The 44,814-nt window shown below is 70.2% G+C and carries 36 protein-coding genes; 15 read left to right on the top strand and 21 right to left on the bottom strand.

Annotated features, from left to right (window positions below; genetic code table 11):
- From GWK61_RS20490 to GWK61_RS20480, 3 genes are all read right to left on the bottom strand, one after another.
- A partial coding sequence (locus GWK61_RS20490; protein ID WP_194910396.1) for a sensor histidine kinase occupies positions 1-983 on the bottom strand: 983 nt, incomplete at its 3' end.
- Between the two features lie 4 nt (positions 984-987).
- Positions 988-3,285 carry an MMPL family transporter gene (locus GWK61_RS20485; RefSeq protein ID WP_194910395.1) on the bottom strand — a complete coding sequence of 766 codons (2,298 nt, stop codon included), beginning with the start codon at positions 3,283-3,285 and terminating at the stop codon, positions 988-990.
- A gap of 180 nt (positions 3,286-3,465) precedes the next feature.
- Positions 3,466-4,266, bottom strand: a complete 801-nt coding sequence (locus GWK61_RS20480) for a Cof-type HAD-IIB family hydrolase (protein WP_194910394.1) — start codon at positions 4,264-4,266, stop codon at positions 3,466-3,468.
- Between the two features lie 159 nt (positions 4,267-4,425).
- Here GWK61_RS20480 and GWK61_RS20475 point away from each other — a divergent pair, with 159 nt between their 5' ends.
- Complete coding sequence (locus GWK61_RS20475; RefSeq protein WP_194910393.1) at positions 4,426-5,700, top strand: glucarate dehydratase family protein; 1,275 nt, start codon at positions 4,426-4,428, stop codon at positions 5,698-5,700.
- A gap of 32 nt (positions 5,701-5,732) precedes the next feature.
- Positions 5,733-6,872, top strand: coding sequence for a hypothetical protein (locus GWK61_RS20470; RefSeq protein WP_194910392.1), 1,140 nt, complete (start codon positions 5,733-5,735; stop codon positions 6,870-6,872).
- 38 nt (positions 6,873-6,910) lie between these two features.
- Here GWK61_RS20470 and GWK61_RS20465 read toward each other — a convergent pair whose 3' ends face one another.
- The 3 genes from GWK61_RS20465 to nagB form a co-directional block, all read right to left on the bottom strand.
- Positions 6,911-7,741 (bottom strand): SDR family NAD(P)-dependent oxidoreductase, encoded by an 831-nt coding sequence (locus GWK61_RS20465; protein WP_194910391.1) that lies wholly within the window; start codon positions 7,739-7,741, stop codon positions 6,911-6,913.
- 46 nt (positions 7,742-7,787) lie between these two features.
- A complete protein-coding gene (locus tag GWK61_RS20460; protein WP_194910390.1) occupies positions 7,788-8,393 on the bottom strand; it encodes a DUF2867 domain-containing protein in 606 nt (201 codons plus the stop codon).
- Between the two features lie 71 nt (positions 8,394-8,464).
- Positions 8,465-9,247: a glucosamine-6-phosphate deaminase gene (gene nagB / locus GWK61_RS20455; RefSeq protein WP_194910389.1), complete on the bottom strand. Its 783-nt coding sequence runs from the start codon at positions 9,245-9,247 to the stop codon at positions 8,465-8,467.
- Positions 9,248-9,455: 208 nt separating this feature from the next.
- Here nagB and GWK61_RS20450 point away from each other — a divergent pair, with 208 nt between their 5' ends.
- Entirely contained in the window at positions 9,456-9,992 is a 537-nt protein-coding gene (locus tag GWK61_RS20450; protein WP_228562636.1) for a DUF7822 domain-containing protein, read from the top strand.
- Between the two features lie 542 nt (positions 9,993-10,534).
- Here GWK61_RS20450 and GWK61_RS20445 read toward each other — a convergent pair.
- The gene (locus GWK61_RS20445) at positions 10,535-11,650 is read right to left on the bottom strand and encodes a glycosyltransferase (RefSeq protein WP_194910385.1); all 1,116 of its coding nucleotides are present in this window, start codon (positions 11,648-11,650) and stop codon (positions 10,535-10,537) included.
- 163 nt (positions 11,651-11,813) lie between these two features.
- On the opposite strand from GWK61_RS20445, the gene GWK61_RS20440 reads away from it, so the two are divergent.
- Genes GWK61_RS20440 through GWK61_RS20425 form a run of 4 tightly spaced genes read left to right on the top strand, consistent with a single transcriptional unit; the run spans position 11,814 to position 15,332 of the window.
- The gene (locus tag GWK61_RS20440; RefSeq protein ID WP_194910383.1) at positions 11,814-12,719 is read left to right on the top strand and encodes an ABC transporter ATP-binding protein; all 906 of its coding nucleotides are present in this window, start codon (positions 11,814-11,816) and stop codon (positions 12,717-12,719) included.
- Positions 12,716-13,519, top strand: a complete 804-nt coding sequence (locus GWK61_RS20435) for an ABC transporter permease (RefSeq protein ID WP_194910372.1) — start codon at positions 12,716-12,718, stop codon at positions 13,517-13,519. Before GWK61_RS20440 ends, GWK61_RS20435 begins: the two co-directional genes overlap by 4 nt.
- The gene (locus tag GWK61_RS59630) at positions 13,516-14,655 is read left to right on the top strand and encodes a sensor histidine kinase (RefSeq protein ID WP_194910370.1); all 1,140 of its coding nucleotides are present in this window, start codon (positions 13,516-13,518) and stop codon (positions 14,653-14,655) included. Before GWK61_RS20435 ends, GWK61_RS59630 begins: the two co-directional genes overlap by 4 nt.
- Entirely contained in the window at positions 14,652-15,332 is a 681-nt protein-coding gene (locus tag GWK61_RS20425; RefSeq protein ID WP_194910369.1) for a response regulator, read from the top strand. Before GWK61_RS59630 ends, GWK61_RS20425 begins: the two co-directional genes overlap by 4 nt.
- Positions 15,333-15,469: 137 nt before the next feature.
- Here the strand turns inward: GWK61_RS20425 and GWK61_RS20420 are convergent, their stop codons facing one another.
- The 3 genes from GWK61_RS20420 to GWK61_RS20410 all read right to left on the bottom strand — a co-directional run bounded on the left by GWK61_RS20420 (position 15,470) and on the right by GWK61_RS20410 (position 19,020).
- On the bottom strand, positions 15,470-16,732 hold the full coding sequence (locus GWK61_RS20420) for a S53 family peptidase (protein ID WP_194910367.1): 1,263 nt from the start codon (positions 16,730-16,732) through the stop codon (positions 15,470-15,472).
- 334 nt (positions 16,733-17,066) lie between these two features.
- Complete coding sequence (locus tag GWK61_RS20415; protein WP_194910365.1) at positions 17,067-18,086, bottom strand: M56 family metallopeptidase; 1,020 nt, start codon at positions 18,084-18,086, stop codon at positions 17,067-17,069.
- 241 nt (positions 18,087-18,327) lie between these two features.
- On the bottom strand, positions 18,328-19,020 hold the full coding sequence (locus GWK61_RS20410; RefSeq protein ID WP_194910363.1) for a nicotinamide mononucleotide transporter family protein: 693 nt from the start codon (positions 19,018-19,020) through the stop codon (positions 18,328-18,330).
- A gap of 105 nt (positions 19,021-19,125) precedes the next feature.
- Between GWK61_RS20410 and GWK61_RS20405 the strand changes: the two genes are divergently transcribed.
- Entirely contained in the window at positions 19,126-20,295 is a 1,170-nt protein-coding gene (locus GWK61_RS20405; RefSeq protein ID WP_323747662.1) for a LacI family DNA-binding transcriptional regulator, read from the top strand.
- A gap of 627 nt (positions 20,296-20,922) precedes the next feature.
- Here the strand turns inward: GWK61_RS20405 and GWK61_RS20400 are convergent.
- On the bottom strand, positions 20,923-21,795 hold the full coding sequence (locus GWK61_RS20400; protein WP_194910361.1) for a helix-turn-helix transcriptional regulator: 873 nt from the start codon (positions 21,793-21,795) through the stop codon (positions 20,923-20,925).
- A gap of 138 nt (positions 21,796-21,933) precedes the next feature.
- Between GWK61_RS20400 and GWK61_RS20395 the strand changes: the two genes are divergently transcribed.
- The 5 genes from GWK61_RS20395 (at position 21,934) to GWK61_RS20375 (ending at position 27,462) form a co-directional block, all read left to right on the top strand.
- Positions 21,934-22,866, top strand: a complete 933-nt coding sequence (locus GWK61_RS20395) for an alpha/beta hydrolase (RefSeq protein WP_194910360.1) — start codon at positions 21,934-21,936, stop codon at positions 22,864-22,866.
- Positions 22,867-22,958: 92 nt separating this feature from the next.
- The gene (locus tag GWK61_RS20390; RefSeq protein ID WP_194910357.1) at positions 22,959-24,431 is read left to right on the top strand and encodes a catalase; all 1,473 of its coding nucleotides are present in this window, start codon (positions 22,959-22,961) and stop codon (positions 24,429-24,431) included.
- A gap of 146 nt (positions 24,432-24,577) precedes the next feature.
- Positions 24,578-25,846 carry an FAD-binding protein gene (locus tag GWK61_RS20385; RefSeq protein ID WP_194910356.1) on the top strand — a complete coding sequence of 423 codons (1,269 nt, stop codon included), beginning with the start codon at positions 24,578-24,580 and terminating at the stop codon, positions 25,844-25,846.
- A gap of 98 nt (positions 25,847-25,944) precedes the next feature.
- The gene (locus GWK61_RS20380; RefSeq protein WP_194910397.1) at positions 25,945-26,361 is read left to right on the top strand and encodes a CBS domain-containing protein; all 417 of its coding nucleotides are present in this window, start codon (positions 25,945-25,947) and stop codon (positions 26,359-26,361) included.
- A 243-nt stretch (positions 26,362-26,604) separates the two neighbouring features.
- Positions 26,605-27,462, top strand: a complete 858-nt coding sequence (locus GWK61_RS20375; RefSeq protein ID WP_194910354.1) for an SAM-dependent methyltransferase — start codon at positions 26,605-26,607, stop codon at positions 27,460-27,462.
- 54 nt (positions 27,463-27,516) lie between these two features.
- On the opposite strand, the gene GWK61_RS20370 is transcribed toward GWK61_RS20375, so the two are convergent.
- The 5 genes from GWK61_RS20370 to GWK61_RS20350 form a co-directional block, all read right to left on the bottom strand.
- Entirely contained in the window at positions 27,517-30,621 is a 3,105-nt protein-coding gene (locus GWK61_RS20370; RefSeq protein WP_228562635.1) for an AfsR/SARP family transcriptional regulator, read from the bottom strand.
- Between the two features lie 158 nt (positions 30,622-30,779).
- Positions 30,780-31,307 carry a helix-turn-helix domain-containing protein gene (locus GWK61_RS20365; RefSeq protein WP_194910350.1) on the bottom strand — a complete coding sequence of 176 codons (528 nt, stop codon included), beginning with the start codon at positions 31,305-31,307 and terminating at the stop codon, positions 30,780-30,782.
- A gap of 494 nt (positions 31,308-31,801) precedes the next feature.
- Positions 31,802-33,793: an LppU/SCO3897 family protein gene (locus GWK61_RS20360; protein WP_194910348.1), complete on the bottom strand. Its 1,992-nt coding sequence runs from the start codon at positions 33,791-33,793 to the stop codon at positions 31,802-31,804.
- A complete protein-coding gene (locus GWK61_RS20355) occupies positions 33,790-34,728 on the bottom strand; it encodes a protein phosphatase 2C domain-containing protein (RefSeq protein ID WP_194910346.1) in 939 nt (312 codons plus the stop codon). Before GWK61_RS20355 ends, GWK61_RS20360 begins: the two co-directional genes overlap by 4 nt.
- Entirely contained in the window at positions 34,728-35,408 is a 681-nt protein-coding gene (locus GWK61_RS20350) for a vWA domain-containing protein (RefSeq protein ID WP_194910344.1), read from the bottom strand. The genes GWK61_RS20355 and GWK61_RS20350 overlap by 1 nt, the downstream gene beginning before the upstream one ends.
- Before the next feature lie 133 nt (positions 35,409-35,541).
- On the opposite strand from GWK61_RS20350, the gene GWK61_RS20345 reads away from it, so the two are divergent.
- Positions 35,542-36,954 carry a hypothetical protein gene (locus tag GWK61_RS20345; protein WP_194910342.1) on the top strand — a complete coding sequence of 471 codons (1,413 nt, stop codon included), beginning with the start codon at positions 35,542-35,544 and terminating at the stop codon, positions 36,952-36,954.
- 8 nt (positions 36,955-36,962) lie between these two features.
- Here the strand turns inward: GWK61_RS20345 and GWK61_RS20340 are convergent, their stop codons facing one another.
- Positions 36,963-38,717, bottom strand: a complete 1,755-nt coding sequence (locus tag GWK61_RS20340; protein WP_194910340.1) for a serine/threonine protein kinase — start codon at positions 38,715-38,717, stop codon at positions 36,963-36,965.
- Positions 38,718-38,858: 141 nt separating this feature from the next.
- On the opposite strand from GWK61_RS20340, the gene GWK61_RS20335 reads away from it, so the two are divergent.
- Positions 38,859-39,662 carry an FHA domain-containing protein gene (locus GWK61_RS20335; RefSeq protein WP_194910337.1) on the top strand — a complete coding sequence of 268 codons (804 nt, stop codon included), beginning with the start codon at positions 38,859-38,861 and terminating at the stop codon, positions 39,660-39,662.
- Between the two features lie 56 nt (positions 39,663-39,718).
- Here GWK61_RS20335 and GWK61_RS20330 read toward each other — a convergent pair whose 3' ends face one another.
- The 4 genes from GWK61_RS20330 to GWK61_RS20315 form a co-directional block, all read right to left on the bottom strand.
- On the bottom strand, positions 39,719-40,258 hold the full coding sequence (locus GWK61_RS20330) for a hypothetical protein (protein ID WP_194910336.1): 540 nt from the start codon (positions 40,256-40,258) through the stop codon (positions 39,719-39,721).
- 155 nt (positions 40,259-40,413) lie between these two features.
- Positions 40,414-42,333 carry a pentapeptide repeat-containing protein gene (locus GWK61_RS56610; RefSeq protein WP_228562634.1) on the bottom strand — a complete coding sequence of 640 codons (1,920 nt, stop codon included), beginning with the start codon at positions 42,331-42,333 and terminating at the stop codon, positions 40,414-40,416.
- A gap of 334 nt (positions 42,334-42,667) precedes the next feature.
- Positions 42,668-43,483, bottom strand: a complete 816-nt coding sequence (locus GWK61_RS20320; RefSeq protein ID WP_194910333.1) for a MerR family transcriptional regulator — start codon at positions 43,481-43,483, stop codon at positions 42,668-42,670.
- 105 nt (positions 43,484-43,588) lie between these two features.
- Positions 43,589-44,125, bottom strand: coding sequence for a dihydrofolate reductase family protein (locus GWK61_RS20315; protein WP_194910331.1), 537 nt, complete (start codon positions 44,123-44,125; stop codon positions 43,589-43,591).
- Positions 44,126-44,814 lie beyond the last annotated feature (689 nt).

Below are 44,814 nucleotides of genomic sequence, written 5' to 3'. Positions count from 1 at the left end.
ACCACGACCCGCACCACCGCCAGGTTCCCGGCGTGCTTGTGCGTGTTCGTCAGCGCCTCCTGCACGATCCGGTACGCCGTCAGCCCGGTCAGCGCCGGCATCGGCAGCTCCGCCGCCGCCCCGGCCCCGGCCACCTCCACGTTCAACCCCGCGTGCTGGAACGCCTCCACCAGCGCCGCCAGATCCGCCAGCCCCGGCGCGGGCTCGCGCGGCGCCGCCGTCTCGTCGCCGGCGCGCAGCAGCCCGACCGTCGCGCGCAGCTCGTCCAGCGCCGACCGCGACGTGTCCCGGATCCGTTCAAGCGCCTCGTAGGCGTGCGACGGGTCCGTCTTCATCAAGTGATGTGCGACCCCGGCCTGCGCGTTGACCAGCGTGATGTGGTGCGCGACCACGTCGTGCAGCTCCCGCGCGATCCGCATCCGCTCCTCGGTGACGCGCCGCAGCGCCTCCTCCTCCTTCGTCTGCTCCGCACGCTCGGCCCGCTCCATCACCGACGCCAGCAACTCCCGCCGGCTGCGCTGCGCGTCGCCGATCGCCAACGCGAGGCCGTTCCAGGCCAGGATCCCGAGGTTCTCGCCCAGCGCGGCCATCTCCGGGCGCAGGGTCAGCGCCAGTGTGGTGAGGGTCACCGCGGTGACCGTCCCGACCTTGACCGTGGTCGGCCGGTCGGAGCGCTTGGCGAAGGAGTACAGCGCGATGGCGCAGGCGATCGGCGGGATGCTCGGCACGCCCACGAACGGCATCGCGGCCGCGGTCACCGCCGAGGTGGCGATGACCGCGCCCAGCGGCCACCGGCTGCGGAACAGCAGCGGGACGGCCACCGACGTCAGCAGCGCGCCGGCCGTCTCGGCGCTGACGTGCTTGTGCAGCGCCGAGACGAACAGGACCGGGGACAGCAGGACCAGGTACATCGCGGTGGTCACCACGTCCCGGCTGGCGGTGCCGGGACGCGTCCATTCCTTGATCCGCCGCAAGTCAGTCACCGTTTCAGGGTATGCGGTGATTCGCCGAGGCCAGCTCGTGCTCGTCGTGCGGACCGCCCTGCGCCGGCACGGCACCGGGGACCGGCTCCGGCTCACCCTCGACCGACATGTGCGGCAGCACCTTGTCCAGCCACGACGGCAGCCACCAGTTGGCGCGTCCGAAGCGGTGCATCAGCGCCGGGACCAGGATCAGCCGCAGCATCAGCACGTCCAGCAGGATCGCCAGCGCCAGCGCCATGCCGAACTCGGCGATGACCCGCTGGCCGTTGAACAGGAACGCGCCGAACACGCAGGTCATGATGACGCCCGCGGCTACGATCACCTGGCCGGTCTCACCGTGGCCGACGCGCACCGACCGGTGGTTGTCCGCCGAGTGCGACCACTCCTCGTGCATCCGGCTGATCAGGAACACCTGGTAGTCCATCGACAGCCCGAACAAGATGCTGATCACGATCACCGGTACGAACGCCTCGACGGGCCCCGAACCGCCGGCTCCCAGCGCCTCCGAACCCCAGCCCCACTGGAACACCGCGACCAGCGACCCGAACGCCACACCCATGGTGAGCAGGTTCATCGCCACGCCGATCAGCGGCACCAGCAGGCTGCGGAAGGCCAGGATCATCAGCAGGCAGCCCAGCCCCACGATGATCGCCACGAACAGCGGCAGCTTGCTGGTCAGCGTGTGGCTGAAGTCGTTGCTGATGGCGGTCGGCCCGGAGACCATGACGTGCAGCGTGGTCCCGGTCTCGGCCTTGGGGATCACGTCGTGCCGCAGGTTGTCGATCAGGTCAGTGGTGGCCTTGTCCTGCGGCGAGCTGACCGGCACCACCTGCACCACGCCGAGCGTCTGCCCGGGCTGCATGGGCCGCGCGGAGACGTCGGCGACGTCCGGCACGGTCTTGATCGTGTTCACCAGCGTGGTCAGCGCCTGCTGGTCCCCGCCCGCCGGAGTCTGCGCAACCAGCGTCAGGGGGCCGTTGAAGCCCTTGCCGAAGCCGTCTGCGAGCAGGTCGTAGGCCTGGCGCGTGGTCGTCGACTTGGGGTCGTTGCCGGCGTCGGAGTTGCCCAGGCGGATGGAGAAGAACGGCACCGCGACCAGTGCCATGACGCCGATCGCCAGCAGCGCCTTGCCCAGCGGCCGGGCCTCGACCTTGCCCGCCCAGCGCGTGAACGCGGTCTCAGGGTGCCCCGGGGTGCCCGAACCGGCCTTGGATCCGCGGCGGCCCGAGGCCTGCGCGTAGGGCACCAGGACGCCGACGCCGGCCTGGCGCGCCGCCAGCTCCCGGCGCTGCTTCTTGCTCAGCACCCGCAGCTTCAGGAAGCCCAGCATCGCCGGCAGCAGCGTGATCGCCGCCAGCACGGTCATCGACACGGTCACCGCCGCGCCGATCGCCATGCCGTTGAGGAAGCTCAGGCCGAGCGCGAACATGCCCAGCAGCGCGATCACCACGGTCCCGCCGGCGAAGATCACCGCGCGCCCGGAGGTGTTCAGCGCCTTGGCGACCGAGTCCTCGACCGACAACCCGGCCATCAGGCCCTTGCGATGCCGGTTCACGATGAACAGCGCGTAGTCGATGCCGACGCCCAGGCCCACGAGCGTGGCCAGGGTCGGCGCGGTGGAGCTGATCGCGATCAGGTGCGAGAGCTGGCCGGTGCCCGTGATGCCGGTGACCACGCCGGCCACGCCGGTCAGGATCGGCATCACCGCCGCGCCGAAGCACCGGAACACCAGGCCCAGCACGATCAGCGCGGCCACCACGCCGATCAGGTCCGCGGCGCCGCCGATCTTCTGCTCGGCCTCGGTGATCGCCTGTCCGCCGAGCTCCACCTGCAGGTTGCCGCTCCGGGCGCGCTGCGCGACATCGATGACGTGCTGGGTCTGCGCCTTCGGGATGTCGTGCGCCTGCTGCGTGAAGTTGATCGTCGCGTAGGCGGTGGTCCCGTCCTTGCTGATCTGCGTCGCGCCGCGCGGCCCGCTGTACGGGCTGGTGACCGCCGCGACACCTGGCGAGGCCGCGATCTGGTTCAGCGTGTCGGTCATGCGCTGCTGGACCGCCGGATCGGTGACCTTGGCGCCGCCGACGGTGTGCCACACCACCTGGTCGCTGTCCCCGGCCGAGGCCGGCAGGGACTGCTTCAGCAGGTCCAGCGCCTGGCTCGACTCCGAGGCCGGGATCGACATCGTGTCGTTGTACTTGGTGCCGGCCGAGCTGGTCAGCGCCCCGAGGCCGACGATCAGCGCCAACCAGACGAGGACGGTGACGAGACGGTGCTTGTTGCACCAACGGGCAATGACTGACATCAGGGCTCCCGGCCTTCTTGCGAGCATGAAACGCGTGCGGTTTACACGGTGCCGGGGAGGAGGGGTCCGAGTCGTCTGCCAGGCGCAGACACTTGTGCTGCTGCGGACGCAGTACGAGCGGGGAGCGCCTACTGCCTGTGGAGCAGGGCGGTAGTCGGGCGATCACACGGTGCTGCCCGATCAGGCTTCGAGGATCGCCTCCAGGAACACGGCGACGCCGTCGTCCTCGACCGAACCGATCACGCCGTCGGCCGCCGCGATCACGCTCGGGTGTGCGTTGGCGACCGCGTAGGAGTGGCCGGCCCAACCGAACATCGACAGGTCGTTGGGCATGTCGCCGAACGCGGTCACGTTCTCGGCGGCGACGCCCAGGCGGGCCGCGTGCCGGGCCAGACCGTCCGCCTTGCTGACCCCCGGGGCCACGGCCTCGACCAGGCGCAGGCCGTTGGAGTGGTAGACGGTGACCAGGTCCCCGACCGCGGGCTGGGCCAGCGCGAGCAGTTCGTCGGCCGACAGGCTCTCGTGCCGGCCGACCAGCTTCGGCGCGGGTCGCTCCCACAACGTGGCCTCGTCGAGGCGCTGCACGGTGATGTCGCGGTCCCAATCCCACGGCTCGTAAAGGGGATCGGCGGCCAACGAGTCGGCGTACTCCACGGCCAGGCCGATGCCGGGGATGGCCTCCCGCAGCCCGCGTGCCACCTTCTTCAAAGTCGCCGGATCGATGGCGTACTCCGCGACGACCGCGCGTGCTCGCAGATCGTAGTCGTAGGCGCCGTTGGAGCAGACGGCGATGCCGTGCAGCCCGAAGGCGTCGGCGATCTGCCCCATCAGCCGGGGCGGCCGGCCGGTGACGAAGACGAAGGGGATTCCGGCCGTTTCCAGCGCCTCGAAGGCGGCGACGGTACGGGGGGAGACCGCCCCGTCGTGGCGGACCAGGGTCCCGTCCAGGTCGCAGGCTATGAGCGACGGCAGCTGTGTCATGGTCGACATTGTCGCCGGTGGCGGTGGCCCGTGCCGGACCCGTCCGGTGACAGGACGGCGTCTTGACGTGGTCCGGTGTGGACTACTACGTTTCACGGCGTCGAGCTTATTCATATCCGTGGGTTGTGTTCATGGATGTGAACACTGTGGAGGTCTGGCGTGACCGACTTGAAGATTGTCTCCGTCGCGATCACCCCGGTCGCCCTGAAAGACCCGCCTCTGCTCAACTCCTCCGGCGTCCACGAGCCGTTCGCCCTGCGCTCCATCGTCGAGGTGCACACCGACGCCGGCATCGTCGGCATCTCCGAGGCCTACGGCGACGACGCGACCCTGGCGCTGCTGCACCGGGCCGCGACCGCGGTGGTCGGGACCGACGTCTTCGACCTCAACGAGCTCAGCCGCCGGGTCGCCGAGGCGGTCGGCGGCTCCGAGGCCTCCTCGCCGACCGAGCTGATCGGCGCCGCCAGCCACGACAAGACGGTGGCCCAGGCGTTCGCCGCGTTCGAGGTGGCCTGCTTCGACGCGCAGGGCAAGGCGACCGGCCGGCGCGTCGTGGACCTGCTCGGCGGCGCCGTCCGGGAACGCGTCGACTACAGCGCCTACCTCTTCTACAAGTGGGCCGAGCACCCCGGCGACTACGACGTCGACCCCTGGGGCGAGGCGCTGGACCCGGACGGCATCGTGAAGCAGGCGCGCCGGATGGTCGAGCGCTACGGCTTCGGCTCGCTGAAGCTCAAGGGCGGCGTCTTCCCGCCCGAGGAGGAGATCGAGGCCGTCAAGGCCCTGCGACAGGCCTTCCCCGGCCGTCCGGTGCGCATCGACCCGAACGCCAACTGGACCGTGGAGACCAGCCATCGCGTGGCCGCCGCGCTGGAGGGCGAGCTGGAGTACCTGGAGGACCCGACGCCGGGGATCCCCGGGATGGCCGAGGTCGCGGCGAAGACGTCGCTGCCGCTGGCCACCAACATGTGCGTCACCAGCTTCGCGGAGATCCCCGAGTCCGTGCGGCTCGGCGCGGTGCGGGTCATCCTGTCCGACCACCACTTCTGGGGCGGCTTCCGGGCCACCCAGAACCTGGCGGCGCTGTGCCGCACCTTCGACCTCGGGCTGTCGATGCACTCGAACACCCACCTCGGGCTCAGCCTCGCCGCGATGACGCACATCGCCGCCGCCACGCCGAACCTGACTTACGCGCTCGACACGCACACACCGTGGAAGTCCGAGACCGAGGACGTGCTGGTCGGCGGGGGCCTGACCTTCACCGACGGCGCCGTGACGGTGCCCTCGGGCCCGGGGCTCGGCGTGGAACTGGACCGGGACGCCGTGGCCCGGCTGCACGAGCAGTACCTGACGTGCGGGATCCGACGGCGCGATGATGTGGGTTGGATGCAGCGGGTGCGGCCGGAGTGGACGGGGAAGCGGCCGCGGTTCTGACACGGTCCGGCGCGGAGTTTCGGAGGTACGCAATGACTGTGGCGACGTATGTGTATCCGTGGGATGTGGTGGGCGACGACGCGGCGGCCGAGACGATCGCCGGACTCGGCGTCGACCACGCGGTCGTCGCAGCGTTCTACCACGCGACCCGCGCCCTGACCCCGCGGCACGCCTGGCACCGGGTGGTCGTGGCCGAGCACAGTGCCTCGTACCTGCCGGTCGGCGAAGCCTGGGAGCAGGTGCTGCCCGCGGCGCAGACGTGGGTCGACGCCGACGACGCCTTCGGGCAGACGGCGGCGGCGCTCGCCGCGGCGGGGGTGCCCACGCACGCGTGGGTCGTCGTCGATCACGTCGACGACTTCGACGCGCCGCACGTCGTGAACGCCTACGGCGACGTGTACCCGTGGGCCCTGTGTCCCTCGCACGAAGCAAACCTCGAATACGCGGTCGGCCTGGCCGCCGTGATCGCAGCCCGCCCCGACGTCTCCGGCGTGGAGTTCGAGGCGGCCGGCTGGTACGGCTTCGACCACCTGCACGAGCACGACAAGGTGGCCGGCATCCCGCTGTCCGAGGACGAGCTGTACCTGATGTCGCTCTGCTTCTGCGACGCCTGCCGCGACGAGTATCAGGCCTCTGGCATCCACGTCGGCCGGCTCCGCGAGACCGTCTGCACCCGGCTGGACGCACGCTTCGCCGCATCGGCGCCACTGCCGGATCCCGCACTGGCCGACCCCGACCTGGCCGCCGCAGTCCTGGGAACCCGCACCCGAGTGGCGAACCGCCTGCGCGGCGCGATGGTGCGCGAAGTACGGACGCAGCGCGACCCGGACTTCCCGATCCTCTTCCACGCCAACCCCGACTCCCGCCGCTCGACCGCGTTCACCGGCCTGGACGTCGGAACGCTGCCGAAGGACACCGGCGTCGTGCTGAACTGCTGGAACGGCTCGACGGACCCCGTGACCCGGGCGCTGGGGCACGACGCCCCGGTCAACGCGGGCCTGCTCGGCGTGGGCGGCATGGGATCCGACGGCGAACGGCTCGCGGCGCAGGCCTCTGCGATGCGCGAAGCCGGCGCGAGCGGGATCCGCTTGTATCACGCCGGCATCGGTTCGAACGCGGACCTGGAGGCTATGCGGCGCGCGGTTGAGGCTTTTCATGGGACCGTGCGCTAGCCGCCTCGTCTCGGTCTGGGCTGCCGCGCCGCCGGCTCCTACTCCGCCGGCAGCCCCACCAGCTTCAGGCTCAGCTGGTACAACTCAGCCCGCGCCCGCTTGTCATAAGCCTGCGCCAGCGCCCTCGTCTCCCGCTGCCGGTCGTAGAAGCGCCCGCTGACCCCCGCCAGCCGCGGGTCCGTCACCAGCCGCGCCGTCGCCTCGACCCCGGTCTCCAGGCTGTCGATGCTGTGCCCGGCCTCCAGCAGAACCATCTTCGTCGGCATGTAGGTCGCCGGGTGCAGGCTGTTGAACGTGACCTCCGACGCCGGCACCCGCTCGGCCATCTCCACCGTCGACGAGATCTGCGCCAGCTTGCTCTGGCAGTAGGCGCGGATGCCGCTGTAGCCGCGCTCCAGCATCACGTCGTCGAACTCGATGTCCTGTTGTCCGAGCGAGGCGACGTTCACCACACGCGCCGGCGCGGAGGCCCGCAGCAGCGGCAGCAACTCCTGCGTCAGCAGGAAGCCGGCCAGGTAGTTCACCGCGAAGCGCAGCTCGTAGCCGTCTTTGCTCTCGCGCCGGTCGCGGCCGTCGGGCTCCCCGCCGCCGATCCCGGCGTTGCTCACCAGCACGTCGAGGCGGTCGGTGGCTCCGCGCACCGCGGCGGCGAGCTCGCGTACCTGCGCCAATTCCGCCAGGTCGGCGCGGAACGTCGCCGGTCGCTCGATCCCGTGCTCGTCGCGGACGGCGTCCGCGGTCGCGTCGAGGCGGGCCTGGTCGCGGCCGTGCAGCAGCACGGTGTCGCCGCCGGCCGCCAGGCGGTGCGCCAGCGCGCGGCCGAGGCCGTCGGTCGCGCCGGTGATGAGGACTATGCGGGCATGAGTCATGGAACGGACTCCTAAACGGATGCCAGTGAGGTGTGCGCCGGCCAGTTTACCCCTTGTCGAGACGGCCCGTCTCGTTTAATGTCCGCCACCGCCGGTCCCAAGCACGCCCCAGCGCCGGGTAGACGATCAGGTGCCGGAAGGGCTTGATGAACGCCATGTACGCCGACCCGAACCGGCCGTTCGGCTTCACCAGCACCGCGAGCTGTCCGCGCCACGCGCCGCGGCCGTCGGGGACCCAGCTGATGTGCAGGACCCCGTGCATCGTGCCGTTGGCGATCTCCATCGCGCGCTCGTTGTCGCGCTCGTAGAGGAGCGTGAACTCAGAGCCCTTACGCGGGAGCGGCGCCGGGCCGTCCCGCAACTCCGCAGGCAGCCGTTCCCGCAGCGACGGCACGCGGGTCCCGAGCCCGCCGGAGCCCCGGTCCAGGCGCAGCACCGCGCCGATCTTGAACCGCAGCCAGAACAGCAGCCGCGTCGGCAGCGACGCCTCGTGCTCGAGCCCGGCGTCGAACACCGCCAGCAGCTTCGGGAAGTCGTCCGGGCCGCCGCCGGAGGCCGGAAGCTCCCAGACGTCCTCCAGCTCGAAGTCGCCCGCGATCTCGTGGACCAGCCACGGCCGCGCGGTGTGCGCCGCCTCCGGGATTCGTCGCATCACAGCCTCTTTCCGGCGCGCCCGGCCGAGCCTGAACCCGATTCAGGCCGGAGCGCCTCAGTCCGGCGGCCTCAGAGCCCCTGCCACACCGGCTTCGACGCGTAGGTCGCCTTGTAGTAGTCCCCCAACTTCAGCTGCTGTGCGGCAGCCTCGTCCACGACCACCGTAGCGTGCGGGTGCAGCTGGAGCGCCGAGGCCGGCACCATGCTCGACACCGGCCCCTCGACGGTCGCGGCGACCGCCTCGGCCTTGCCCGCGCCGGTGGCCAGCAGCACCAGGTGCCGGGCCTGCAGGATGGTGCCGATGCCCTGGGTGATGACGTGCCGGGGCACCTCGTCCAGGCCGTTGAAGAACCGGGCGTTGTCCACCCGGGTCCGCTCCGTCAGGGTCTTGATACGGGTGCGCGAGGCGAGTGAGGAGACCGGCTCGTTGAAGCCGATGTGGCCGTCGGTGCCGATGCCCAGCAGCTGCAGGTCCACGCCGCCGGCGTCGGCGAGCTGCTGCTCGTAGGCGGCGCAGGCGGCCGGCAGGTCCTCGGCGCTGCCGTCGGGGCCCAGGAACGCTGCGTCCCCGATGCCCAGCGGCGCCAGCACCTCGCGCTTGAGCACCTCGCGGTAGGACTCCGGGTGCCCGGCGGGCAGGCCCACGTACTCGTCGAGTTGGCACACCTTCAGGCGGCTCACGTCCACCTGCCCGGCGGCGGTCTTCGCGGCCAGCGCCTGGTACACCGGAAGCGGCGTGGAGCCGGTGGCGACGCCGAACAGCGCGTCGGGCTTGCGGGCGATCAGGTCGGCGACGGCCGAGGCGACGAGTTCGCCCTGAGCTGCGGCGTCCGCGACGATGACGACTTCCATGACGACCCCTCGGCTGTGGCTGACATCGGGCTGTAGCTGCATCTGGCACTGGTCTAGTTCATTGGTATAGACCAACTTACCGGAGTGCCGCGAGCGATGCGCGGCCGGGACGTGACCAGCGCGCCAACCGCGCCCGACCGGCCGGTGCCGACGAATGCCGACGAAAGCCCCCTTTCGGCTGTCCGGCTCCGCTGTTACGGTCGCGGCCATGGCAAACCGTTCCCACCTGTTCGCAGCGAACACGCTGCCCACCGAAGGCGGACGCCCCGACCCGGTGGTGGGCATCTCCGAGCACAACTGGAGCATCCCGCTGGCTCACCTGCTGCTGGTCAGCTTCGACACCCGCGTGGTCCCCTCGATGATCTGGGGCCGGCGCACCGCGGTGGCCGGAGACTACGACCGCGGGGCGGCGCTGTTAATGGAGCTGCTGCGGGTGGTGGGGGAGGAGGTCGCGGAGGAGCAGGACTTCGAGTCGGTGGTCGCCACGACGAAGGCCCAGCTGGACAAGCAGCGCGCGAAGTACTTCCTGCTGGAGGCCGGCGAGATCCTCGACATGGACGACGAGCCCGCGGAGGCCGCCATCGACCGGCTCGTCGTGCAGCACATCCCCTCCCTCGCCGCCCACGCCGAGGCCGCGATCGCCGGCGAGAACGCCGAATGGCTGGCGGTCGCGCGAGGGCGGTGGCGGGAGAACTTCTATTCGTTCTACAACGACACGCTGTTCTACTCGTTCGAGTCGGAGTAGTCCCTTTTCGGCTTCGGCTTCGGCTTCGGCATCAGCTGTATCAGCCCTCGAAGTCCGCGCGGTTCTCGACGACCTACTCCCGCAGCGACCGTGCCGGACGCCCGGTGATCCGCTCGACGCTGTTGGTGATCGGCGCCGGACGGCCGACCGCCGCCGCCGCATCATCAGCATCACCCCCGAAGCCCGCCCGGCCATCGAAACCTGGCTCGCCCCCGGCGCCGAAGCCTGGCGCCGTGCCCTGGCCCCGCTGGCCCCCACGCAACGCCGCACCGTCGTCGACACCCTGCTGGCCTACGAGGCCGCCGCCGGCGAGCTGCGGGACGCCTGACGCCGTCGCAGTGCCCTGATGGCCTCCAGGGCCCCCGCACAACGAAATCGGGCCGCCCGGCGCCCTTGCCGGCTCGACCCGATCCTCATGCTCGCCATGAAGCCCCGCCGCCTCACCGCACCTCACCGCATCGCGCTTCTCGTCGCCGGGACAGCTTCACATCACAGTCAGAACGCCATCGTTATGCCGTAACCGTCATACATTCCATCCCTCATCAAGCCGCCTCGGCCGGTATCCGCTCCAGCCACCGGGCGTGCTGCAACGTCGAGATCAGCGCGATCGTCGACTCCGCACCCTGATTCGGGTTCCGCCAGTCCAGGCCCAGCCCGTCGAAACAGCCGCCGGTCGCGTCGTCGATCATCGGGATCCCGCTGTCGTTCACGCCGAGGAACCAGTCGACCGACATCCGGACGCCGGTCAGCCACTTGCGGTCGCGCGTGGCCGTGAACGCCCGCGCGCATGCGTCCGCGTACGCCGCGGCCTCGATCGGCTGCTGGTGGTACGCCGGGCGCGGGTCGCCCAGGGACCAGCCGCCGGCCGGGGTCGGCGACAGGTGCCCGTCCCGCGTGGACAAGGTGAGCAGCCATTCCAGCAGGCCAAGGCCGTCGCGCAGCAGGGTCTCGTCGCCGATGTGCTGGCCCGCGGCGATGAGCGCCTCGGGCAGCGCCGGGTCTCCGTACTCCAGGCGCGGCTCCGGCCAGGGCCAGGCCGGGTCCGGCGCCGGACGGCCGATGGTGACGGCCGCGTCGGCGAGCACGCTCAGCGCCGCCGGGTGGCCCGGGTGGGCCTCGGCGACCTCGGCTGCGCCGAGGGCGGCGTAGGCCATCGCATGGTTCAGGCGGCTCTGCGGCCCCAGCCCCGCGCGCAGCTTCGCGCCGTCGTCGAAGCGTTCCAGGGCCACCGCACGGATCCAAGGCGTGGGCCCGCGGTTGGCCGCAGTGCCGAGCGCCCACACTCCGCGCCCCCACCACTCGCCGGTCTCCGGCTCGTCGTGCCACACCCGGTCCAGGCCCATCCGGTTGTGGAAGCCGCGCTCGCGGTCCTGCGCGTGCAGCAGGAACGCCAGGTAGATCTCCGCGAGCCGGACCAGTTGGTCCGACGGATCGGGCTCGCGGCAGATCACGATCAGCCCGCGCGTCACGTCGTCCACGCAGTAGCCGTGCCAGCGCTTGGGGATCGGCCCGCGCGCGTGCTCGAACAGCCCGGTGTCGTCGCTCATCCGCACCAGGTGCGCGAACGACGGCTCCGGGACCCCGCCGGACAGCAGCCGTTGCAGCTCCTGTAGCTCCTGGTCGGACGGCCGGGTGTCGAGATGGCTGTCGATCGTCATCGGATCAGGCTCCTTCCTGTCGAATCGGTCTTTCTACCGAATCAGTGGCCTTACCCGATTTGCTCGGTCTTATGCTTTCTCACCCCAGGGGGTGAGAACCCGCCCTGCGATCTCCTCCCGCGGGATCTCGTGCCGGTCGACGGCCGGAAATTAGCGTGACCTCGTGCTTGAAGCCCTCTCATTGACGAAGTGTTACGGCCCCGCCAAAGCCGTCGACGACCTGACCTTCACCGTCCGCCCCGGAACCGTGACCGGCTTCCTCGGCCCGAACGGCGCCGGCAAGTCCACGACCATGCGCATGCTGATCGGCCTGGACGTCCCCACCGGAGGCCGCGCTACCGTAGACGGCCGCTCCTACGCCGACCACCCCGCGCCTCTGCACGAAGTCGGCGCGATGCTGGAGGCCCGCGCGATCCACCCGGGACGCTCGGCCCGCAACCACCTCCGCACCCTGGCCGCCACCCACGGCATCCCCGGCAGCCGCGTCGACGAGGTGATCGATCTCGTGGGCCTGCGCTCGGTGGCGAACCGCCGCGCCGGCGGCTTCTCCCTCGGCATGGCCCAACGCCTCGGCATCGCCGCCGCCCTCCTCGGCGATCCGGCCACGCTGATCCTCGACGAACCGGTCAACGGTCTCGACCCGGAGGGCGTGCTGTGGATCAGGACCCTGCTGAAGAGCCTGGCCGCCGAAGGCCGCACCGTGTTCGTCTCCAGCCACCTGATGTCCGAGATGGCCCTCACCGCCGACCACCTCGTCATCATCGGTCGGGGCCGGCTCATCGCGGACTGCTCGGTCGCGGAATTCACCAGGCGCTCGGCCAAGAACACTGTTCTGGTCCGCACGCCTGACGCCGCACGACTGCGCGACCGCCTCGCCGGCCCCGACGTCACCGTCACCGACGATGGAAACAGAGACCTGATCATCTCCGGCCTCACCAGCGAACAGATCGGCCGCATCGCCGCCGAACTGCAGATCGTTCTTTATCAGCTCACTGACCAAGTCGCGTCGCTGGAGGAAGCGTTCATGGAACAGACCAAGGACGCCACCGAATACCAGGCCGTCGCATGACCGTCGCGACGCCGTTCCGAGGCCGGATCACCCAGAGGCGGGTCCTGCGCTCGGAATGGCTCAAAATCACCACCATCCGCTCGACCTACATCACCGGCGCCCTGACCGTCGTCGTGATGATCGCCCTCGCGATCGTCACCTGCTGGGGCCAGGCCGACCACTACGCCTCGATGCCCCCCGACCTGAAGGACCGCTGGGACCCGGCGAGCTGGAGCGAGATCGGCTTCTCCTTCGCCCAGCTATCGACCGGCGTCCTCGGCGTGCTGACGGTCACCGGCGAGTATTCGTCGGGGATGATCCGCGCCACGTTCGGCGCCGTGCCGAAACGCTGGCCTGTACTGGAGGCGAAGGCGGCGGTGTTCGGCATCGCAGCGTTCGTACTCAACGTCGTCGCGTGCCTCGGCGCGTTCTACGCTGGACAGGCGATGCTGGCCGGGAAGCACATCGGGACCACTCTGTTGTCGCCAGGCGTGGCACGCGAGGTCTTCGGTACTGCGCTCTACGTGACGCTGGCCGGTCTGTTCGGCATGGCCCTCGGCGCCCTGGTGCGCTCGACACCCGGTGGGATCTCGTGCCTGATGGGCATCATCACGATCATGCCCCTGATCGCCCGCGGCCTCCCGGACAACTGGTACAACGCCATCGCGCCGTACCTGCCGAGCAATGCCGGGACCGACATCACCCGGCTCTACCACACGCCGCATACGCTGTATCCGTGGCCTGGAATGGGATTGTTCGCGCTGTACGTCGCCGGGACGTTCGCTGTGGCCGTCGTGCTGCTTAAGAGGCGCGACGCGTGAAAGTGTTCCAAGACCGTCGCCGCACCGGCGCCATCACCATGGCGCTGGTTGTGGCGGCGGCTCTGTTGCCGATCTTCATTACGCCGACGGTGTTTTCCGGCGATCCGTACCTGATCGTGTTCGAGATCGGGCTGGTGCTGCCGCTGTTGTGGTGGCGCCGCTCGCCGGTTGTCGCGTTCGGGGCCATATACGCGGTGGTTTTCGTTCAGTACCTCGTGACGCCGCTGAATGTGCCCGGCGACGCGGCGCTGCTGGTCGCTTTGTATCTCGTGGCCGCGAATCGCGACCTGCGGACGGTGTCGGCCACCGGCGGCATGGCGTCCGTCCTGGTCCTGCTCGACGGCCTCCGCGCCATCCCGCACCACACTTCGGGCTGGGCCGTCGTCGAGGCCGCGATCGGGATGGCCGGGCTGGTGATCGCGGCCGCCGCGATCGGCGCCTACGTGCGGAGCCGCCGCGCCTATCTGGAGGCCGTCGCCGACCGCGCCGCACGCTCCGAACGCGAGCGGATCGCGCGGGAGATGCACGACGTCGTCACGCACAGCCTGTCGGTGATGGTCACGCTCGCCGACGGCGCCAGGGCCGCGGCCGGTCCCGGTAAGGCCGCCGACGCCATGGGGATGGTGGCGACGACGGGACGGCAGGCCCTCGTCGACATGCGGCGCTTCCTGGAGGTACTGCGAGACGACGAACCCGACGCGGCACGCCATCCGCAGCCGGGGATCGCGCAGCTCGAAGAACTCGTCGGCACGGTCCGCGCCGCAGGCCTGCCGGTGCGCCTGGCCTTCGACGGCGACGCGGCGGGCCTGCCGACCGCGGTTCAGCTGACGGTCTACCGGGTGATCCAGGAGTCGCTGACCAACACCCTGAAACACGCCGGCTCGGGCGGCGACGCCCGCGTGCGGGTGAGCGCGGGGGAGGACTATGTCGACGTAGAGGTCTGCGACGCCGGCGGCCTAACCACGAGCCCACCGATGAACGGCGGCCGCGGTGTGGAGGGCATGCGAGAGCGGGTCGCGGCGTACGGCGGCCGGTTCGACGCCGGCCCGCGGGCCGGGGGAGGCTGGCGGGTCCGGGCACGGCTGCCGCTCGGCGATCCGGCGATGGCGTTCGTCGCGCGGGAGGCGCGGACATGAGTACCGACCACCCTGACGACAGTGTCCGAATCAGTGTCCTGCTGGTCGACGACCAGCCCCTGACCCGCGTCGGCTTCGGCCTACTTCTCGGCGCCGAGCCCGACCTGGACGTGGTCGGCGAGGCCGCCGACGGCCTCGAAGCCGTGCGCGCGGCCCGCCGTCTGCGACCGCGCGTGGTCCTGATGGACGTGCGGATGCCGGTCATGGACGGCGTCGAGGCGACCGCCGCGATCGTCGCGGCCGTGCCGGAGTCGCGCGTGCTGATCCTGACCACCTTCGACCTCGACGAGTACGCCTTCGACGGCCTGCGCGCCGGCGCGTCCGGATTCCTGCTCAAGAACGCGCTGCCCGCCGAACTGCTCAGCGCGATCCGCACGGTCGCCGCCGGAGACGCCGTGGTCGCACCGCGCGTCACGAGACGGCTGCTGGAGACGGTCGCGCACCGGCTGCCGAGCTCGGCCACCGCCGCCGTCGACATCCGCCTGGACCGCCTCACGCCCCGCGAACGCGACATCCTGATCGAGGTGGCACTCGGAAAGTCGAACACTGAGATCGCCGCCGATCTCTTCCTCTCCGAGAACACGGTGAAGAGCCACTTCAAGCACGTCCTGGCCAAGCTCGGCCTGCGCGATCGAGTCCAGGCGGTGATCTTCGCCTACGAGACCGGGCTCGTCTGAGGGCCGTCAACCGCAGCCGCCGCCGACAACCCGAACGACAACAAGAAGGCGGCCCCGCCGCGAAGCGGGGCCGCCTTCCTCAGCGCCGATCAATCCAAAGGGTCACTGGCCAGTGCCGGCTGTCGACCGGCACGTCCTCAGCTCCCCGCGGTGAACGCCGCCAGCCCGTTCGGCGTGCCCAGACCGGTGGGGCCGTCGTAGCCGGGGCCCGCGGTGCAGAAGTAGCTCGGCGAGCAGCTGCCGTTGCTACCGCTGGTCACGTCGTTCAGGTTCGCGGTGTGGGCGTACGGGTACGACGCCGGGACGTCGTTCGCGCCCGGGGTGCCGGCCAGCGCGTAGACCGAGGCGATGATCGGCGAGGACGCCGAGGTGCCGCCGTACACGGCCCAGCCGTTGCCGCCGTAGGTCTGGTAGACCGCGACGCCCGTGGCCGGGTCGGCGACCGCGGCGACGTCGGCCACCATGCGGTTGCTGCAGCCGGTGTCGGTCTGCCAGGTCGGCTTGGTCTCGTCCTGCGAGCAGCCCGAGCCCGCGCCCTCGCTGCTGCTGGTCCCCCACACCGACTCCGACCAGCCGCGGCTGGAGGAGTCCTTGGTCAGCGAGGTGCCGCCGACCGCGGTGACGTACGGGGAGGAGGCCGGGTACTCGGTGCCGGCGGCGTAGGCGCCGTCGCCGGAGGAGGCGGTGATGGCCACGCCGGGGTGGTTGAAGTAGCTCGAGTCCGACTGCGCCTCGCTGCCGTCCTCGTTGCCGCCGTAGCTGTTCGAGACGTACAGCGCGCCCTGGCTCACGGCCTGGTTCACCGCGGTGCCGAGGTCCGCCATGCTCGCCGAGTTGGCCTCGACCAGCAGGATGTGGCAGCCCGGGCAGGTCGCCGAGACCATGTCCAGGTCCAGGGAGATCTCGCCGGCCCAGCCGGTGTCGGCGCTGGGGTAGTTGGTGCTGCCGTCCTGCGCGATCTTGGAGAAGCAGCCGTTGGCGGTGCTGCACGCCGGCAGGCCGTAGGTGGAGCGGTAGGTCGCCAGGTCCGACTCCGCGTTCGGGTCGTCCTGGGCGTCCACGATCGCGACCGTCTGGCCCGACCCGCCGTTGGCCGGCAGGTTGTAGGCGCTGACCAGGTCGCTGGGGCCGTAGCCGGACGGCGTGGCGTTCGCCGTCATGGTGTGCGCCTTCTTGTCGGTGCGCTTCAGGGCGAAGCACGTGGCGTAACCGGGGGCGACGGCCTGGCTGCAGCTGTGGACCGTGGTCGGTCCCGAGGCCGCGGAGGTGGACGTCGAGGAGGACGCCGGAGCCGCCTGGGCGACAGCGGCGCCCATGGTTATCAGGCCGGCGACGCCCAGCAGGGCGGCGGCGGCACGCGGCACGGCGCGGCCCCGCTTCGTCCGAGAGAGGTGGAACACTCTTGCTCCTTGTCGTGGGGGGAGAGAGGTGGCGGTGCAGATCAGGGCAGCGCTGAGCCGGATCTCGGCTCGCAATGCCTTGATCAGTGCTAGTACTATCGCCGACAGTAGCGATGCGTATAAAGGGCGACAGCGGCAAAGCTTTAGTAAAAGCTCGTATAGGGAAAACCCTTGCAGAACCCTGGATATCCGCTGATGGGGTCGCCTTTCACCACGTCACGGCAGGAACAACGTGAATCTGCCGTACGTGTGAGGCCTCTGTTTTGTCCTACGCGGATTAGTAGTAGCCGGTCTGAGTGCATAACCGACGCCACCGGTTACCCGACTGATGTCCCTACAAACGCCCCGACGGCGGGGTCTGGAAAAACGGCGTTTCGACCGCCGACATCGACATCGCGTCCCCGTCCTTGTCCTTCGGGCACCCGTGGATCACCGTCGCGACCGACACCAGGGCGAGCAGCAACGGAATGATGATGAGGAGCGCTGATCCCAGCGCGCCCAAAGCCAGTCCGCGCCGGCCGATCTTGTGATGCGGGCTCAGCCGGGTCACCCGCGACGAGGCCGCCGGACGCCGGTCGATCCCGATGCCGAGCGCGAAGCCCGGGGCGGTGCCGCCGCTGAGCACGGCGAGCGCGGAGACCAGGGCCGCTGCCCCGCTGCGCCGTACCGCGGCGTCGTCGGCGATGAACTCCACCAGCCGCCGCGTCTCCTGCTCCACCAACGCCAGCAGCTGGATCCGCGGCGCGGTGCGGTGGATCGCGTGGGCGAAGGCGACGGCGAAGTGGTGCCGGCCGGTCAGGTGCGCCCGCTCGTGCGCCAGCACCGCGCCGAGCTGGGACGGCGAGAGCCGGGTCAACGCGCTGCTGGTGATCACGATCGTGCCGGGCCGCCCGGGAAGGCAGTAGCACCCCGGCTCGTCGTGCTCCAGCACCAGCACCCCGAGCTCGTCGTCGGCCCTGGCCAGGATGCGCAGTATCGCGATGTGTTTGCGCCGGGTCCGCCACGCGGAGAAGAACGTGGTGGTCATGCAGAACCCGACCCGCAGCAGCAGAGCCGCCGCCGCGACCAGGCCGAACCAGCCCAGGAACGGTCCGACCGGGGATTCGTCGTTGATCGGCAGCTGGTCCGCGCAGCGGTCGATCTGCGGGTCCACCCGCGACAGCGTGTCGATCAGCGTCAGTCCGAGCGCCAGGCCCGCCGTCGCCGCCGCCGTCAGGAACGAGCAGGTCACCACCTGCAGCATCACCACTGACAGCCGCGGCAGGCGTTCCGAGGGCCAGGCCCGGGTCAGCAGCCGCGGGCCCAGCAGGGCCAGGAGCAGAGCGTAGGAACCCAGGATGAGTGCGGCGATCACGGATGGACTTCCGCCGACACCCAGCCCCCGAGCCGTCTCATCCCCGAGTGCGTTCCTCTCCCCGGTCACCCGGTGTGTGCGGTGACGGCTGGCGAGAACTCGCGCGGCGCCGTCTGGGTGGAGAGTAGCGAACAGATCTGTGGGAGTGAACCATCCGTCCGCTACCAGCGCGGATGCGCGTGCGATGCCACGGATTCGGTGATTAACGCAGATTTGGTGATTAATACAGATTTGGTGGTGCTCAGGCCGACGGCTCGGCGGCCAAGTTGCTCACGGTCGCCGCGCTCTGCAACGGCGAGGAGGTCTGCGTCCGGCTGCGCGCGGCCCAGTCCCGGATCCCGGCGAGCACCATGAAGAAGAAGATGCCGTAGACGATCCCGGAGAAGTACAGGTGCGAGTGCACGGCCAGTGGCACGCCGACCAGGTCAACGGCCAGCCACGCGAACCAGAACTCGACGTAGCGCCGGGCCTGGGTGTACATCGCGATGACCGTCCCGGTGAAGATCCACGCGTCGCACAGCACCAGCCACCACGGCGCGCCGGGGTAGAAGGACCAGTTCATCGCCTTCAGGAAGGCGCCGAGCGCCCCGGTCCCGACGATCATCGCCGCGATCAGTACTAGTCGCACCGGCCATTCGGCCCAGCCGACCAGGACCGTGCCCTCGTTCGCCTTGTTCCGGCGCCAGGTGGCCCAGCCCCACGTCGCCGCCAAGATGATGATGATCTGCCGCCCGGCGTTCCCGGTGAGGTGCACGTTCAGGCTCGCGACCAGTAGGCAGATCGAGCCGAGGATCTGCACCGGCCAGGAGATGACCAGCCGGCGCAGCGCCAGGACGACTGTGAGCAGCGCGAAGATGTTGCCGATGAAGTCCGACCAGTAGACGCGGAGCCCGAAGAAGCTGAATTGGTGGTTGAGCCAATCGAAGGCGTGCATGCGAATCTCCCGTGGATCGTGGGTCGTGGGTGGGTACAGGTCCCCGTTCGATGTGCGGCGGCTTGTGAGGCGGTAGCGCCTCGGCCGTTGCGTTTATTGCGTCTGGTGCGTTTCCTGGGACCGGCCGGCGCGGAGTTCGGCGGCATGATGTTCGCCACACCGTCAAGTAGCATCGAGCCGGAACCTCGGCGCGGCACTTCGATGCGGCACCTCGGCGCGGCACCTCGGACGGGAGATGGGGACGTGGCGATGACGGCTCGCCTGGTCGATGTCGCCCAACTCGCGGGGGTCTCCCGCGCGACCGCCTCCCGCGTCATCGCCGGAACGCCGCGGAACGTCGCCCCCGAACTCGTGGAGCGAGTCGAGCGCGCCGCGCGGGAGCTGGGCTACCGGACCAACCAGTCGGCGCGGGCGCTGCGCACCGGGACGACCGGGACGCTCGGCGTGGTCGTGCCTTCGCTGGCGAACCCCTACTTCGTGCAGCTCATCGAGGCCCTGTCGCGCCGCGTGCGGGCCGACGGCGGGGTGCTGGTGGTCTCCGACGCCGCCAACTCCCCGGAGATCGAGGCGCGCGAGATCGACACCCTGGTCAACGGGAAGGTCGACGGCCTGATCGTGGTGCCGGTGACCGCCGCCGCCTCCGGCGCGGCGATCAAGGCGGCGGCGGAGATAAGGCCGATCGTGCAGTTCGACCGATGGGCCGCCGGCGCCGGGACGGTCGCGGTGACGATGGACAACCATGCCGCTATCGGCATGCTGATCGACCACCTGCAGAGCCTGGGGCGCGAGCGGATCGCGCTCGTCGCGGCCGAGCAGAGTTCGTCGTCGGGCGCCGAGCGTGCGCAGGCTTTCGGTGACCGGCTCGGGGCGGCTGGGCGCAGCATTGTGCTGCCGGCGATCACTACCGATGCAGGTCGCAAGGCCGGGCAACGCGTGCTCGAGCTCCGCGGCGGGGTGAATGTGGTGGATTCGGTGGACGCAGCGGACGCAGTGGATGCGGTGGTCTGCGCCGCCGACGTGCTGGCGATCGGGCTGGTGACCACGCTCAACCGCGCGGGCGTTGCGGTACCCGGAGAGGTGGCGGTGACAGCTTTCGACGACACTGCGATCCTGGAAGTCCTTGACCCGCCGCTGACATCGATCCGGCATCCGCTGGATGCGATGGCCGATCGCGCCGTCGCCTTGCTACACGGCGACGTTGATGAGCGTGCGGAACGCGTTGAGCGGTTCGCGCCGGAGCTTGTGGTGCGGGCTTCGAGTGGGGCGGGGCGGTAGGGGCTTCTGGTTCGGTGGGTGCTCGGGATGCGGTTGTTGTATGGTTTACGGGCGATTTCTACGGCTTCGCCAATGGTTGGATGGCCTCGCGGGGGGGACGCAGTTCGGTTGAGTGCAGCGGGTTGCGCTGGCGGCTATCCGGTTCTCGTGTGCAAGACCGCGCGCCGGTCCGAGTCACTGCGCACACGTTTGGTCTGGCGGCCGGCGGCCGCGTTTGGTGGGCACCTTGAGGCCTCTGGCGGGCCTCCTCGACGAGGGGGCGACCCGCGCGTCGGGCTTGATGGCGGCGGTCCGCGACTGTTCGGCTTTCTATCCGCTGTTGCCTACGCTGCCCTGCTTGCCGGCGGTGCTGCTTGTGGTCGCCGAGGTTCTGGGTCCCTCGCCGCGTCATCGCCGTAAACGGAACCAGCCCGGTCTGGCGGAATCAAGCCGCATCACACTTGCTGTGGTCCATCTCCGTCCGGCTTGACACCGCCAAACCGGGCAGGTTGGCTGCGCCCGCTGACGCGGCGAGGGACCCAGAACCAAACCCCCGCATGGTCCGGTCGGACACGGCGAACCACGTGGCCGGCCGGGCGCCGCGGCTCGCTCAGGCGCACAACTCCGCGTCGACCAGGCCGATACATGTCAATGGTCTGCTGTCACATGCCCATCCGACCAGTGCAGCAGGAAGTGCAGCGCCTTCTCGGACTCCGACTCTGGCTCGGCGGTGAAGGCGATCAGCTTCTGGTCCGGATGCGTGTCCACCGAGAACTGCTGCACATCCAGCTCCATCGTTCCCGCGATCGGGTGGTGGTACGTCTTCACCAGCTGGCTCGGGCCGCGCACCTGGTGCGTCGCCCACCACGTCCGGAAGTCCTGGTCGCGTACGCTCAGCTCGCCGACCAGTGCGTTCAGCGCTGGGTCGTCGGGCCGGCGCCCGGCCTCCATCCGCAGTGTCGCGACGCAGTCCTTCGCCGCGCGCTCCCAGTCCCCGTACAGTGCGCGGAACGCCTCGTCGAGGAACGTCAGGTGGACCAGGTTCCGGTGCGCCGGCGCCAGGGTGCTGAAGTCGGCCAGTAGGCCCGCCCCGCCGCGGTTCCAGGCCAGCACGTCGAAGCGGTGGTTGACCACGATCGCCGGGACGTCCGTCATCGTGTCCAGCAGCCGCCGCAGCCGCGGGGCCGGCTCGGAGTGGCTCGGCCGGCGGGTCGGGGCGCTCTGCGTGACGTCGGCCACCGCGAACAGGTACTCGCGCTCGTCCGGCGCCAGCTTCAGCGCGTCGGCGAGGGCGTCGAGCACCGTGCGCGAGACCCGCGTCGTGCGGCCCTGCTCTAGGCGCACGATGTAGTCGACGCTCACGTGTGCCAGCATCGCCAGCTCCTCACGCCGCAGCCCCGGGACGCGCCGCAGGCGGCCGTCGTCGGGCATCCCGGCCTCGATCGGGTCGACGGCGGCCCGCCGCGAGCGCAGGAAGTCGCCGAGTCCGGTGTCGCTGTGAGCGTGGTGCGCTGAGGCCATGCCCCCAGTCTCCACGCCTTTCGGCCACCGTGCCTGGTACTGGCTTGCATAGGCGAGACCGTCCCTGGTTGCTCCCTTCCAGCCGGGCCACTGTTGACGTGTCGCACTGATCAACCACCCACGATGGGAGCGGTACCCATGAGGACCGACGTCACGTTCACCAGCAATGGCCTGAAGATCGCGGGCCACCTCTATCTCCCGGACGGCATCGCTGCCGCCGCGAACACCAACCCCACCCCGGCGCCCGCCGTGGTCGTCGGCCACCCCGGCACCGGCGTGAAGGAGCAGGCCGCCGGCCTGTACGCCAGCCGCCTCGCCGAAGCCGGCTTCATCGCCCTCGCCTTCGACGCCGCCTACCAGGGCGAGAGCGAAGGCGAACCGCGCGGCCTGGAGGACCCGGCGCAGCGTGTCGAGGACCTGAAGTCCGCCGTGTCGTTCTTGACGACGCGTCCGGAAGTGGGCCCGAACCGCATCGGCGTCCTCGGCATCTGCGCCTCCGGCGGCTACAGCCTGGCCGCCGCCGCGACCGACCACCGCGTCCGCGCCGTCGCCACGGTCAGCGGCGTCGACATCGCCCGGCAGTTCAAGGTCGGCGCCGACGGCACCCAGGACCCGGCGGTGTTCCAGGGCATGCTTGACGCCGCGGCAGCGGCCCGCACCGCCGACGCGCGCGGCGAAGGAGTCCAGAGCTTCGGTCTCTTCCCGGCCACGGCCGAGGAGGCGGCTCTCGGCGGCCAGCACGTCTTCGAAGGCTGGGAGTACTACGCCACCCCGCGTGCCGGACACCCGCGCTCGGCCAAGACCCTGACCTGGTCCAGCGTCGACCGCATCGCGACCTTCGACGCCTTCGCGACGGTCAGCCTGATCGCCCCGCGCCCGCTGCTGCTGATCGTCGGCCGGAACGCCGTGACGTCCTGGATGGGCGTCCAGGCCTTCCAGAACGCCGGCGGCCCGAAGGAACTGCACTGGATCGACGGCGCGTCGCACGTCGATCTGTACGACAAGGACGAGTACGTCACCCCGGCGGTCGCCAAGCTCGCCGAATTCTACACGGCGAACCTGGCGGCGTGATTGGCCGACCCGGGCCGCCATGTCCGTAACTGAGGGCTTCTTGGCTGTACGGACATGGCCCGGGTGGCCGCCGTCGAGGGAGCGTGAGACGCATGAATCCCCCCAACGACCAGCGCCCCACCCTCACCACCGAGACCGGCGCCCCCGTCGCCGACAACCAGAACACCGAGTCGGCCGGCCCCGGCGGCCCGCTGCTCGTCCAGGACCAGCAGCTCTTCGAGAAGCTCGCACGCTTCAACCGCGAGCGCGTCCCGGAGCGGATCGTCCACGCGCGCGGCGCCGGCGCCTACGGCACCTTCACGCTGACCCGCGACGTCAGCCCGTGGACCCGGGCGAAGTTCCTGTCCGAGGTCGGCAAGCAGACCGAGGTCTTCGCACGCTTCTCCACGGTCGCCGGCTCCCTCGGCGCCGCCGACGCCGTCCGCGACCCCCGTGGCTTCTCGCTGAAGTTCTACACCGAGGAGGGCAACTACGACCTGGTCGGGAACAACACCCCGGTCTTCTTCATCAAGGACCCGAGCAAGTTCCCCGACTTCATCCACACCCAGAAGCGCGACCCCTACACCGGCTCGCAGGAGCCTGACAACGTCTGGGACTTCTGGGGCCTGAGCCCGGAGGCGACGCACCAGGTCGCCTGGCTGTTCGGCGACCGCGGCATCCCGGCCTCCTTCCGCCACATGAACGGCTACAGCTCGCACACCTACCAGTGGAACAACGCCGTCGGCGAGGTGTTCTGGGTCAAGTACCACTTCAAGACCGACCAGGGAATCAGGAACCTGACGGCCGAGGCGGCCGGCGTCCTGGCCGGCCACGACCCGGACAGCCACCAGCGCGATCTGCGCGAGGCGATCGAGCGCGGCGAGTTCCCGAGCTGGACGCTCCAGGTGCAGATCATGCCGGCGGCGCAGGCCGCCGACTACCGCTTCGACCCCTTCGACCTGACGAAGGTCTGGCCGCACGCCGACTTCCCGCCGATCGAGATCGGCCGCCTGGAGCTGAACCGCAACCCGCAGAACATCTTCGCCGAGGTCGAGCAGTCCACCTTCTCCCCGGCGCACTTCGTCCCCGGCATCGGACCGTCCCCGGACAAGATGCTCCAGGGCCGGCTGTTCGCCTACGGCGACGCGCACCGCTACCGCGTCGGCATCAACGCCGACCAGCTGCCGGTCAACCGCCCGCACGCCACCGAGCCGCGCACCTACGGCCGCGACGGCCACCTGTACGACGGCCGCCACGGCCGGGCCGCGAACTACGAGCCGAACAGCGCCGGGGGACCGCTGCAGACGGACCGTCCGCTGTGGGCCGCCACGGAAGTCACCGGCCTGACCGGAAGCCACGCCGCGGTCCGGCACCGCGAGGACGACGATTTCGTGCAGGCCGGCAGCCTCTACCGGCTGATGGCCGACGAGGAGAAGGAACGCCTGGTCACCAACCTCGCCGACAGCATCGCCGGGGTCTCCGCGGACCGCGACGACATCGTCGACCGCGCCGTCGGCAACTTCCGCCAGGCCGACGCCGACCTCGGCGAACGCCTTGCCGCCGCGGTGAAGCAGCGGCGGAGCTGACTGCTTCGCGGACACCATGGATAGCCGCATCACCGTGGCCGAACTGATCGGCCTGGGCGTGCAGGACCTCGCCGCGGCGAACGTTACGCTGGACCGCCTGAGGCGTTGACACCGAGAGCGCCGAGAACGCCTGGAGACTCCGAGCGATGAGCGAACAGAGCGAACGGACTCACAACTGGGCCGGCAACGTCGTGTTCAGTGCCGCGCGGAACCATCATCCGGCGTCGCTCGACGAGCTCCAGCGGATCGTGGCCGGCGCGCGCTCGGTGCGGGTGCTCGGCACCGGGCACTCGTTCAACCGGATCGCCGACACCGACGGGGACCTCGTCGTGCTCGACCGCCTTGAGCCGCAGGTGCACATCGATCCGGACGCGGGCACCGCGACCGTCTCGGCCGGCATCCGCCTCGCGGACCTGGCGTCGCGGCTCCACGCCGCCGGCTACGCGCTGACCGCGCTGCCGTCCCTGCCGCACATCTCGCTCGCCGGAGCCTGCGCGACCGGGACGCACGGGTCCGGCGACCGGAATCAGGGCCTTGCGGCGCTCGTGCGCGCGATGCGGTTCGTGGGGCCGGGCGGCGACGTCGTCGAGCTGAAGCGCGGCGAGTCGCCCGACTTCGACGGCGCGGTGGTCGGGCTCGGCGCGGTCGGGGCGGTCACGCAGCTGACGGTCGATGTGGTCCCCACCTTCGACGTCGCGCAGTTCGTGCACGAAGGCGTGGCGCTGTCGGAACTGATCGGCCGGTTCGAGGAGGTCTTCTCGGCCGGCTACAGCGTCAGCGCCTTCACCGACTGGCGCGGCGACGCCGCTGTCTGGGTGAAGCTGCGCGCGGACGAGTCGAAGACGTCACGGCCCGCCGCCGACTGGCTCGGCGGCCGACCCGCCGCGCACGCCGCGCACCCGATCCCCGGCATGTCCGCCGAGAACTGCACCGAGCAGCTCGGCGTACCAGGACCCTGGCACGAGCGCCTGCCGCACTTCCGCCCCGGCTTCACCCCGAGCAGCGGCGAAGAGCTGCAATCAGAGTTCTTCGTCCCCCGACCGAACGCCGCCGAGGCGCTCAGCGCGGTCCGCGAACTCGGTCCGCTCATCGCCCCGGTGGTGCAGATCTCCGAGGTCCGGACCGTGGCCGCCGACGACCTCTGGCTCAGCCCGGCCTACCACCGCGACAGCGTCACGATCCACTTCACCTGGATCGCCGACCGCGCCGCCGTGGAACCGGCCCTCGCCGCGGTCGAGCGCGCGCTGCTGCCGCTCGGCGCGCGGCCGCACTGGGGGAAGGTGTTCCTGAGCGGACCGAAGGCGGCGCTCGCTACCTACCGGAAGGCCGACGACTTCCGCGCTCTGCTGGAGCGGCGCGATCCCGAGTGGAAGTTCCGCAACGCGTTCGTGCGGAACCTGTTCCCGGCCGCCTGATCGCGCCCGGCGCCTCGCCCTCCGGTGGCGCCCCGGCCCCCGAGGTGCCCACGATAGAAGTGGCAGTCCCCAAGGGGGCCAAGTCCTGGGAGGCGATCATGGCCACTGCCAAGGACATCATGCATCCCGGTGCCCAGTGGATCTACCGCGAGGAGACCCTGGACCGCGCCGCGCAGCTCATGCGGCAGCTCGACGTCGGCGCGCTGCCGGTCAGCGACCAGAACGAGCGGTTGTGCGGCATCATCACCGACCGCGACATCGTGGTGAAGTGCGTGGCGCTCGGCCACGACCTGGCGCAGGTCCGCTGCGCCGAGCTGTGCGAGGGCACGCCGCGCTGGATCGACTCGGCCGCCGACGTCGGCGAGGTGCTGCACGAGATGGAGAGCCGCCGCATCCGGCGGCTGCCGGTGGTCGAGAATAAACGGCTGGTCGGCATGATCAGCGAGGCGGACCTGGCCGCGCACCTCAGCGAGCAGCAGCTCGCCGAGTTCGTGGAACGGATCTGCGCGGCGTAGCCCACCGGGATGCGCCCACGGTGAGCAGGTGTGTCCCCGCGTTGCCCTCGGGGACACACCATCGGGGTCGCCAGACCCGGGCCGTGCCTCGGCCCGGCCTCAGCCGTGCCTCAATCTTTGCCCAGCCCGAATCGCTCCGCCACCGTCACCAGCCGTTCCGGATCGGCGCCGAGATGGGCTGCGTGACTTGCGGCATTCGGACCACAGCGCGCAGTGGCGTCCCGAATGCCACAATCATCTGTCATGGACTCGATCGACGCGGCCGAGTTGGCCTTGAGCCTGCCCGAAGTCGACCCCACCCGGCCGAGCCCGGCGCGCATCTACGACTTCTGGCTGGGCGGCTCGCAGAACTTCGAGGCCGACCGCGAGGCCGGCCGGCGGGCCGCCTGGTCGATGCCTTCCCTGCCAGCCTCCGCGCAGGCGAACCGTGTGTTCCTACGGCACGTCGTGGCGAACCTGGTCACCGAGCGCGGCATCACGCAGTTCCTCGACCTCGGCTCCGGCGTCCCGACCGTCGGCAACGTCCACGAAGTGGCGCAGGCCGTCGACCCGGACGCGACCGTCGTCTACATCGACATCGACCCGGTCGCCATCGCCCACGCCCGGGCCCTGCTCACCGACAACCCCAGCGCCCACGCCGCCCTGGCCGACCTCCGCGACCCCGACGCGGTCCTCGACCACCCCCTGGTCCGCGACACCATCGACTGGACGAAGCCGGTCGCGATCCTGCTGTTCTCCGTCCTGCACTTCATCCCCGACACCGGCCCTGACACCGACACTGACACAGACACCGACCCCGCCGGCCCCGACCAGATCATCCGCGCCTTCATGCGGCCGTGCGCCCCCGGCAGCTACCTGACCATCTCCCACGGCGCCCCCGACGACGCCGCGCCCCAGGCCCAGAAGGACGCGGCCCGCGACTACGCCAAGCGCACCGGCGTCCCCGTCGTCCCGCGCACTGCGGCACAGATCACCCCATGGCTGACCGGCCTGGAGATCCAGCCTCCCGGCGTTTCGGACATCCGCGTGTGGCTGCCGGAGCTGGACGACACCCTCAAGCCGATAGTGCCGTTCATCGGGGTGTTGGCTCGCAAGCCGTAGGGCCGCCGCTGGTTCGGCGCGCGGCGTGAGTAAGGGCACTGCCGTACTCGGGTGTCAGACGTCGTCGTCAGGCTCTCCGATCGCCTCCGCCTCCCGCAGGTGACTCTGCGCACGGTCGGCCATGCCCAGGCTCGCGTAGAGCTCGGACAGGGCACGGTGCGCCCGAGCCTGCTCGGGCAACGCCGTCGCCTGTCGCGCGATGGCCAGGGCCGACTTGTACGCGTCGACCGCACGTCGGGCGTCGCCGCCGGCGGAGTGCGTGCTTCCCTCGGCTAGACGGACCTGGAACAGCCGCAACTGATCGTGTGTCTGCGTCGCGAGTTCAGCCGCGTTCCGCAGCTCCTCGAACGCCGCATCGGGATGCCCGAGACTGGTGTGCACCGTGGCCAGCAGAATGTGGCTCTCGATCTCGTTGCGGTGGTCGCCGAGCTGCCGGAACTTCTGCAACGCGGCCTGCATCGAAGCCAGGGCCCGCTGATGGTTCCCGGCGCGTTCGTAGACCGCTGCGATGTTGACGTCGAGCGAGGCGGTGTTGAGCGGGTCGCCCAGCGTCCCGGACAGGGTGCGGGCCTCCTGGAAGCAGGCGAGGGCCTGGCCGTTCTCGTCGACCCTTCGGTACATCTCGCCCAGATTGATGAGGACGTCGCAGATGACCGGCAGGTCGTTCTGCCGGCGCGCGATCTCCAACGCGTGACGGCCGCGGGCGATCGCCTCCTCCTGGCGTCCCTGCTCGAACGCTGTGACAGCCCACTGATCCTCGGCCACGGCCACCCGGCTGAGGTCGCCGAGGCTTCCGTACAAGGCGGCGGCCGTCCGGAAGGCGTCGATCGCCTGGGTGCGATGTCCCGTGGCGTCGTGCGCACGCCCGATCTGGACGTGTGCGTCCGCCTGTCCGTAGCGGTCGTCGTCGGCCTTCCAGATGGCCAGTGCGGCGTGACCGCTCTGCAACGCGTCCTCATAGCGGCAGGCCCGAATGGAAAGTCCCGCGTGCGCGGTCAGCAGGCGCGCCTTGACGGTGTCCGGTTGGTCGTACGGGGAGTCGGTGTCCGGGGCGGCGAGCAGTTGCTCGATGAGCTGAAGGGCCTGAGGCCAGTTGCCGCGCCGGTCCCGGTGCAGAGCCAGCGCGTGGGGGAGCAGCCCGACCTGTCTGCCGCGGCCGAGCCGCACGGACCAGTTGATGACCGCGGACAGGTTGGCGTCCTCGCTGTCGAGCCAGCGCCGGGCCTGCTCCGGCGTGTCGAGGTCGACACCCGCCACCGGTGCTGAGGCCACGGGATACCGGAGTTCACGTCGGCGCGGGTGCAGGGCGTGGTCGGCGCGCGCGGCGGCGGTCTCGTAGAACCCGATGGCGCGGTCGACGCCCCGCCGGTTGTCCAGGTTCTGCTGTTCGTCGGCCTGGGCCAGGACGTACTGCCTGAGCAGGTCGTGCAGGCTGTAACGGTGTGCGCTGGTGTGCTCCAGGAGCCGGTAGTCGACCAGGGTGTCGAGCCTGATGTCGGCGTCGGCCAGCGCCGCGCCGGACATCGCCGCGGCGGCCGGCAGGCCTATGTCCGGGCCGGGATGGGCCGCGAGGTAGCGGAGCAGGTCGCGCAGGGGGCTGCTCAGCGTTCGGTAGGACATGGCGAACGCGGTGTGGATCGGGCCGGTCAGCGGATCGTCGGCGAGCGACTGCGAGGTCGTGGACAGCCGGTCGGCCAGGTCCGCGACGGTCCACACCGGCCGGCTCCGCAGGTGGCCGGCGGCGACGGTGATGGCCAGTGCGAGTCCGCCGCAGCATCGGGTGAACCGGACGAGGTCGTCGTCGTGCGGCAGGGTCCGGTCGGTGATGTGGGCCAGGAGCGCGGTCGCGGCGCTGTCGGGCAGCAGGCCCAGGGTGGACTGGTGGCCGTGGGGCAGGCCGGTCAGGCGGCGGCGTGAGGTGATCAGGACGATCGTGCCCGCCGGGGGTGGAAGCAACAGCTCGATCTGTGCCGAGTCCCAGACGTCGTCGAGCAGAAGCAGCAGACGGCGTCCGTTGGTGCGTTTTCGCCAGAGTGCTTGGAGCGCCACGAGCGAGTCTGCACGTCCCAGTTCGCGCCACGGTGTGCCGATGGCGTCGAGGAGCTGCGTCAGAGCCTGCTGCGGATCGAGCGGGGGCAGGTGTGGATCATGCGAATGCATGTTGACCTGCAACGCCCCGTCCGGGCATCGGGATCGGAGCAGGTGCGCGGCCTGGAGGGCGAGGGTCGTCTTGCCGACGCCGGGCAGCCCCTCGATGGCGAAGACCGATCCACGTTTGCCGGAACGCAGATCCTCGGTGACAGCGGCCAGGAGTGCCGCGAGCTCTTCCTCGCGTCCTGCCACATACGGCGGATCGGGATTCAGCGTGTCCACGGTCTCCGGCGCGCTCCGGCGTTCGGGCACGGCGGCCTGGTGTTTGACGGGCCCGTTGAGCAGGCGTTGGTGAAGCGTGCGGAGTTCGGGGCGCGGGTCCGTTCCCGCCTCGTCGCGAAGTCGTTCCCTGGTGTCGTGGAAGAGGGTCAGGGCGTCGTCGGTGCGTCCGGCGCCGTCCAGGGCGATCATCAGGAGTTCGATGACGCGTTGGTCGATGCGGCTCCCGGAGGCCAGTTCGGTCAACTCCGCGACGGCCTCGTCGGCGTCGCCGCCGGTCTGCAGATCCAGCTCCAGGCGCCTGAGCACCACGGTTCGCCGCTTGTCGGTGAGGATCCGCCGGATGGTCTCCACCCACATCCCGCCCAGGCCGGCGAACGGCTCGCCGCGCCACAACTCCTCGGCCTGGCGCAACAGGCTGCGGGCCGAGCGCGGGTCCGCGCCGACACGGGCCTGGGCCCGCGAGACCAGCAGGTCGAAATGGTGCACGTCGACGTCCCCGGCCGGGACGTCGATGCGGTAGCCGGCCTGGTTGCTGGCGATGACCTCGGTCAGCAGCCCGGTCTCGCGCAGCCGGCGGCGCAGGCGCGAGATGTGGGCTTGTAACGTGGAACGGAACTGCTGGGGAGGATGCTCGTCCCAGAGCCGGTCGGCGAGCATCTGCGCGGACACGGCACGGCCGCGCTCCATCAGCAGGATCGCCAGCACTCCCTGTTCTTTGGGATTGCCCGCGGCTTGAAAACGTTCATCGTTTCGAAAACCAACGGGGCCGAGCACGGTGTACTGCATGGGTGCTCCCCTCACGCACTGCAGGACGTTGCTCAGTACCCATGGTTGCACCCGCCGTAATCAGGCTCTAGAGCTAAATAACGCCAAAACGTGGCGAGTCGGAAAGCAGCCCCGCCAGGCCCGGTACTAGTGCTTCATGAGTCAACTAGATGTCAAGGTTATTCCCCATTGGGTCGCAACTGTGGCGCATCGACTACATTCGTGGCCTGATTCAGTTCGACGGAGTACTCCAGGCGGCCGGCCCAGGCGATGAGCGCGATGGGCTGCGGGAACTTCTCGGAGTCTTCCCAGCGCTGGATCGAGGATCTGCTGACCCCGAGGAGCAAGGCCAGATCGCCTTGCGAGATCTTGCGTTCTCTCCGCTTGGTCCGCAGCAGTTGGGTCAGTCGCCGCATTTCGTGTAGCTCGAGGGATTCCCCGTCCTCGAGCATCACCGGCAATAATTCCGGAGTCTTAAGCTGATCCACGGCCGCAAGCCGGAATTCAAGTGCATATGCCCAGCCGATCAAATGCCTCAAGCTTGGCGAGTCGTAGCCCTTTTCCCAGTCGCGAAGGGTGCGGCTGGCAACGCCCAGCCAGTCGCTGAGGGTCAGCTGCGCGAGCCCGGCGGTACGTCTGGCGACCAGTAACTCTGATTGGATCTCGGTCAGTCGTCGTCGTGACCCGGTTGCGCGCCGCAGCTGCATTCAACACCTCGCATGTCTCGTATGCCGGACATGCTCTCGACCTACATAGGACCGAGGGGCCCTGTGCCCAGCCTGGATCGTAATAAACCAGAGCAATGAGTTGATCATCAACCTACTGCCGAACAAGACCGACACCTGCGACATGACACCGAATACTCTGACACTACCGGCATCATGCGACTTGATCTTGATCAATAGTTTTGAGCAAGCAAGCTTCTTTACTCATTCCGTGCTGCACAGCGAGACCGAAAAGTTACCGGCTTTGTCATTTCGCACTCCGGTTGGGTCATAGAATGAGGCATCATCGTTGGCGGGGAGCGATGCGAGCGCCATTCGCTGAAATAAGGAGTTAATTCGCCCGTGAACATCTGCCATGTCTGCGTTTTTATCAGCCACATGATCATTTTCTTCGGAGGCTGAGCCGCCCCTTGTCTGTCTGCTGAACCGGCCTGCTCCCCGCGCTCGGGAGCAGGCCGGCCTTCATTCGCCCCCGCCTACTGCTTCCAGCGCCAGCAGACGGTGTATCCCAGTTCTGGGAACTCGGAGGGGCGCCACCAGGACGCGCCGTCGTGGCCGCAGAAGGACGGGTCGTCGTAGGTGCCGGTGCGGCCGGAGACGATCACGTTGGAGCTCGGGCAGGAGTCGACGTTGGTGAAGGTGTCGCCGTTCTTCACCAGGCACTCGTTCTGCTCGGCGTTGCCGAGTGCGTCGGGGTAGTTCATCTGCAGGCAGAGGAGGACGGACAGGCCCGAGTCGGAGTTGGGGTAGCTGTAGCTCTCGTTGCTTTGCGGCCAGGCGGGGCAGCGGCTCTTGTCGGTGGTCTGCGGGTAGCGGGCCACGACCTTGAAGTTGCCGGTCTGGCAGGCCTCTGTGCTCCAGGAGTTGCCGGCGCCGTTCAGGCCGTAGACGCACTGGCCCGGTGTGGCCCAGTAGGCGGTGCCGTTCGACTGGTAGCTCAGGCAGACCACGCGGTCGTCGGTCGGGGAGGACACGGTTTGCGAGACCTGGCCGACGTTGGTGCAGGAGTTCATGTCCGTGGTGTTGTCGAAGGCGCCGACGATCTTGAAGGAGCCCGGGACGCAGGCGGCCGAGGACAGCTTCGCGTTCGATGCCGTGGACGGGTTGCTGTCATAGACGCAGTCGCCGATCTGCAGGGTCTTGATGAGGTCCGGCGGGGGAGGCGGCGGCTGCGGGGTGTATGCGCCGGTGGTGCCCGAGCCCGTGACGCCGCCGCTGTCGGCCGACGACGTCGTCACCGGTGGTGGGACGTAGCCGGTGGTTCCGCCGGTCACGCTCGAACCGCCGCTCCCGGTGCCGCCCGTGGCGTCAGATCCGCCTGAGGCGTCGCCGCCGGAAGTGGTCGACGTGTACGCGCCGCCCGACCCGGATCCGCCGCTCGTCACGGCGGCGCTCGAACTGTGGTTGCTGTTCAGCGCGATCGCCAGGACGACCACCGCCGCGGTGACCAGCCCGGCGAACCGGCCGACCAGCTTCCCGACCGGCTTGCGTGCCTTGTAGACCGGCGGCGTTTTCGCAGCCGACGGTGTCGACCCAGACGAAGACGAAGACGATGCCGACGGCGCCGACACGCTCGGCGCGACAACCGGAGCCGTCCGCGCCGCAGCCCTCAGCTCCCCGATCCACTTCCCCGCCGTCGCAGGCCGCTGACCCGCGTCCGCGTCCAAGCTCGACCGCGCCAGATCCCCGAGCCCGCCGCCCATCGCCGCGAGCCGCGCCGGATCGGTCGTGGCCTGGTCCCCGGCCGCGACCCGGACGGCCACCAGCCCGAACTTGTACACGTCCGTCGCGCCGGTCGCCCGCTCCTCGCCGGCCGGCGCCTGCCAGTCCGGCGTCTCGACCTGTGGCAGGGCGCTGACACCGTGCAGCCGCATGGCGTCGCAGTCGATGAGGAAGAAGCCCGCGTCCTTCCCGATGCAGAACAACAGGTTCCGCGGCGACATGTCGCCGACCGCGATCCCCATCCGGTGCAGCCGGTCCAGTGTCGTGGCCAGGTCGGCCAGCAGTTCGAGCCGGTCCCGCGGGCTGACGGCCAGCCCGATCCCGGCGATGTAGGCCTCGTCGTTGAGCAGGAACTCCAGGTTCGTCAGCACCGTCTTCGACGACGTCGTCCCGGCCAGGCTCCGCATGCTGAACCGGAACCGGTCCGGCACCGCGCGCATCAGGAACCCGCGCACCTGCCCCGCCTGCTCGACCACCGCGACCGGCCACGCGGTCTTGTCGCACATCCAGCGCGCGTCGTCGGCGTCCAGGCCGCCGAGCAGATCCACCATGCCGCGCAGCGCGTCGGCGTCGAGCAGGGCCAGCGTGGCGGCGTTGTACTCCTTGTAGACGACCTCCCAGCCGCCGTTCACCGCCTCGTTGATCTTCCGGTTCGCGACCGGGTAGACCGCGCCCTGGCCGCCGCGCCCGAGCAGGCCGCCGAGCTGGAGGTTCGCGTGCTCCACGGTGCGGGTCCCCGAGGTCACGGCGCGCCTCCCGGGGAGCGCGGCCAGACCGCGACCAGCGTCCGGTCGTCGTCGAAGGTCTCGCGCGAGAAGTCCAGGACGTGCGCCATCCGCAGCGGCGACGGCGGCACCGCGAGGTGCCGCGCGAACAGCGCGCCGACCAGGCCGTCCCCGTCGCCGAGCGGGTCCCCGAAACCGTCGGTGCCGATGAGCAGCACCTCGTTGGCGGTCAGGTGCTCGGTGGTCTGCTCGACCGGATCGGGGACGTGCGGAAGCGGCCGCACCGCGTTGGACACCAGGTCGGTGTCAGAACCCGTCTTCGTCCCGAACAGCGCGTGGTAGGAACCCGTCGCGCGGTCCAGCAGCCAGGCGCCGGAGTCCCCGATCCGGCAGACGCGCACCCGCGGCCCGGTCGGCTCCTGCTGCAGGATCCCGGCGACCAGCGTCGTGGCGTACCAGCCCGCGGCCACCGCCGAGCTCTGCGGATCGCTGCTGCCCAACCGCCACGCCGAGAGCTGCCGCAGCCGCTCGGCGGCGTGGTGCGCGACGCTGTCGAGGTCCAGCGTCCCGCCCCGCGTGCCACCCGCGTCCTGCGAGAGCAGGTACAGCAGCCGCTCCATCGCGGCCCGGCACGCCTCCAGCGCGCCGAGCTGCGAGTCGGTCGCGCCGGAGACCCCGTCGGCGACGGCGAACACCACGGCCCCCGAGTCCTCGTGCACGGCGACCCGCGCCGCGTCCTGGCGCGGCTTGCGCGAGTAGCGGTGGCTGGCCCCGCGCACCGAGGCGGAGCGGACGGTGAAGTCAGGGGTCGACCATCCGTCGCACTCGGTGTCCGGGAAGTCGAACGCGAACTGCTCGGGCGGGCGCGGCTCGAATTCGGGCCCTGCGATGTCGACCGTGATCCGGGGCCACGGCGCGGTGTCGTCCGGTACAGCCGTTCCGGCCGGGCTCGGCATCACGGCGTGACCTCGTCCAGCACGATGGAGAACCCCTCGGGCTTGGTGACCACCAGCTGCGGGTTGTCCGAGTTCAGCGCCTGGCTGGACGCGATCAGGCTCGCGGTCAGCGCGTGGAAGAACTCTGAGATCGCCTTGCCGAGGTCGGCGCCGCGCTCGGCGATGAACCCGAACTCCGGCCGGGACGCCACCTCGGCGATGGTCTTGCGCTCAGCCGACCCCATGCCGCAGGCGATGATGTTCGGCGCGGCCGGCATCTTCTGCCGGTCGGTGAGCTTGGCCAGCGACCGCTTCCAGCCGAAGTCGGTGGGCTGGCCGTCGCTGAGGAAGAACACCACCGGACGGTGCACCTTGTAGCCTTCGTCGCGCAGGAAGCGCACGTCGGTGGGGATGCGTCCGGCCAGGTCGGAGAACGCCGCGCCGTAGTTGGTGCTGCCGCGCACCGTCACCCGCGGCAGGTTCGTCTCCACCCGCATGTCGGCCACCGCCAGGTGCACCCGGACGTCGTCCGAGAACCCCAGCACCGCCAGCCGCAGCTTCGCCGCCAGCATCGGCGCGGCCCGCAGTTCCTCACACAGCGAGATCAGCCCGGCGGACAGGTCGTCCACATAAGGCCCCATCGACGCCGACTCGTCGACCAGCACGTAGGCCGGCAGCAGCACACCTCTTGCCTCGGACATCCCGATCCCCTCCCATTCGCGATTACCAGCGCTGCGCAGCAGGCTAGGCAAGCGCGCAGAGGACCGGTCCTGAGCGCGGCGCCCTAGCCTGACGGCCATCAGAGTTCGTATGCGCTGCCGACTGGGAGGTGCGATGGACGGCCCACACCCGAGCACGGAACCCGGGGCCCCGCGCCCGGATCTGCCGATCTGGGAACGGACGCCGCGCGCCGTGCCGCCGCAGTTGGGCACGCCGCCGCCGATCGCGGCCGAGGGCAAGGTGAAGCGGCTGACGGCGATCGGGCTCGCGGCTGCGAATCAGGGTTCGATGGTGGGGTCAGCGCCTCTGCCTCCGGTGACGGCAGCGCCCCGGACGCCTTGGGTCGCCAGGCCGGTCGCACCGGCGAACACACGAATCGCCGTGCCAGCTGGGCCGCCCACGCCGAGCAGCCAGCCGCTCACCCGGCGCCTGGTCGCCGTGGGCGCCGGAGCTGTGGTCGTAGTCCTTGCGGTCGCAGCGACCGCCATGGCGCTGCGGACGGGAACGCAAGTCCGCGCGCAGGCTCCGACCAGCACGCCGGACCAGCCGTCGGTATCACAGGGTACTGACCAATCTCCGGTCGCCCAAGCACTCGCGAACCTGTCCACGCAGTCCCTGCTGCACTACACCGGACTGGCGCCCGACGGTGCCTCCTGGCAGCTGACGGTCACGTCCGGCGGCGATGCGCAGGGCGCCATCGAGCTCGGCGGCGGGGAGCTCGGTGTCCTGGAGGTCGGCGGCCGGACCTACTTCAAGGCCGCCGACCCGGCGTCGGTCCGCCTGCTGGGGACGCTGCCCTCGGGCGCGACGGCGGCCTCGGTGCGGGGGAAGTGGGTCACCGGCGACAGCGCCCTGGAGGCGCAGCTGCCGTCCGGTCTGGCTTCAGCGGGGAACCTGGCGGCCTCGCTGCAGTCCGTGCTGACGTCTCAGGACACTGGCTTCCCGCCGTCGACTGCACAGAGCACACAACGCGATCCGGCGACGCCGGTGACCACCTCCGCAGGCGTGCTCTACATCTCGACCACGCAGCCCTACCGCGTGCTCCGCCTGGTCCCGCCGACCGCGCAGCCCGGGCAGCCCACGGAGATCGACGCCGTATCGCAAACCTCTGTGACAACCTTCTTCGCCGGCCTGATCGACCAGACCAAGACGCTCACCGACGCGCTCGACCTCGGCGTCGTCTTCCAATACGGCGAAGATCCGAAACTGTACTGCTCGGACAGTACATGCACCGTATCCGTCAACAGCGTCGTCGCCTCGGCCCCGACCGATGCCGTCGTCGTCGATGTGACGGCCAAAGTCACCGTCGGGAGACAACCGGCCGGCCAGTGCGAGGTCACCGCCAAGCTTCCGGTCGATCGCCCGAAGAACCTCTCATGTCAGGACCCGGATGCGGCGGCGGTGGTCCAGTCGCTCGGGGGAGGCGGTGACCTGACCTTCGGCGTGAGCCTTCAGTTCCAGGCGCGGGCCGAGACCCAGGCGGACGTCGACGCCCTGGTCGCCGCCGAGGCGAATGACCAGGGCTGACCCGACTCCTACTTCTGGACCGGCGTGGTGCCGTTCATCGCGAACTGGGGCGAGCACGCCTCGCCGCTCTTCTGGTTCGCGATCCAGACGCAGATCTGCATCGAGTATCCCTGGTCGGGGAGGAAGTTGGTCTTCTCAGCATTCTGTGATGTACCGAACGTGAAAGTCATCCCGTCGTTCCGGATCAGTTCGGCGACGCAGGTCTGTTCCAGTGAGGTGTTGACCACGCCCGCCAGATTGCCGGAGCCGTCGGAGTCCAGCCACGCCGAGCACGGCGCGTCGTTGAAGACTTTCGCCGTGTCCGCCTCGGAATTCGGAACGCGCGCTGGATCGTTGGCGCTGTCGATGCCCGGGATCGACGAAGCGGTCGGCGTCGGCCCGGACTTCGGCGGTGGCACAGAACTCGGCGCGCTGCCCGGGCCGGTGGTGCTGCCGACCGGCCGCCCCGGCGAGCTGGCGCCGCCCTTCGACGTCGAGCCCGGCGTGGAACCGCCCGCCGACGTGGGCTGCGGACCCGGCCCGCTGCCCGCGTTCGACGACGACCCGCTTGGCTGCGTACTCGTGCCAGACGTGGTCGCTCCGGGGGTCCTCGGCCGACCGGAGCCCGTAGTCGTACCGGTCCCGCCGGTCCGCCCCGCGGACGAAGACAGCTCCCCGACCACCGGCACGATCCCGGCCCCCGACGCCGCCGAAGACGGAGGTGACCCCGATTTCTGGTGCGAGGGCAACACCGCGAGCACCCCGGCCACCACCGCGCACAGCGTCGCGATCGTCGCCAGCGGCACGAGATACCGCCGACGGCTCGTCGCCGTTCCCGTCGCCTTCTTGGTGTCGGCCGGCGACTGCGTCGGACCGGCCTCCGGCTCGGCGGTGTCAACATCCTGATCCGGCGGGAGCACCGTGTCGATCACGCTCACCGGCGTCGCGGCGAAGCTCCGCCGCCTGGCGATCCGCTCCATCACCTCCGACGGCCAGGACGTGCTCGTGACGTCCGCGTGCTCCCGGGCGACGGCGACCAGGTCGGCGGCCGTCGGCCGGGCGTTGGGGTCGGCGGCGAAACAGGGTTCGACGACGGCCGCCAGGTCGGCGTCCAGCGCTCGGATCGGCCCGATGTCGAGGTCGAGGCCGGGCAGCCGCGCCGAGGCCGCGTAGGTCAGCGTGGCGGCCAGCGAGTACACGTCGGCCGGCGCCGAGACCTCCCGATCCCCGGCCTCCTGCTCCGGGGCCGTGAACCCGCGTGTCCCGGAGCTCGCGCCGCTGCGGGTCAGCCGGGACTGGTCGTCGGCCAGCGCGATGCCGAAGTCGATGAGCTTCACACCGTCGCGCACCAGCATGATGTTGGCCGGCTTCAGATCGCGGTGCACGATCCCCGCGTCGTGCACGACCTGCAGGTGCGCGGCGGTCTCGGCCAGCAGCAGCCACAGTTCCCCGGCGGTCAGCGGGCCGAAGGAGCGGATCGCGTCGTCCACGGTGAGGCCCGGCACGTACTCGGTGGCGAACCACGGCTCCGGCGCGGTGTTGTCGCTGGCGAGCAGCGAGGGCGCGACGCCGAAGGGCACCCGGTGCAGGATCGCGACCTCGCGGTTGAACCGCTCGCCGGAGACCAGCCGGGGCTTGGCGCGCTTGACGGCGACGTACCGTCCGTCGCGGGTGCCGAGGAAGACCTCGCCCATGCCACCGGCGCCGAGCAGGCCGATGATGGTGAACTGGCCTATCTCGCGGGGGTCGCCCGGCCCGAGCGGATCGGCGACTTCTTCATCCATCGGCGCGCCGTCCGCTGGGTGCACTCACGGTCGGTAGGTTATCGAGCACTCCGGGGCCGTGCAATTTGCGATGATCGTTAAGGACCGGTCCTCTGCGCACCCTCATACACTGACGGACAGCTGAACGGAGGCACCCTGACCATGCCGAACGCCCACTTCCCCCCGCGCATGCTGCCGCCCGGCAGCCCGTCCGAGAGCGTCCCGTCGGCGCCGCCCGGCACGATCTTCGTGCTCGGCCCCGAAGGCGGCTACGCGGTGCCGGCGCGCCGGTACACGCTGCTGTTCGGGCGCGACCGGGAGGACGTGCACGTCCCGGTCGGCGTCGACGACCCGACGGTCAGCCGCCGGCACGGCGTGTTCACCTGCACCGGCCCGGAGGCGGGGTGGTGGCTGACGAACACCGGGCAGCTGCCGATCGAGCTGCCCAACGGCTCGCTGATGCTCAAGGGCCACCGGCGCGTCATCGAACCCGGATACACCCCGCTCGTCATCAACTCCTCAAAGCAGCGCTCCCACCTTGTTGAGGTTCGCCTGGTGGACGACGACGACCACCACCCCCGCTCCACGACCAAGGCCCCGACGGTCGACCCGGAGACGGTGTACGAGCTGTCGGCGCAGGAACGGCTGGTCCTCACCGCGCTGGCCCGGCGCTACCTGGAGGGCCAGGAGAACTTCCCGCTCCCGCTGACCTGGGAGGACACGGCGCAGACGGCTAACGCCTCGCCGTACACCACCAAGGCCTGGAACTTCCGCACGGTCGCGAACACCGTCGAGGAGGTGCGCGAGCGCCTGCACCGCCGCGGCGTGCGCGGGCTGATGCGGGACGAGGTGGGGGAGCCGGTCGGGTCGACGCTGAGCGTGAACCTGATCCGGGAGCTGGTGAAGACGGTGACGCTGAGCGCGGAGGACCTGGAGTTGCTGGCTGACCAGACGGAGACGGGCTGACGCGGGTCGGCGCCGGATAGGGGTCAGCCCGGACCGGGTTCAGCGCCGGACGACGGTCAGCGCCGGACGGGCCCGTCCATGCGCTGCGGCGCCGAGGGGGCGAACGTCCCGTTCGCACCGTGCAGCTCGTGCAACTCCTCGACCAGATCCTCCGCGTCCACGCCGAGCACCAGGGCGATCTCCTCGATGACCATCCGCTCGAAGGCCCAGATCAGGCGCAGCTCGCCGCGGGAGGACGCATACGGCGACGCGTAAAGCCGGCGCAGCAGTTCCACGAACTCGTCGTCCACGCTCGACACCAGCGCGGCCTCGTACTCCGCGAAGCGTTCCGTCCAGGCGCGCACGTCGTCGGCCGGCTCGGTGTCGCGCAGCCGCTCCAGCCACCGCTCGGCCTGCTCCCACGACACCGGCATCCGCAGCAGCGCGTCGGCCTCGCCGAGCGGGATGCTCATCGTCGTGGCGTCGTTGTGCACCACGACGTAGTCGAGCCCGTCCCGCACCGTCCGCCCCTGCACGCGCACGACGCCGGATTCCGGACCCAGCGCCATCGCGATGAGGGCGCTGCCCTCGGCGAGGTCCAGGGCGACGTCGGTCATGGGCGGTCCTTCCGGAGTTGAGGATGCTCGACTCTAGGCGGCGGATCATGGCGGTGGCGTCGGTATTAGTACCCGCATCACCCTCGGTGTGCGCACTCTGAAATCAGTCTCTGCCTGCGGCAGTCGGTGGCGGCGCCGGGCGAATCGTGAGGCTGCTAGTCCGCCTCCAACGCCTCCAACAGGGCCCTGACAGCCCCGGTAGCCGCCTCCCACTGCTCAGCGCTCAGCTCCGGGAACCTGTCCGCCCCGTCGAGCCGTCCCGCCACATCCGCCAGCAGCACATCCGTCCCGCTGACCTTCAGCCCGGTCCGCGCCTCCCACGGCGCGTCCGGCGGCCCCGGTACCAGGCCGTACTCCACGTTCCGCGCGATCGCGTCCGACCGCAGTACCCTGCGGAACTCGGCGGTCACCTGTGTCGGCTCCGCGTCGAGCCGCGCCGCCAGCAGAACCCTGATCAGGTCCTGGTCGGTGCCGGAGGCGCGGACCGCGCCGTCGGTGTGGAAGCGGCAGCGTATGAGGCCGGAGCGGCCGATCGGGACGCCGGTGAAGTCCGCGGGGCCGTAGAACGTGGCGCGACCCTGCTGGCCGCCGGAGGCCAGGGCGAACATGATCTCGGTGCCGTAGGTGGGCTTCTCGCCGCCGAAGGTCGCGCCCGCGAAGGTCGTGGTCCCGTAGAACTGCGCGCCGGCGAAGTCGCCGCTGGCCAGGCGGCAGCCGCCGGCGTCGAAGCCGATCAGGGTGGCACCGGAGAGCTGGAGGTCGATGTTCTCCCAGAGCGGCCGGTCGGTGCCGGGGCGCGTCCGGTCGGTGAGCAGGCGCTGGGCGGCGCGGCGGGCGCGCAGCTCGGCGAACTGCGTGGGGGTCAGGTCGAAGACGTCGATCGTCACGTCGAACGCCAGCGGCGTGCGCAGGTACCCGCACACGGCGTCGGCTATCCGTTCCCTGAGATCGGCGTCGGCGTCCCCGAGCTCGCCGAGGATGTGCAGGCCGGCGAGCCGGACCTCGGGGTCGGGGTCGGCGAGGTGGCGGTGGTACGGCCGCAGCGATTCGTCCAGCACCACCAGCGCCGCACCGTCGTCTTCGAGGTCTGATGCGGTCGCCCAGCCGAGCGGCCAGTCCTGCCCCTCGGGCCACTCCTGCCCGCGCGCCCTGGCGTCCGCGGTGAGCCGGGCGCCGGTGAGGTCGACCGCGGGCTGGATCAGGTTCACGCGCCCGCCGAACTCGCAGCGCTGGAACGACACCGCGCTCCCGAAGCGCGCCTTCCAGAACCACGCCTCCATCGCGAACGTCGCGTCGGCGAACGACACGCCGTGGTTGAACCGCGTCCCGTCGCCGCCCTCCTCCCACGACTGGTAGTCGTCGACCAGCTTGGCCATCGGCCACTGCGGGTCGTCCTCGTTGAGCTCGTCCCAGGCCAGCGGCTGCCGGCTCTCGATCTCGTCGCAGGCCTCTTCGTCGTCCTCGTTCAGTAGCTCCTCGCCGCGGCCGAACCAGGCGATGCTCTGGAAGCGCACGCGCGAGAAGTCGGCGTCCGCCCGGAACCTGGTCCGCCCGAAGTCGGCCTCGCGGTTGAACCGCGCGCCGGCGAAGGACGCGTCGCCCTCGAAGACCGACCGCTGGAACAGCGCGGTGTTGGCGAAGCGGGTCCGGGCGAAGACGGAGGCGCCGCGGAAGTGCGTGTCGGTGAAGCTGACGTCGCCGAGCCGGCAGCCGCCGAAGTCGACATCCGGAAGCACCGCGGTGTCCAGCTCCAGATTGAGGCAGTGCTCGCAGCCGGCGTCGCAGGCGGAGTCCGCGGCGTCTCCGCCGTCCGCTCCGTCCGCTCCGTCCGCCGGACGGTCGCCGACGTCAGGATGCTGACGTGCCAGCACTGTCAGCAGCGCGACGGCCTGCTGCCCGGCCGCCGCCGGTCTTGCCGGCCCCGCCGGTTCGCGCAGGTAGCGGCACACGACGTCGGCGATGGGCTGCCGCTGCTCGGGATGCTCCCGCGCGAGAGCTTCGAGCTCTTGAAGGGCGGCGCGATGCGCGGCCACGTCCCCGTCGGCCAGTAGGCGAGTTGTCAGCCGGGCGTCCATGAACGCACGTTACGGATGGACGGCCGACGCCGGGGACAGTAGAAATACCGCCATCTCGGTTAAGTGTTCGAGTTCTGCGCGCGCACGAAGCCGGCGCGGACGTCGAGCGGCCCGGGCTCGACCGCGATCAGCTCGTAGCAGAGGGAGCGGTACACCTTTGCGTGCAGTTCTCCTTGATCTCAGGTCTGATCTCAGGTCTCTGCGACGACCGGTGCCAGCACCGCGGACAGTTTCTCATGCTCCGTACGAGCGTTCGGGGCCGGGTCACACTCCGGCCCCGAACGCGCAGTCACGCAGTCACGCACCCGCGCAGCCCTTCGCGGACCGCTCCCGATCAGCGCAGCCCGATCGCCCACTCGTAGACGGTGTCCGTCTCACCCGCGCTGGCCGGGTCCCGCAGGAAGATCTGCCGCGGTCGCGAGTCGGCCTTCTCGTCGTGCTCGGCGAGCCACTGCCGGAGCGATTCGAAGCCGAGCGTGGTCATCATGTTCGCCTTCGGCACCCTGATGAAGGCTTCGCGGCCGGCTTCCTCCGTGCTCGGCGTCATGTCGGGGTACCGGCCGGTGATCTCCTCGACGGCGCCGGCCTCGACCGGGCAGCAGAACTCGACGATCCCGTCGCTGTCGTTGCTGATCTCGCCGTGGTAGCGCAGGAAGGGCAGGCCCGCCTGGCCTGGTGGCCGCGCGATCGTCGGGCCGCCGAACAGGGCGAACAGGGGAGTGGCGAAGGCCCCGATCTGGTCGGCGGTGAGGCTTTCGGTGGTGCTGAGCAGGGTGCGGGCGGGGAGGGCGCGGACAGACACCTCGTACATGGTCGTTTCCTTTCCGGTCAGCTGGTTGACGAGGAAGGTGACCAGTTCCTGCTTGGCACGGAAGCCCTGCCGCTGCTCGTCCCAGTAGGCGACGAGCGCTTCGGCCAGCGCCTCCGACGGCAGCTCGACGACCGTCCTGATGCGTGCCAGCGGCATGTCCAGCTGCCGCAGCTTGGCCACCCGCCGCGCCCGCCCGGCCTGCTCCGGCGAGTACCAGCGGTAGCCGGTGTCCGGATCGATGTGCACCGGCGACAGGACCCGCAGCTCGTCGTAGAGCCGCAGGGCCTTGGGCGACAGGCGGGTCAGGCGCGCGAACGCGCCGATCGTGAGCAGCTCCATGGTCAACTCCCTCGCTCCGGGCGGATCACCCGGTGATTCGACCATGAGGCCGTCCCCAAGGTGAAGGTCAAGCCCGGAGGTCGAGCCCGAAGGCCAGGCCCGCCGTCACCGCGCGACGCGGTAGTCGGTCAACAGGAACCCGGCCGGCGTCGCCACACTCCGGACCAGCTCAAGCCGCATCTCCGGCAGCCCCTCCAACAACCGCCGCCCCCGCCCGACAACCACCGGCACGACGGCGAACCGCACCTCGTCGATCACCCCCGCCGAAAGCAGCGCCTGCGCGACCGAGATGCTGCCATGAACACCGATGTCGCCACCGACGGAGTTCTTCAGATCCTGAACGAACGGCACCAGCTCACCATCGATCACAGCCGCGTTGTCCCACTCCCGCGCCAACGGCGTGGAGGTCGCGACGTACTTGGGGACCTTGTTGATGAACGTGGCGAACGGCTCGATGTCACTGCCGGGCCAGAACTGAACCCAATCGTCATAGGTGCGACGACCGAGCACGACGGCGTCCTGCGTGGCAATGGCGTCGGCACCATGGCCATCAACCACATCGTCCCACCCAGTGAGGAACGCGCCCGCATCCTCAGCCACACCATCGGCGGACAGGAACTGGGTCAGAACCACCTTGCGCACCGGCTTCTCCTCTGGTCGACCACATTGTTGTCTGGTCAGACGACTCGCGCCTCACAAACTCATCGGCGACGGCGCGAGGGGCTTCGGCGGCCTCGGCTGGTGACAGGCCTGCGCGGCCGGTGCCGTGGTGAGGGACCCAGAACCCGGCGACCACAAGCAGCGACCGCCGGCAAACAGCGCGGCGCAGGCAACAGCGGATAGAAAGCCGAACAGTCGCGGGCTGGCGGCATCAAGCAGGTCGCGCGGGTCGCCCCCTCGTCGAGGAGGCCCGCCAGAGGCCTCAACGCACCCACCAAACGCTGCCGCCACCCGCCCGCATGACGCGTGCGCAGTGACTCGGACTCATGCGTGGTCGTGCACGCGAAAACCGCCACCCGCCAATGCACCATGCACAAACTAGGACCGGTGCGCGGTCCTGTTCGCGAACACCGGCAGCCGCCAGCGCGAAATGAGTTGTCAACCGAACTGCGTCCCCCTGCGAGGCCATCCAACCATTGGCGAAGCCGTCAAAAAACGCCTGTAAACCACAACCCAACCGCACCCGGGCAACTCGCCGAACACCTCGCCCAGCAGCCCCGCCCCACGCGAACAAAAGCCGCGGCGGGACGTCAACCGACGTCCCGCCGCGAACCACGAGCCACGAACCGCGAACCTAGACCAGGATCAGCCAGAAACCCAGCCCCGACCCC

The sequence above is a fragment of the Catenulispora rubra genome (assembly GCF_015356825.1).
Taxonomy (GTDB): Bacteria; Actinomycetota; Actinomycetes; order Streptomycetales; family Catenulisporaceae; genus Catenulispora; species Catenulispora rubra.
This window is presented reverse-complemented; position numbering and strand designations above follow the sequence as displayed.

Excerpts from the sequence above, each read along its gene's own strand:
- GWK61_RS20470 (WP_194910392.1), top strand. The coding sequence starts at position 5,733 with ATGACTGTGGCGACGTATGTGTATCCGTGGGATGTGGTGGGCGACGAC.
- GWK61_RS20485 (WP_194910395.1), bottom strand. The coding sequence starts at position 3,285 with ATGTCAGTCATTGCCCGTTGGTGCAACAAGCACCGTCTCGTCACCGTC.
- GWK61_RS20445 (WP_194910385.1), bottom strand. The coding sequence starts at position 11,650 with ATGACGATCGACAGCCATCTCGACACCCGGCCGTCCGACCAGGAGCTA.
- nagB (WP_194910389.1), bottom strand. The coding sequence starts at position 9,247 with ATGGAAGTCGTCATCGTCGCGGACGCCGCAGCTCAGGGCGAACTCGTC.
- GWK61_RS20385 (WP_194910356.1), top strand. The coding sequence starts at position 24,578 with ATGAGCGAACAGAGCGAACGGACTCACAACTGGGCCGGCAACGTCGTG.
- GWK61_RS20365 (WP_194910350.1), bottom strand. The coding sequence starts at position 31,307 with ATGCAGCTGCGGCGCGCAACCGGGTCACGACGACGACTGACCGAGATC.
- GWK61_RS20380 (WP_194910397.1), top strand. The coding sequence starts at position 25,945 with ATGGCCACTGCCAAGGACATCATGCATCCCGGTGCCCAGTGGATCTAC.
- GWK61_RS20370 (WP_228562635.1), bottom strand. The coding sequence starts at position 30,621 with ATGCAGTACACCGTGCTCGGCCCCGTTGGTTTTCGAAACGATGAACGT.
- GWK61_RS20345 (WP_194910342.1), top strand. The coding sequence starts at position 35,542 with ATGGACGGCCCACACCCGAGCACGGAACCCGGGGCCCCGCGCCCGGAT.
- GWK61_RS20410 (WP_194910363.1), bottom strand. The coding sequence starts at position 19,020 with ATGCACGCCTTCGATTGGCTCAACCACCAATTCAGCTTCTTCGGGCTC.
- GWK61_RS20340 (WP_194910340.1), bottom strand. The coding sequence starts at position 38,717 with ATGGATGAAGAAGTCGCCGATCCGCTCGGGCCGGGCGACCCCCGCGAG.
- GWK61_RS20460 (WP_194910390.1), bottom strand. The coding sequence starts at position 8,393 with ATGCGACGAATCCCGGAGGCGGCGCACACCGCGCGGCCGTGGCTGGTC.
- GWK61_RS20425 (WP_194910369.1), top strand. The coding sequence starts at position 14,652 with ATGAGTACCGACCACCCTGACGACAGTGTCCGAATCAGTGTCCTGCTG.
- GWK61_RS20320 (WP_194910333.1), bottom strand. The coding sequence starts at position 43,483 with ATGGAGCTGCTCACGATCGGCGCGTTCGCGCGCCTGACCCGCCTGTCG.
- GWK61_RS20350 (WP_194910344.1), bottom strand. The coding sequence starts at position 35,408 with ATGTCCGAGGCAAGAGGTGTGCTGCTGCCGGCCTACGTGCTGGTCGAC.
- GWK61_RS56610 (WP_228562634.1), bottom strand. The coding sequence starts at position 42,333 with ATGGACGCCCGGCTGACAACTCGCCTACTGGCCGACGGGGACGTGGCC.
- GWK61_RS20375 (WP_194910354.1), top strand. The coding sequence starts at position 26,605 with ATGGACTCGATCGACGCGGCCGAGTTGGCCTTGAGCCTGCCCGAAGTC.
- GWK61_RS20355 (WP_194910346.1), bottom strand. The coding sequence starts at position 34,728 with ATGCCGAGCCCGGCCGGAACGGCTGTACCGGACGACACCGCGCCGTGG.
- GWK61_RS20480 (WP_194910394.1), bottom strand. The coding sequence starts at position 4,266 with ATGACACAGCTGCCGTCGCTCATAGCCTGCGACCTGGACGGGACCCTG.
- GWK61_RS20400 (WP_194910361.1), bottom strand. The coding sequence starts at position 21,795 with ATGGCCTCAGCGCACCACGCTCACAGCGACACCGGACTCGGCGACTTC.
- GWK61_RS20390 (WP_194910357.1), top strand. The coding sequence starts at position 22,959 with ATGAATCCCCCCAACGACCAGCGCCCCACCCTCACCACCGAGACCGGC.
- GWK61_RS20450 (WP_228562636.1), top strand. The coding sequence starts at position 9,456 with ATGGCAAACCGTTCCCACCTGTTCGCAGCGAACACGCTGCCCACCGAA.
- GWK61_RS20330 (WP_194910336.1), bottom strand. The coding sequence starts at position 40,258 with ATGACCGACGTCGCCCTGGACCTCGCCGAGGGCAGCGCCCTCATCGCG.
- GWK61_RS20335 (WP_194910337.1), top strand. The coding sequence starts at position 38,859 with ATGCCGAACGCCCACTTCCCCCCGCGCATGCTGCCGCCCGGCAGCCCG.
- GWK61_RS20435 (WP_194910372.1), top strand. The coding sequence starts at position 12,716 with ATGACCGTCGCGACGCCGTTCCGAGGCCGGATCACCCAGAGGCGGGTC.
- GWK61_RS20395 (WP_194910360.1), top strand. The coding sequence starts at position 21,934 with ATGAGGACCGACGTCACGTTCACCAGCAATGGCCTGAAGATCGCGGGC.
- GWK61_RS20465 (WP_194910391.1), bottom strand. The coding sequence starts at position 7,741 with ATGACTCATGCCCGCATAGTCCTCATCACCGGCGCGACCGACGGCCTC.